We start from the raw sequence: 55,594 nt of genomic DNA on the forward strand, positions 1-55,594 counted from the left end.
GGGAGCGACGAGAGGAGGTCACTTCCAGTGCGGCGGCCAGGTCTTCTGCATGATCGGCAGTGCCTTCATGCGCGCCATCCAGGCACCCACCTTCGGGCTGAAGATATCGGCGGCAATCGCCTCGGGCTTGCGCAGCTGGAAACGCCCGATGATGGCAAGATGCGGATACAGCGTGTAGTCGACCACCGACACCGCATTGCCGTTCACATAGTCGCCGGCGATCTGCGGCTCCCAGTTGGCGATTTCGGCTTTCACATCGGCTACGGCTGCGGCCAGTTTCGCCGCATCGGCTTTTTCCGGCGGTGCGAACACGGCGCCGAACAGCTCACCCACCTTGGTGCCGACATCGTCGTCGGCCTCGCGGATCATGCGGCGCTGCTCGGCGCGCTCACGCAGGTCTTTCGAGAATAAGGGTGCCTGCGGCCAGCGCTCCTCGACATATTCCATGATGGCAGCCGATTCACGGATGACGAAATCATCGTCCACCAAAATGGGCACGCGCTGGCGCGGGTTGAGCTTGGTGTATTCGGGTGTCCTGAGGTCGCCCTCGCTGAAGGACAGCACCTTCAGTTCATAGGGCACCTGCTTGTGTTCCAGCGCGAGCCAGACGCGCCAGGCATAGGCAGAACCGGAACCATAATAAAGCGTGACGGACATGGTGGTGTTTCCCTGGACTGAGTTTGCGTCGGCTTGAGAAAGGGCGCTGCGCGCCAGAGTCAAGCCGGCCGTTTCAGCACCATCTGGGTGCCGAAGAAATGCATCACGGTGTCGCCCGCCTGGTTCTCGATCCAGTATTTCATTTTCACGATGCCGCGGTCGGGTTTGGAGGCGCTCTCGCGCTTGTCCTCGATGCTGGCGCGGCCATACAGCGTGTCGCCCGGCCGCACCGGCATGAACCAGCGGATCTCGTCCAGCCCCGGCGAGCCCATGCTGCCCTTGCCGAGCAGGCCGGCATCCAGCAGCATGCGGAACCCCAGCAAGGCGGTCTGCCAGCCCGACGCGATCAGGCCTTTATACGGCGACTGTTCGGCGGCCAGCTTGTCGATATGGAAGGGCTGCGGATCGTAGTTGAAGGCAAAGGCCAGAATCTCGGGCTCCGAGATGGTGCGGCCATCGGCGCGGATGATCTCGCCCACCGTGTAATCCTCAAACCAGCGTTCGTTCTTGCTCATATTTAAACAACCATGTTGCGGAAGAAGTCCTGCACATCGGCGACGAAAGCTTCGGGCTGCTCCATCGCGACAAAATGCCCGCCGCGTTCGAGGTCGTGGCGATGCGTCACGTTATAGCCGCGCTCGAGCCAGCCTTTCGGCGGCGGCGGCACTAGGTCCCAGGGCGGCAGCAAAAAGCCGGTGGGGCTGCGCACGAATTCGCCGGGCTTGAGAGCCATGTCGCCGGAGCGGACGGCCGCCCAGTACATCCAGGTCGATGTGGTGGCGGTATCGGTCAGCCAGTAGAGCGCCACATTGGCGATCAGGTGATCGAGATCGAAGGGCGGTCCCTGTTCGGCCGGCGCGCGCGGGAAGCCGTGGAATTTCTCGATGACCCAGCCGGCCAGGCCGGCGGGACTGTCGCTCAGGCCAAAGCCGAGCGTCGAAGGCTTGGTGCTCTGGATGGCGAAATAGCCGGCCTCGCTGGCATAGAGCTTCTTGGTATGGGCGATCCATTCCTTCTCGCCGGCGCTGAGCGGCGCGGAGTCTTTGGTCAGCGGCGGGCGCAGCGGCACCATGTTGAGATGCAGCGCCGCGGCATGATCGGAAAAATCGGCGCCGAGCCAGCTGGAGACGATCGAGCCCCAGTCGCCGGCCTGCACCAGAAAGCGATTGAAGCCCAGCACCTCCACCATCAGGTCGCGCCACAATCTGGCAATGGCACGCGGGGCGATGGGTTTCTCCAGCGGCATCGAGAAGCCATAGCCCGGCAGGGTCGGGCAGATCACGGTGAAGGCGTCTTCCACCTTGCCGCCGAAGCGTTCGGGATGCGCCAGCTTCTCGATCACAGCGATGAATTCCAGCACCGAGCCGGGCCAGCCATGGGTGAGCAGCAGCGGGCGCGGCGTGTCACCGGAACCCGGCTCGATCAGGAAATGAATGGTCTGCAGCGTGCCGGTATCGGGGCGTTTCAGTTTGACGCGATACTGCAGGAAGGCATTCAGCCGCGCTTCCCACTGGCGCCAGTCGAACCGTGTCTGCCAGTGCCCGATGACGCGGCGCATATAGGCGCCGTTGCTGCCATACTGCCAGGCGGCATCGGCGGGCTCGGCGGGGAACCGCGTGCGCGCCAGTCGATCTTTCAGGTCGGCCAGTGCCGCCTCGGGGATCGCGATGGAGAATTTTTCCGTCGCCGGAGCGAGCCGCAGCATGGTCAGCCGCGCTTCAGCGTGGCGGTCAGCATGCCCGCGCCGATCAGCATGGCGCCACCCGCACGGTTCATGGTCTTCAGCACACGCGGGCTCACGATGCGGTTGCGCGCCTGGCCCATCATGGCGATCCAGCAGCCCTGGATGCTGGCGGCCAGCACATTCATGGTCAGCGTCAGCACCGCCACCTGCGGCCAGAGCGGCCGGGTCGGGTCGATGAACTGCGGCAGGAAGGCGGCGAAGAACAGGATGCCCTTGGGATTGAGCAGCGTGACGATGAAGGTCTGCAGGATGGCATCGCGCGCGGTGGAGGCGCCGGCACTGACAGGCGTGAGATCCATGGGCGGGGCGCGCCACAGCTTGATGCCGAGCCAGAGCAGATAGGCGGCGCCGATCCATTTCATCGCCGTGAAGGCCTCGGCCGAGGTGGCAAGGATCGCGCTGAAGCCGAGCATGGACAGCGTGATGGCGCAGATGTCGCCGAGCGTCACGCCGATCAGGCTGAGCGCGCCGCGGCGCGGCCCGCCGGCCATGGTATGGCCCAGCACCATCAGCGTGGTGGGGCCGGGGATCAGGATCATCACGGTCGCGGCGGCGGCGAAGGCGAGCCAGAGTTCTGGGCTGACGGGCATGCGGTTTCCTCCGGTATCAGAGCAGCCAGCCATAGGGTGGCGGGGATTGGCAAGGCTTCCCGTAGGTTAGGCGGAATAGAATTTAACAAGAACTTTTTCTTGCAATTATACGAATAATATCCTATTATGAATTCATATTTTGTTCTTTTTTAATCGTCCGATGGAGATTTCCGATGGCTTCGCCGCTCGACGAGATGGATTTCAGCACCCTGTTCGGCTCCAACCCGGCGCCGGAGCCCGATTCCGACCCCTTCGGCCGCATTGGCGCCGGCGATCCGGCCTGGGAAGCGGCGCGCGGGGCCTGGATGAACGGCGCCCCGCTGAACAGCCTGTTCGGCGAACGGCTGTTCGATCTCAATGGCACGGTCGGTACCGGGCAGGCCAACCAGCGCGGCGACGTTTTCAAGACCCAGGCGCTGCTGCATCGCGAAGGCGTGCTCGATGCCGAGGCCACCGGCGGCCCGACCGGCTACTGGGGCAACCGCGACGACGCGGCCTTGCGTCGCCTGCAGAAAGAGAATGGCCTCACCGTCGATGGCTGGGCCGGTCCGGGCGGCGAGACCATGGGCTGGCTGCGCGATATCTACCGGCCGCCGCAGGGCCTGCAGGTGCAGAGCGGGGCAGTCAGCGATGCCAACGCAGAATCGCAAACGGGGCCGGCGTCCGGATCGCCGCCGCCGGCGGCGGATCGCGACGCCATCCGCATGTCCAACCATGCGCTGGCCACCACGCTCGGCCTCGACCCGGAGACGATGGAGCTGGACAGCCTTGAGACCATGCGCGGCCTGGGTGCGGTACGCTTCTATCATCACCTCGACAAGCGCGGGCAGTATGCGGCGATGGCGGACATTGAAAAACTCGGCCGCAGCAATCCGGCCCTGGCCGGCAAGTTGCGCGCCAAGATCGCAGACAGCATCGCCAATCCGGTTTGGGAGGTTCCGGCCATGACACCGCAGCGGCTGACCGAGTCCAAACGCGAGACCGAACAGACGCTGCAGATCATGCGAACCATCGAAGGCATCACCGATGGCGGCAGGGGTGCCTGGCGCTATGGCAAGCCGAAGGGGGCACCCAAGGTGATCGGCCTGGGCATGCGGGTATTCGATTACGGCATCGGTGCGGCGCGCAAAGGCTTTGAAGACCTGCTCGAGCGCCTCAATGCCGAGGAACAGCGGCGCAGCAGCGGGCCGTGAGCGGCGTCAGCGCAGCGGCGGCGCGAGAAGGCGGTTGATCCAGCCCAGCAGCAGCAGCAGCGGAATGGCGATGAGAAAAATGCCCCAGTAACGGGCCGGCCATTCGGTGGCGCGATCGATGATGAAGTAGATGCGTCGCCAGGATGTGGCGCGCTTCGCCGCCGTCCACAGGCGCAGGGTTTCCGGGATCAGCCAGGCCGGATAGGTGGCGAGGGCGATGAACCCCACCAATGTGCGGTCGAGCAGGGTGCGTTTGGGCAGGCTGACGCCCAGCGCGCGTTCGAAGCCGTCACGCTCTTCGTTGGGTAGCCGATCTCCGGTCATGCTCACGACTCCAGTCTATCAGCTTCGTCTTGCCGGAGCATCAGCGGATGCCGATGACGCTAGTATGCAGCGGTCGTCATGTCGTCAGCCCCTCCACCGCCAGCGCGGCATAGTTGGCGAGCCAGTGTTCGCCGCCATACTCGCCGCTTTCCAGAAACGGCAGGCTGGCGGCTTCATGCGCGGCAGCCGACTGCCAGCAGGCCCGACTGATCGCCGGTCAGATGGGCGGCCAAGGCGGGCCACAGAATACGGGTCTTGGCAATATGTATTGGCTTTGGTGTTGCGGGTGCTAGGATTTTTCGAAGGACTTGGAAAGGGAATTCATGCGGGCAGTTTTCCTTGCGGCAGGAACTATGGCCATTTGCACTTGGTCTGCGGTGGCACAAGCAAACTGGACCGACGTATCATATGCGCGGAGCTGGCTGAGTTTCGATCCGCCAGGACTGTCTGGCCGTCCGACCCATATCTTTGAGTGGGTCGACTCTGGCGCCTCCAAGCGAACGGCCCGCAGCTTCGCCTATCTTTTTAATGGCAACAGCAACGACGATGCGTTTTCTCATATCCGCGTATGGGCAGTTGCCGCCGATGGGAATTATTATAACAGCAACCCTGATTTCGACGGCCGCCTGTCGGTCGTTTACAGGGAGTTGCGCAGCCAGCGGATCGACTGGATCGATGCACAACGGCTCACATCACCCTCGCCACTGGGAACGATCGAGTATCGCCGCTTTAACGTGACGGGGAATTCCTGCGTGTCGTTTGGGGGGCTTTTCGGGCGCGTTTCGGCAATCGGGTTCATGAGCGGCCGCGCGCAGAAAACCGGTACCGAGCAAGTGATGGGCTACTATTGCGCGATCAGGGGATACACGCTGTCGGAAGCCGATGTTCAGGTCGTGCTCTCCAGGCTCTCTTTCGAGGGATTGGGCAAGGCGGAGGGATCGCCGCCGCAGCCATTCGTTGCGACTCCGGGTCCGGCACCAGCCTTTCCACCGCCAGTGCCCACTGTTACCGCCGATGTTCTTAAGGTCGTTTTGTCATGGGAAGGGTTGCCCGAGCCGCTGTCAGGGACCATCACAGTGGAACTGGATAAGGCGACCGCGCGTCTTGAAATACGTCTGCCCAATCAAAGTGGCGTCTGCCACGGCAAGTCGGTGCTCGAGAAAAACGGGACTGGCACATGGACGGTTGAATGCCCGGATGGGAGCTCAGGCAAGGGAAGCTTCCGTGAGATTGGCAGAACTGGCGGCGCCGTTGGCGAGGGTGTCGACAACAAAGGCGCGCGTATTTCTTTCACGATTGGCGACGCTGGCTAAATCAAGGGCCTAGCCGTCCAGCCCGTCCACCGCCAGCGCCGCATAGGTGGCGAGCCAGTGTTCGCCGCCATACTCGCCGCTTTCCAGAAACGGCAGGCTGGCGGCTTCATGCGCGGCGGCCGACTGCAGCAGGCCCGACTGGTCGCCCGGCAGACAGTCGGCGATGCCGCGCAGGCACCAGGCCCGGCTGAGATTCAGGCCATCAAGATGCACGCCCTTGGCATCGGAGCGATCCGCCACGATGGCGGGTTTGAACACCGTCGTGGCATTGGGCAGGAAGCGGTTCCACCAGGCGGCGAAGTCAACCTGTGGCATCAGCGCGGCGATCAGCAGCGCCTCGACCAGGCCGCCGGAGAGGAAATCGTCGCCATTGGGTTCGTAATGCGCCGGATAGTCGGTGTCGGCCCGGAACACCCGTTCGGCATAGGCGGCAATCGCCGGTTCCAGCGCCGGCTCGCCGGTGACATGCGCATAGTGCAGCGCCAGCAGCAGGCCAAAGGCCGTGTTGAAATGGGTGCCGACGCGGATCGGATAGGTGAGCTTCTCCATATAGGCGGGAAAGCGCGCGACGATGCGCTGTTCCAGTGGCTGCAGCGCCGCGCGCCAGCTGGCCGCCTGCGGGTGATCCCACAGTGCGAGTTCGGCGCTCAGCGCCAGCAGCCAGCCCCAGCCATAGGGCCGCTGCCAGGTGTTGCGGCCCGGCGCATCGAGATAGGCGGCCTCGCCGGCGCCGGCTTCGGCTGTGAAGAAACGCGCATAGAGCGCAAGCGCCTGCGGTGCTGCGGCGAGAGCGGGATGCCGGCGCAGGCAGCGCGTCAGCAGCCACCAGCCATGCACGCAGGAATGCCAGTCGTAACTGCCCCAGAAGATCGGATGCAGCTTGTGCGGTGGCTGCATGTCGTCCGGGCCATGGACGAAATGCGCCAGGCTGTTGGGGTATTCGGTGGCGAGATTGCGCAGCGGCAGGGCAGCGAAACGTTCGGCCTGGGCGAGGGTGAGCTGGGTCATGCGCGGATCATCGCATGCCGCGCGGGCAAAGAAAAAGGCGCCCGGCCGCAGCAGGGCGCCTTTGCTGGAACAGCCACGGCTTACTTGCCGTGGCAGTATTTGTATTTCTTGCCCGAGCCGCAGGGGCAGGGTGCGTTGCGCGGGGTGGCCTTCCAGGTCGACTCATCGTTGGGGTCGATGGCGGCACCGCGTGCCTGCGCCACCGGGCGCGCCGGCAGGGCATCGTCGTCGCTGCCGCCTTCCAGCGCTTCGCCGCGGCTTTCATGCATGGGGATCGAGGGCCGCGCGAACAGCTCGGCCGGCGGTTCCTCGGCGCGCACTTCGACGCGGGCGAGGATGGATGTGACCTGTTCGCGCACGCGGGTCAGCATCTGTTCGAACAGCGAGAAGGCCTCGCGCTTGTATTCGTTCAGCGGGTCCTTCTGCGCATAGGCACGCAGCCCGATGGCCTGGCGCAGGTAGTCCAGGTGATGCAGATGTTCCTTCCAGGTCTGGTCGAGCACCTGCAGCAGCAGGCTGCGCTCGACCATGCGCATCACATCGGGGCCGAAATTGGCGGCCTTCTCGGCCATGCGGCGCTCGACCGCATCCAGCAGCCGCTCGCGGATCTGCTGTTCGGCGATACCTTCTTCCTTGGCCCAGTCGACGATCGGCAGCTCCATCGAGAAGATGCGCGCCACTTCCGCCTGCAGGCCTTCCGCATCCCACTGTTCGGCATAGGCGCGTTCGGGGATGTGGCGGGTGACCAGGTCGTTGACGATCTCGTCGCGCATGTCGCCCACGGTATCGGCGACATTGTCGGCGCTCATGATGTCGATGCGCTGCTCGTAGATGACCTTGCGCTGGTCATTCATCACGTCGTCGAATTTGAGCAGGTTCTTACGGATCTCGTAGTTGCGCGCCTCGACCTTCTGCTGCGCCTTTTCCAGTGCCTTGTTGATCCAGGGATGGATGATCGCCTCGCCCTCTTTCAGGCCGAGCCGCTGCAGCATGCTGTCCATGCGCTCGGAGCCGAAGATGCGCAGCAGGTCGTCTTCCAGCGAGAGGAAGAATTTCGATGCGCCCGGATCGCCCTGGCGGCCGGAACGGCCGCGCAGCTGGTTGTCGATGCGGCGGCTTTCATGGCGCTCGGTGCCGATCACATAGAGGCCGCCGGCAGCGCGCACCTTGTCCTTCTCCACCGCCACTTCGGCGCGGATCTGCGCCTCCATCTTGGCCTTCAGCTCGCCTTCCATGCCCTGGGTTTCGGCCAGGATGCGCATGTCGGCATTGCCGCCGAGCTGAATATCCGTGCCGCGACCGGCCATGTTGGTGGCAATCGTCACCGCACCCAGGCGGCCGGCCTGGGCGACGATGAAGGCTTCCTGGTCGTGATGGCGCGCGTTCAGCACGTGATGGGGAATGTTCTTCTGCTTCAGGAAGTCGGACAGCAGTTCCGACTTCTCGATCGACACGGTGCCGACCAGCAGCGGCTGGCCCTTTTCGCGGCATTCGCCGATCAGGGTGACGATGGCATCGAATTTTTCGCGCGCCGAACGATACACCTCGTCGTCGCCATCGATGCGGGACACCGGCACATTGGTCGGGATCTCGACCACTTCCAGGCGGTAGATGTCGGCGAATTCGGCGGCTTCCGTCGAGGCCGTGCCGGTCATGCCGGCCAGCTTGGGATACATGCGGAAGTAATTCTGGAAGGTGATCGAGGCCAGCGTCTGGTTCTCGGTCTGGACGGCCACGCCTTCCTTGGCTTCCAGCGCCTGGTGCAGGCCATCGGAATAGCGGCGGCCTTCCATCATGCGGCCGGTGAATTCGTCGATGATGATGACCTTGTCATCCTTCACGATGTAGTCGACATCGCGGGTGAACAGCACATGGGCGCGCAGCGCCTGGTTGGCATGATGGACGACGGCGATATTCTCGATGTCGTAGAGCGAGTCGGATTTCAGCAGGCCGGCGGCGCGCAGGATTTCCTCGATATGGCCGGTGCCGTTCTCGGTGAAGTTGACCGAGCGCTGCTTCTCGTCCTTCTCGTAATCCTCGGGTACCAGCTGCGGGATCAGCGCATTGACCTTCACATAGAGGTCGGTGGTGTCTTCCGAGGGACCGGAGATGATCAGCGGCGTGCGCGCCTCGTCGATCAGGATGCTGTCGACCTCGTCGACGATGGCGAAGCTGAACGGGCGCTGCACCATATCCTCGCGACGGAACTTCATGTTGTCGCGCAGATAGTCGAAGCCGTATTCGTTGTTGGTGCCATAGGTGACGTCACAGGCATAGGCGGCGCGGCGTTCGCTGTCGTCCAGCCCGTGCACGATGACGCCGACGCTGAGGCCCAGGAAGCGGTAGACCCGGCCCATCCATTCGGCGTCGCGCTTGGCGAGGTAGTCGTTCACGGTGACGACATGCACGCCGTTGCCGGGCAGCGCATTGAGATAGACAGCCAGCGTGGCCACCAGCGTCTTGCCTTCGCCGGTCTTCATTTCGGCAATGCGGCCGTCATGCAGCACCATGCCGCCGATCAGCTGCACGTCGTAATGGCGCTGGCCCAGCACGCGCTTGGCGGCCTCGCGCACCACGGCAAAGGCTTCGGGCAGCAGGTCGTCCAGATCGGCGCCGGGCTTGCCATCCACACCGGCCAGGCGCTGGCGGAATTCAGCGGTCTTGGCCTGCAGTTCGGCATCGCTCAGCGGGGCCATCTGGGCTTCCAGGTCGTTCACCGCCTGGACGGACTTCAGGTAGCTTTTGACGGCACGGTCGTTGGCCGAACCGAACAGCTTCTTGGCGATCGCGCCGAACATCTATGCCGTACCCCTGGGAAATGCGCTAAATCCACGTCGCGCAACGAGAACCGGCGCAACGGAAACCGGGGCATTAGATATGCATTGCCCCCCTCCATGTCAACGAAGGGACCCTGCGTCATAACCCCGCCGAATCACCAGGTCTGGCCGCATTGACCCGCAGCAATTCAAGGGGTTACATGCCGGCGTCTCCTCAAACGCGTCCGTCCGGGGTCCCTGCCGTGTCTGCCTCCGCCTTGCCTGATCCCGTTGAACTGTCCCAGGCCCTGATCCGCTGCCCGAGCGTGACCCCGGCCGACCAGGGGGCGCTGGGGGTGCTGGAGGCGGCGCTGACCCCGCTGGGCTTCCGCTGCGAGCGGCTCAAATTCTCGGCAAACGGCACCCCGGACGTGGAAAACCTCTATGCCCGCTGGGGCACCGGCGAGACCAATTTCTGCTTCGCCGGCCATACCGACGTGGTGCCGGTGGGCGATGCCGCGGCCTGGACCGTCGACCCCTTCGGCGCCGAGATTCGCGACGGCCAGCTCTATGGCCGCGGCGCCACCGACATGAAATCGGCGATTGCCGCCTTCACCGCCGCTGCCGGCCGCTTCATCGCCGCGCGCAAGGGCCAGATTCCCGGCGGCATCAGCCTTCTCATCACCGGCGACGAGGAAGGCCCTGCCATCAACGGCACCGACAAGGTGCTGCAATGGCTGGCGCAGAAGGGCGAAAAGCTCAGCGTCTGCGTGGTGGGCGAGCCGACCAACCCGCTGCGGCTGGGCGAGATGATGAAAATCGGCCGCCGTGGCTCGCTGACCGCGCGGCTGACCGTGCATGGCGTGCAGGGCCATGTCGGCTATCCGCATCTGGCCGACAACCCGATTCCGAAACTGCTCGATATCCTCGCCGCGCTGAAGTCGCGCCGCCTTGATACCGGCAACGCGCATTTCGAGCCGTCCAATCTGGAAATCACCACCATCGATGTCGGCAATCCGGCCAACAACGTGATCCCGGCCAATGCGAAGGCCGTGCTGAACATCCGCTACAACACCGAGCAGACATCGGACGGCCTGAAAAGCTGGATCACGCGCGCCTGCGAAGCCGTCTGCGGCGGCCAGGGCGAGAATCGCGCCCTGCTCGGCACGCGGTTCGACCTGGTGCTGGAAGACGGCGCCAAACCCTTCCTCACCGCGCCCGGGCCGTTTGTTGCGGCGATGGCGGAAGCGGTGAAAGAGGGCACCGGCCGCGTGCCGGACCTCAGCACCACCGGCGGCACTTCGGATGCCCGTTTCATCCAGGCCTATTGCCCGGTGGTGGAATTCGGCCTGGTCGGCCAGACCATGCACAAGGTCGACGAACGGGCCGGCGTCGAAGATATCCGCGCGCTCTCCAAAGTCTATGAAGGCATGCTGCAGCGGTTCTTCGATGGCCTTGCCGCATAAGGCCGAAATCCTTTCTGCCCTGAAGGGCCTCGGCCTGCTGCTGCGCGGCGATGGTCGCGCGCTGCTGTGCTACGACCTGTCGCTGGACGGCTTCTGGCGCAGCTTCTGGCTGCCGCTGCTCATGCTGGTGGCCTATGCGCTGCTGATGCAGCCCGATGCCGCCGAGCAGGCCTACTGGGGCGACGACACCACGGCCTTCACGCTGGTGCAGGTGGTGAAATTCGCCGCCGCCTGGGTGGCGTATTTCGCGCTGATCGCCGGGCTCAGCCGGCTCTATGGCCTGGGCCAGCGTTTTGCCGTGTTTGTTGTGCTCTACAACTGGGCGCAGGGCATCACCACGGCGGCGACGCTGCCGCTGCTGGCGCTGGCACGCTGGGATCTGCTGCCAGCCGGCACGCTGGGCGGCTGGAGCACCGCTTTGCTGCTGGCCTGGCTTTACATCGTCGTGCGCATCGCCCGGCTCGGGCTGGGGGCGCCGCTGCCGCTGGCGCTTGCCGCTGCGGCCCTCGACCTGATGGTCAGCCTGCTGCTGCATCGCGTGATTGATCTGCTGTCCTGAGCCGGCGCTTTCCCCTACGGCGTTTACCATACCGGCGAATCGGCGGATTTCAGGGCGAATCCATCGCCCGGCTGGACTTGGGCGGTGCATCACGGCAGGGTAGGCGACAGCGAATCACATCGCCTGCGGCACGCCGCCCCCATGCGGCTGCAGATAGGGAAACGTCATGGACCAGAGTTTGCGTCAGAAGCTGATCGGCATGGTCGAAGATGCGCGCCGTCTGCGCGCGGTGCTCGCCGCCGATGGCAGCCTGTTCCAGGGGTATAACGAGCAGCTGCGCAATTTGCACAACACCCATGCCAAGACGCTGGCCGATATCGTCGATGCCAAGGGCTGGCCGGGCCGGATGCTTGTGGGCGAAGATGGCGCCGCCGCCGCCTGGATGATCGTGCAGCAGGCCATCGGCCTGCCGCGTTTCATGCGCGCCTGCCTGGAGGTGATCGAGGCCGCCGCGAGCAAGGGCGATGTGCCGCGCTGGCAGGTGGCTTTGCTCACCGACCGCATCTGCTGGCTCGAGGGCCGCCCGCAGATTTACGGCACGCAGTTCGACTGGGATGCCAATGGCGAGCTGAGCCCGGTGCCGATTGCCGATGAAGCCAGCGTGGATGCGCGCCGGGCGCTGTCAGATCTCATCCCGCTGATCGATGGCATCCGCCAGCGCCGCACCGAGGCCCAGCAGAATGGTGAAAGCGCACCGCCGCCGGCCGAAGCCGCCGCGCGACGCAAGGATTTCGACGAATGGGCGAAAGCCATTGGTTGGCGCAGCTGAGCCGCTGACTCAGTAATCCACCTGCATCAGGCACAGCCCTTCCGGCGGCGCTGTCGGCCCCGCCGCGCGGCGGTCGGCTTTTTCCAGCGCCGCACTCACATCATCGGCCGTCCAGCGGCCTTCGCCGACCAGCTTCAAGGTGCCCACCATGATTCGCACCTGGTTGTGCAGGAAGCTGCGCGAGCGCGTGGTGACATGAATCTCGTCGCCCGCGCGCATGACCCGCAGGTCATCCAGCGTGCGCAGCGAAGACTTCGCCTGGCATTCGGTGGAGCGGAAGCTGTTGAAGTCGTGATGGCCGAGCAGGCGCTGGGCTGCCGCATGCATCGCGGCTGAATCCAGCGGTACCGGCACATGCCAGACCTGGCCGGCCTCCATCGCCGGCGGCGGGCGGCGGTTGAGGATGCGGTAGAGATAGTGCCGCGCCGTGGCCGAGAGCCGCGCGCTGAACTCGCCGTCGACAATGGCGGCATCCAGCACGGCGATGCGGTCTTCGCGCAGATAGAAGTTCAGACCGTCGCGCAGCTTGTCGGGCGTGAAATCGCGGTCGAGATCGAAATGCACCACCTGGCCGCGCGCATGAACGCCAGCATCGGTGCGGCCGGCCACCACGGTTTCGACGCTCAGTGCACCGCCGCAGATCGCCTGCACGGCGGTCTCGAAGGTCTGCTGCACGGAGGGCATGTCGCGCTGGCGCTGCCAGCCGGCAAAGCGGCTGCCGTCATATTCCAGTGTCAGGCGATAGCGCGGCATCAGGCGAGCCGTGTGCCTTTGGGCAGCGGCAGGCCGTGCAGGAAATCGGCAATCGCCACGGCGGATTTGCTCGGGCGCTGCAGTTTCAGCAGCTTCAGCGCGCCATCCCCGCAGGCGACCGTGCCGGCATCGTCCAGCATGGTACCGGCCGCGCCGCTGCCCGAGACCGGCTCGGCGGCCAGCAGCTTGATGCGTTCGCCGTTCAGTTCAAAGGTCGTGCCGGGGCCGGGATTGAGCGCGCGCACCATGCGGTCGATCTCGGCGGCAGATTTCGTCCAGTCGATGCGGCCTTCGTCTTTGGCAAGCTTGGCCGCGTAAGTGACGCCGTCGGTCGCCTGCGGCTGCGGCTGGATTTTTCCGGCGGCAAAGTCATGCACCGCGCGCACCATCAGCGGTGCGCCGATGCGCGCCAGGTCGTCATGCAGCTGGGTAATGGTCATGCGTGGGGTGATCGCCACGCTCTCGCGCAGCAGCACCGGGCCGGTATCGAGGCCGACATCCATCTGCATGGCACAGACGCCGGTCTCGCTATCGCCGGCCAGAATGGCGCGCTGGATCGGCGCCGCGCCGCGCCAGCGCGGCAGCAGCGAGGCATGCAGGTTGAAGCAGCCATACTTCGGCGCATCCAGCACCGGCTTGGGCAGCAGCAGGCCATAGGCCACCACCACGGCGGCATCGGCGTTCAATGCAGCAAATTCCGCCTGCGCGTCGGCGCTCTTCAGGCTGACCGGATGGCGCACCATCAGGCCATGCCGTTCCGCACAGGCCTGCACGGGCGAGGGGGTCAGCTTCTGGCCGCGGCCGGCCGGGCGTGGCGGCTGGCTGTAGACGGCGACGATCTCGTCGCCGGCCGCGAGGAAAGCCTCCAGCACCGGCACGGCGAAATCCGGCGTGCCCATGAAGACGAGGCGCAATGTCATTGGCTCTGATCCGGCTCAGCCGGCTTCGGCGAGGCGCTTCTGCTTCAGCAGCTTGCGCAGGATCATGTTGCGCTTCAGCGCCGACAGGTGGTCGACGAACAGCACGCCGTCGAGATGGTCCATCTCATGCTGCAGGCAGACCGCCAGCAGCCCCTCGGCATGCAGCTCCTGGCTGTTGCCGTCGCGGTCGAGATAGCTGACCTTCACTTCGGCCGGGCGTTCCACCTCGGCATACTGCTCCGGCAGCGACAGGCAGCCCTCTTCATAGAGCTGGTCGTCATCCGACACCCAGGTGATTTCCGGGTTGATGATATAGAGCGGCTGCTTCGCGTCGCCGTCGCGGGAGACGTCGATCACCAGCATGCGCTTGGGGATGCCGACCTGGATCGCCGCGAGGCCGATGCCCGGCGCGGCATACATGGTCTCCAGCATGTCATCCAGCTGCTGGCGCACCGCATCCGTCACCGCTTCGACCGGGGTCGAAACGGCTTCCAGCCGGGGGTCCGGGGCAACAATGATCGGCAACTGGGCCATGGGTTAAAATCCGTGATACGGCGATCTTAAATCTGGGGCGTGAGATAGGCTGCGGGCTGGCAGTCCGTCAAGCCCGCTGATATTTAACGTCCATGCCCATGGATATAATGCCGATTCTCGCAATCGCCAGCATTGCCGGCCTGGCGATCGTGCTGATTCTGCTGGTTTTGCTGCTCCGGCGGGCCGGCGGCGGTGCTGGTGAGGCAGCCCTGCTGGCCGAGCTGCGCGACCAGCTGGACCAGGCCCGCGACGAGGCCGCCACCGCCCAGGCCGCCCGGCTGGAGGCCGAACGCGCCGCCGCCGGCCTGCGTGCCGAGCTGGGGGTGAAAAGCCAGGCTTTCGAGAAACTGGCTGAAACCGCCACCATGGCGGCCCGCGCGGCAGCCCTGGAATCGGCCGGCCAGATGTCGAGCAAGCTGCTGGCCGACTTCAAGCGTGAGGGCGAGGCGCAGAAGGAAGACGCGGAAAAGAAGGTCCGCGGTGTCACCGAGGCGGTGGTTAAGCAGATGGCCGAGGTGGCGCAGGTGGTGGCGACCACGGTGGCGCAGCAGAGCCAGGACAACCGCCGCGTCGAGGCCATGCACCGCATGCTGTCGCATCCCGGCGGCGCTGGCCGGCTGGCCGAGATCGGCCTGGAAAACACGCTGAAGGCTTTCGGCCTGCAGCCGGGCATCGACTTCATCCTGCAGCATCACATCGCCGGCGACAGCGACCGCGGTGCCTTGCGCCCCGATGCGGTGATCTTCCTGCCCGGCGATGCGGTGCTGGTGGTCGATTCCAAAGCCTCCAAGCTGCTGCTCGATCATGCCGAGGCCGAAGGCGAGGGCGCCGAGGCTGCCGCGCTGGCCCAGCTGGCCCAGCGCATGAATACCCATCTGCGGGCGCTGACGGCAAAGGATTACGGCAATGCCGTGCTGGCGGCCTACAAGGATTCGAACCGCGGCGGCAGCCTGAAACGCAGCATCGTGGCGATGACCCTGCCCAACGATGCGGCGGTCGAAAAGCTGCGGCTGGCGGCGCCGGATTTCGAGCAGCGCGCCATCCAGGCGGATGTGATCCTGGCCGGGCCGTCCTCGCTGTTCTCGCTGATCGCGTTTTCGCGCATGCAGATCGACAGCGGCCGCCAGGCCGAGAATCACCAGAAGATCATCGATGCCGTCACGTTGCTGATCGAATCGACCGCCACGGCGCTGACGCTGGCCGAGAAGATGGGCCGCGGCCTGCAGCAGGCGACCGAGCAGTTCGAAAGCTTCAGCCGCTCGGTCAACACCCGGCTGCTGCCGCGCGTGCGCAAGCTGGCGCAGCTCGGCATCCGGCCATCGAAAAGCGCGCCGGCGGCGCTGCCCAGTTTCGAGGTCAATGTGCATCGCACCGATGACGTGATCGAGGCCGATGTCGAGGAAGTGGCGGCGCCGCGCCTGCCGGGGCTGGACGGCAAATGACCGACCAGGCGCCGTCGACCCCGGCCGATTCCGCGCCGGAAAAGATCAGCGATATCGTCGCCGCCCTGTGCGACGGCTGGGAGGATGACCGCATCAGCCTGGACGAGCTGCTGCAGGCCTTTGGCGCGCGCAGCTTCGGCCTGCTGGTGCTGGTGTTCGCGCTACCCAACGGCATTCCGGCGCCGATCGCGCCCGGACTCTCGGCCATCCTGGGCGCGCCGCTGCTGCTGCTCTCGGTGCAGATGCTGCTGGGTTTCAGCACGCCGTGGTTTCCCGCCAGCTGGCGCAGCCGCAGCTTCCGCCGCGCTGATGTGGCCAAGCTGCTGCGGCCGGCCCTGCCGTATATCATCCGCATCGAACGCTATATCCGGCCGCGCCTGTCGCATCTGGCCGATGGCGGCACCAGCCGCCTGATCGGTGCCCTGGTGCTGTGGAATGCCATACTGCTGTCGCTGCCGATCCCGTTCGGCAACCTGATCCCGGCCTGGGCGATCATCCTGATCGCCATCGGCCAGATCGAACGCGACGGCGTGATCGTGATCGCCGGCATGGTGGTCAGTGTGATCGGTGCTGGCTGGGTGTGGTTCCTGCTCGATGTCGGTCTGGCGCTGCTGGAGCGGCTGTTCGCATGACCGCCGCGGATGTGATCCGCCTGCTCGGCCTGCAGCCGCATCCCGAAGGCGGGCATTACATCGAGACCTTCCGCGATGCCGCGGTGGATGCCAACGGCCGCAGCCGCTCGACCGCGATCTATTTCCTGCTGCAGCAGGGCGAGGCATCGCATTGGCATACAGTGGATGCAGTGGAGACCTGGCACTGGCATGCCGGCGCGCCGCTGCGCCTTCGCATTGCCGAAGCCGCCGGCGCTCCGGTGCAGCAGATCCTGCTCGGCAACGATCTGGCCAAAGGCGAGCGGCCGCAGGGCGTGGTGCCGACCGGCTGGTGGCAGGCGGCGGAGTCGCTGGGCGCGTGGACGCTGGTGGGCTGTACGGTGGCGCCGGGCTTCGACTTCGCCGGCTTCACGCTGGCGCCGAAGGGCTGGGCACCCTGAAGGACCCGGTCCGCATCCGCGCGGCCCTGCCGGAGGATGTTGCAGCCGTCAGCACCCTGCTGATCGAAACCTGGCACGATACCTATGATGCGCTGCTGGGCAGCGACAAGGTCGACGAGATCACACAGCTCTGGCATGCGCCGGCGGTACTGCTGCAGCAGCTGAAGCAGCCGCGCATTTCCTTTCTGGTGGCCGAGACGGCGGGGCAGATCGTCGGTCATGCCTTCGCCAGCGCCTGGAACCTGCCGGCGCTGGAGATCGCGCGGCTCTATGTGCGACCGGACCGGCAGCGCCAGGGCATCGGCAACCGCTTTCTCGATGCGCTGATCGCGCTGTATCCGCGCGCCGACAAGCTGAGCCTCTCGGTGGAGAAGTTCAATTTCCGCGCGGTCGCCTTCTACCTGCACCACGGCTTTGTCATCCACGACGAGGCGGTGGAGGATGGCGCGGCGATCCTGTTCCTGGAAAAGACGCTGCCGCAGCGCGAGCCTTAGCGCCGCTATATTTGCCGTCACCCTTGGGCTTGTCCCAAGGGTCCATCCCAACGTTCCGCGCATCGGCCCATAGATATTCTTGGGCAGATGGACCCTCGGAATAAATCCGAGGGTGACGATTTTTGTTTAGGAGTGTGCTCGTGAAAAATACCGGCCCGGTGTGATGCCCAGGCTGCGGCGGAACATCGCCGTAAACGCCGCCGGGCTGGCATAGCCGAGATCGCGCGCCACCAGAGCCACCGGTTTGCCACCACTCAATTGCGCCAGCGCCTCGGCCAGGCGCGCCTGCTGACGCCAGGCCTGGAAGCCCAGGCCGGTTTCGCGCTGGAACAGCCGTGCCAGGCTGCGGCTCGACATCCCGGCCTCACGCGCCAGCGTCTCGATATCGGTATTGTCGCTCAGGCGGTCCAGCATCAGGCGGCACACCGCCTGCAGTCGCGCATCCTGCGGCAGCGGCAGATGCAGCGGCACCACCGCCACGCCGCGCAGTTCATGCAGCAGCAGTTGTGCAATCGCCTCTCCGCGGCTGCCGGCCTCATACTCCACCGGCTCTTCCATGGCGGCAAGGATCAGCGCGCGCAGCAGGTCGGAGACCTCGATCACCTGGCAACTGCCCGGCAGGGCGGCAGCCGTATCGGCGGCGATATACAGCGTGCGCATCGCCACCGCGCCGCTCATGTGGATCTCATGCGCGATGCCGGGCGGAATCCACAGCGCGCGCTGCGGCGGTACCACCCAGGTGCCGCCATTCTCTTTATCTTTGGGCGCGGTGCTGACCCGCATCACGCCCGTGGTGGCATAGATCAGCTGGCCGCGCTCATGGCTGTGCGGCGCGATATGGTGGCCGGACGGGAAATCCTTCGGCATCGCCGCCACCGGGCGGGCGACGCGCTGGTAATCCTCGGCATTGGTGCTGCGCCTGGCGGCCATTATGTCTGATTTTCGATAGAAACAGGCAGGACGATGCTTATCAGACAGGGTTATCCTTGGCGGATCAAGAGGAGTTTCCGTCCATGCCGCTGGCCCGCCGGGTGATCAACTACGTCAACATCGCCCATCTGTTCGACCATATGTTCATGCTGATCTTCCCCACCGCCGTGCTGGCGATGGAGGCGGATTTCGGCCGCAGTTACGGCGAGCTGCTGGCGCTGTCCATCGGCGGTTTCATCGCCTTCGGTGCCGGCTCGATCCCGTCGGGCTGGCTCGGCGACAAATGGAGCCGGCGCAACATGCTCGGCGTCTTCTTCATCGGCATCGGCCTGGCGGCCATCCTGGCCGGCAGCACCAGTTCGCTGTGGATGCTGGCGCTGGCGCTCACGCTGATCGGGCTGTTCGCCTCGATCTATCACCCGGTCGGCACGGCGATGCTGACTGCCCATGCGGAATCGGTCAGCTCGGAAAAGCTCGGCCGCGAGCTTGGCACCAATGGCGTCTGGGGCAATGTCGGCGTCGCCTGCGCAGCGCTGGTCACCGGCGCGATCGCGCAATTCCTTGGCTGGCGCTACGCCTTCTTCATTCCGGGCCTGATCTCCATTGGCTTCGGCATCGCCTATCTGGTGATGGTGCCCGACCATGCCAGCCCGCCGCGCAAGGGCAAGCCGCAGGTGAAGGTGCCGCGCGCCATTGCCGTCCGCGCTTTCGCGGTGCTGGCCGTGGTGGGCGTCAGCGGCGGCGTGGTGTTCAATGCCGCGACGATTGCGATGCCAAAGCTGTTCAGCGAACGCATGCAGGATCTGATCGGCACGCCGGTCGGCATCAGCCTGCTGGTCTTCGTGGTCTATCTCGCCGGTGCGCTCGCGCAGCTGATCATCGGCCGCCTGGTCGACCGCTATACGCTCAAGCAGATTTTCGTGACGGTGTCGTTCCTGCAGGCACCCTGCCTGCTGCTCGCCGGTCTCACCGAAAGCTGGTGGCTGATCCTGCCCTGCCTCGGCGTCATGTTCGCCGTCTTCGGCCAGGTGACGATCAACGACACCATGGTGGCGCGCTACACCTCGGATGAATGGCGGGCGCGGGCATTCTCGCTGCGCTATCTGCTGTCGTTTGGCGCCAGCGCCACGGCAGTGCCGCTGATCGCGCTGGTCTATGACCGTGGCGGCGGCTTTGACACGCTGTTCGGCGTGCTGGCCGTGCTGGGTCTCAGCATCTTCCTCTCGGCGCTGGTCTTCCCGGGCGGATCGCCCACGGAAGCGGCGCGTGACCTGCAGCCGTCAGCGGCGTCCGCCATGAGATCTGAGGTCGGCCGTGCCTAGCACGGCGCCGCCGATGATCAGCGCGCAGGCCGCGATCACCGGCAGGGTCAGCGCGCCCTGGCCGAACACGATCAGCAGCAGGGTGGAGAGCAGCGGCGCCGCATAGGCCATGGTGCCAAGCGCGCGCACATCGCCGCGTTTCATGCCGTGATCCCAGCAGAAGAAGGCCAGCCCGACCGGGCCCAGCCCCAGCGCGATGACGGCAGCCCATTCTGCGGTGTCGGCTGGCCATGATGTGGTCTCAAACGCGACATGCCCGATCCACGACAATAAAGCCGTTGCCGCACAAAAAGCGCCGACCGCATCGGTGGGGACAGTGGCGAAGCGGCGGCTCAGCACCGAATAGCTCGACCAGGTGAAGGCGCAGGCAAAGGCGGCGGCGTAGCCGGCCGCATAGCGCCAGTCGAAGCCCAGCTCGCCCTTGCCGGCGATCAGGATCACTGTTCCCGCGAGACCCAGGCCTGCGCCAGCAAGATGAAACCAGCGCAGCTTTTCGCCCGGCAGCAGGGCCGAGAACAGCACGATCAGCAACGGCCAGAGATAGTTGATCAGGCTGGCTTCCAGCGGCGGCGCCAGTTTCAGCGCCAGGAAATACAGCGCGTGATAGCCGAACAGGCCGAAGATACCGAGCGCCCAGGCGGCCGGCGCCAGTCTGAAATGCTTCAGCACGCCATCGCCGCGCAGCAGCCACATCGCCACGGCGGCCAGCGCCGACAGCGAGAAGGTCATGGCGGTGAGCTGCAGCGCTGGCACGCTGGGCGTGAGCGTGGTGAAGAGGGCGAGGGCGGCCCAGAGCCAGATGGCGATGGTGCCGATCAGGGTGGCGCGCAGTTTGGCGCGCGCAGTGTTGGAGGCGGTCATGGGTGAAATCCGAACGGAAGAAAGGGGCGCGGCGATGCCCCATGCAGTCATGGGCGCATCGCGCAGAACAAAGAGATGAGAGCCGCCGGCCGGAAACCGATGTTTAGGGAAAAGCCGGGCCTCGTTCAAGCGCCCGGATCAGACAGCGCGTCAGGCCGTCTGCGCCGCCTCAAGCCGGTAATACAGCGGCGAGGCGTCTGCTTCCAGCAGGCGCAGGGTGCCGCGGATGGTCACCGGCTGGTCGGCCAGGGCGACGGGCTGCGCCGCTTTCACCGCCACGATGCGGCGCAGGTCGCCCAGCATGCAGGAGGTGCAATGGAACTGCATGGCGCCCAGCACGAACTCGCTGTGCACCGCGCCGTCGCGGAACGGCATCATGAAGCCGGACAGCACCACCTGACGGCCGTCGAGCTGGCGCAGGGCGGCGGGGAAGCGGCTGATGGTGCCATCGCGGAACAGGCTGTCGCCGGCCTGGGCCAGCTGGTCCCAGTCGAGCGCGCCATCCACATGCGGCGCCGGCACGCGCAGGTGATCCGCCACGCTGGCCGGTGCGGGCTCCAGCGACAGCGCCAGGGCAGGGCTGGTCGCAGCCGTGCAGGCAAATCCGGCGGCGGAAGCGGCTAGGAACTGGCGACGGCGCATGGCGAGCCTCATAAACGGATGCTGGCGTTATATTGTACCATCATGGGGCGCTTTTCAAGAAAACACCCCTCTGCGCCGGAAAACAGTCTGGCGAATCGGCTCGGGTTTTGCATAGTGGCGGGGAGGGTTTCGACCCTGCCAGCGGAGGCGACCATTTGCGGTAGGCCGGCTGGTGGCCCCATCCCCATCCTGGCCTTGATTCATCAGGAGAATCGGCCGGAGTCCGGGGCCCAAGCGACAGGACACCGTGTCCCATGCTCACGACCCAGCAAAAGACCCTGCGTAAATTCTGGTACGCCACCGTCAAACTTGCCGATTTACAGAGCGGCCCGAAGCCCTTCCGCCTGATGGGCGAAGACCTGGTGCTGTTCCTGGATGCCGAGGGCAAGCCGGCCGCGCTGGCCGACCGCTGCTGCCACCGCACCGCCAAGCTATCCAAGGGCTGGTGCGAGAACGGCAACATCGTCTGCGGCTATCACGGCTGGACCTACGACAAGACCGGCCAGTGCATCAAGATTCCGCAATACCCCGATAACGCCGCCGTGTCAGGCACGCTGAAGACACCGAGCTATCGCTGCCAGCCGCGCTATGGCTATGCCTGGGTGGCGCTGGAAGAGCCGCTGGCCGAGATCTTCGACATCCCGGAAGACACCGATGCGGGCTTCCGCCGCATCGACCAGTTCTACGAGGTGTGGAACTGCGCGCCGCTGCGCATGCTGGAGAATTCTTTCGACAACGCGCATTTCTCCTTCGTGCACAAATCCACCTTCGGCCAGCTCGACCAGCCCAAGCCGGAGAAATACGAGATGCAGGAAACCGATTATGGTTTCTATGCCGAATCAATCGTGCCGATTGCCAATCCACCGATCGCCCATCGCGTCACCGGCACCACGGCGCCGACCACCACGCGGCATATGCGCAATCACTGGTACATGCCGTTCTGCCGCCGCCTCGACATGGAATATCCCGGCGGCCTGCGCCACATCATCTTCAACTGCGCGACACCGATGGAAGACGGCAAGATCCAGCTGGTGCAGTGGCTCTACCGCAACGACACCGAGGACCAGTGCTCCACGCAGGAGCTGATCGACTGGGATGCGGTGATCACGCTGGAGGATAAAGAGATCCTGGAGGCCACCGATGCCGATGCCTGCATCGACATCAGCCGTCGCATCGAGGCGCATATGCCATCCGACAAGGGCGGCCTGATCATGCGCAAGCGCCTGCTGGAGCTGTTCAAGGCGCATGGCGAGGGCGAGGTTTACCGGGGTATGCCGGCGCGGCCGCTGCAGAGCGCGGCGGAGTAGGGTCGCCCTTCGTTCATCACTGATTGTCACCCTGGGGCTTGTCCCCAGGGTCCATCTGCACCATCCACGCCTCAGCACGCGCAAATGGACCCTCGGAATAAATCCGAGGGTGACGGTTTTGGATCGACCACTGCTGCGAGAGGTCGCCCATCCTTTCGCTGCGGATCAGAAAACCCATGCGGTCCGCGCAGCAGGCAGGCTATAACGCGGGTAATGAGTCGCGTCGCTGAAACAATAAGAAACTGGCGCCAGGACGGCTGGCCCCTGGTCGCCGCCCTGTCCTTTGCCCAGCTGGTGTCCTGGGGCACCATCTTCTACGGCTTTCCGCTTTTTGTCGTGTCGATGGAAACCGAACTGGGCTGGGGCCGCGGCCTGCTGAACGGCGCGCTCTCCTTCGGCCTGCTCACCGCCGGTTTCGCCGCCTATCCGGTCGGCCGCATCATCGACCGTCATGGCGGCCGTCTGGTGATGAGCCTTGGTTCCATGCTGGCGGTGCTGCTGTTCGCCGCCTGGGCCTGGGTCGATCACCCCGCGGCTTTCTATGCCATCTGGTTCGGCCTTGGCCTCGCCCAGGCCGGCACGCTCTACACGCCGGTGTTTGCCGTGCTGACGCGGATGTTCCCGGTCGACTTCAAGACCCGCATTACCGTGCTCACCCTGACCGGCGGTTTCGCCAGCACGGTGTTCACGCCGCTGATCGCCTGGGCCATCGAAGCGCTGGGCTGGCGCGATGCCCTGTTGCTGATGGCCGCCTGCAATCTGGTGTTCTGCCTGCCGGTGCACGGGCTGCTGCTGCGCGACCGCGCGGTGCTGCCGCTGGAGAAGCCGGCCGATGCCGGCAGGCCGGAGTCCAGTCATCCCGTGCCCAGCCGCCCGATGCACAAGGCACTTCGGAATCCAGTCTTCTGGGGCCTGGCGGTCTGCTTCACCTTCTACCTGCTGGCGCATGCCATGCTGATTTTCCATTTCCTGCCGATGCTGAATGAATTCGGCATTCCGCTTGTCATCGCCGTTGCCATCATCACGGTGATCGGACCGGCCCAGGTGGGTGGCCGCATCCTGCTGCTGTTCGGCCGCAAGATGGAAACCGTCACCACCGGCTATGTCGTCATGGCGCTGTTCGTGACCGCCATGCTGCTGCTGGCCGCATTCCCCGCCGCGGTGCCGGTGCTGTTTGTCATGGCCGCGATTTATGGCGGTGCCAATGGCATGATGACCATCCTGCGCGGCACATCGGTGCCGGAGCTGCTCGGCCGCGAGGGCTTTGGCGCGATCAGCGGCGCGCTGGTGCTGCCGGCCAGCATTGCCGCCGCCATCGCGCCGTCGCTGGCGGCACTGATCTGGGAGCTGACCGGCGGTTACGCGGCGGTTATTCTCACCATGCTGGCGGCCATGCTGGTTTCGGCCGCCGGCTTTGTTTTTGCCGTGAAAGCGCGAAAATAATTATTCCGGCGCCGCATTGCCGGTATGCATTTTCTGCAGCTTGACGGATTCTGGTTTCAGGCAGAGCATCCGCGCCGCATTCGCACATGAATGCCCTGCGACAGGCCACCGCCTCTCCACACCCTCTCCCCAGAGATCCATCATGACCATGCACTGGCTGAGCTTTGATAAGCTCAAGCGCCTATTTCTGGGCGCACCGCTCGATCCGCTTTCTCCCAAAGTGCGCCAGCATATCGCGCTGGCGGCATTCCTCGCCTGGGTCGGCCTCGGCGCCGACGGATTGTCCTCGGCCAACTATGGTCCGGAGGAAACCTTTCTCGCGCTGGGTGAGCACACGCATCTGGCGCTGTATCTGGCGGTGGCCACTGCGCTCACCGTCTTCATCATCGCCTTTGCCTATAACCAGGTGATCGCGCTGTTTCCCAATGGCGGCGGCGGCTACAAGGTTGCCACCGAACTGATCGGCAGCCATGCCGGCCTGCTGTCGGGTTCGGCGCTGATCATCGACTATGTGCTCACCATCGCCATTTCGGTGGCCAGCGGTGTCGATGCGCTGTTCAGCCTGGTGCCGCCGCATCTGCAGATGTGGAAGCTGCCGGTCGAATTCGCCGTCGTGCTGCTGCTCACCGGGCTGAACCTGCGCGGCATGAAGGAGCCGATCGCGCTGCTGGTGCCGCTGTTCCTCGGCTTCCTGCTCACCCATGTGGTGCTGATCGTGGTCGGCATCGGCCTGCATGCCGACAGCCTGCCGGCGCTGATCCCCGATACCATCGCCGACACGCGCAGCTTCTCGGCCGAGATCGGCATGGTCGGTGTGATCGCGCTGCTGCTCAAGGCGTTTGCCATGGGCGGCGGCACCTATACCGGCATCGAAGCGGTGTCGAACAATGTCAACATGCTGCGCGAGCCGCGCGTGCGCACCGGCAAATGGACCATGCTCTACATGGCCCTGTCGCTGGCGATCACCGCAGCCGGCCTGATCGTGCTCTACCTGCTGTGGGGCGCAGCCAAGCAGCCGGGCCGCACGCTGAACGCGACCGTGTTCGAATCGGTGCTGCTGGAGCTGTTCGGCGGCGGCCATATGGTGGGTATCCTGCTCGCGATCACGCTGGCCTTTGCCGCCGCCCTGCTGTTCGTCGCCGCCAATACCGGCTTCCTCGGCGGCCCGGCGGTGCTGGCCAATATGGCGGTCGACCGCTGGATGCCGCACCAGTTCAGCCAGCTGTCGGATCGCCTGGTGACCCAGGACGGCATCGTGGTGATGGGCCTGGCCGCCATCGGCGCGCTGTGGATCACCGGCGGCGAGGTGCATCTGCTGGTCGTGCTCTACTCGATCAATGTGTTCCTCACCTTCTCGCTCTGCCTCGCCGGCCTGTGCCGCTACTGGCTCACCCATCGTGACACCCGGGGCTGGCGCTTCGGCCTGTCGCAGTCGCTGCTCGGCTTCATTGTCACCTTCGGCATTCTGATGGTGACGCTGGTGGAGAAATTCGCCGACGGCGCCTGGTTCACCGTGCTGGCCACCGGTTTCGTCTTCCTGGTCGGCCTGGGCATCAAGCGCCATTACGACAGCGTCAACCGCCAGCTTGCCGAGGCCGATGCGCTGTTCGGCAATGGCCAGAGCGCGGCGCCGCAGCCGGAGCTGGTGCCAGATCCCAAGGCACGCACCGCGGCGCTGTTCTTAGGATCGCGCGACGGCGTGGCGATGCATACCCTGCTGGCGGCGCTGACGCTGTTCCCCAACCAGTTCAAGAACGTGATCTTCCTCACCGTGGGTGAGATCGATACCGAGCAGTTCCATGGCCAGGAAAAGGTTACGCGCATGCAGGCCGAGATCGATGCGCGGCTGCAGCGGTTTGCCAGCTGGTGCGCGCGGCGCGGCATCGCCACCGGGTCTTACGTCGCCTATGGCACCGACACGGTGCAGCTGCTCGATCAACTGGCCGGGGATGCACTGAAAACCTATCCCAATACGGTGTTCTTCGCCTCGAAGCTGCTGTTCCACAACGACAACGTCTTCACCCGCCTGCTGCACAACACCACTGCGCTGTCGCTGCAGCGCCTGCTGCATCTGCGCGGCATGCCGATGGTGATCCTGCCGATGAAGGTGTGAGACAGCAAAACGCCCGCCGGAGATCCCGGCGGGCGCTGATAAGTCGGTACTCGCTTCTGCTTCTACTGAAACCTAGCGCTTCGCCTTTTTGGTCTTCGGCGCAGCTTTTTTCTTCGGCGCGGCGGCCTTTTTCTTCGCGGCCTTCTTCACGATCTTTTTTGCGGCTGGCTTTTTCGCGGCCGACTTTTTCGGCGCCGGCAGCAGGCGGGCGACGAAATTGGGCAGCGCGAAGGCGCCGAAATGGATTTCCGGGTTGTAGTAGTTCAGCGCCGGCAGGCGCGCCTTGTCGAAGCGGGCAAACACCTTGCGCGGATCGACATCGGTAATGTCGCGGTCAGACGCCCAAGTCATCGACATGAAGCCGCAGACGTAAGTGGGCACCACGGCCAGATAGGTGCCAGACTGCGCCCACAGCTTCTGGAACAGCTTCACGGCTTCCGTCAGTTCCGGGCCCTGCATATGCGGCACGCCGTTCTGCGCAACGAGGATACCGTTCGGCTTCATCACGCGGCGGCAGTTCTTGTAGAACCCCTCGCTGAACAGCACGGTGGCCGGGCCGACCGGGTCCGGGCGATCCACGATCACGATGTCGTAGCGGTCTTTCGTCTCGGCCACATAGGCGGCGCCGTCGCCGACGATCAGGTTGGTGCGCTTGTCGGAGAAGGCCTTGCCGCAGATTTTCGGCAGATACTTCTTGGCCACCTCGATCACGTCACCGTCGATCTCGACCATGGTGACGCGCTTGATCACCTTGTGCTTCAGCACCTCTTCCAGGATGCCGCCGTCGCCGCCGCCGATGATCAGCACCGACTGCACGGCGCCATGGGCCAGGATCGGCAGATGGGTCAGCATCTCGTGGTAGACGAATTCGTCACCCTCGGTGCACTGCACCACGCCATCCAGCGCGAGCACGCGGCCAAAGCGGCCGCTCTCGAACACGCCGACCTGCTGGTATTTCGACTTGCCCTCGAAGAGAACCTTCTTGACCTCGTGACTCTGGCGGAAGCCCTGATACAGGGTTTCGTTGAACCAGGTGGTCACAGCACCAGGCCCCGCTTCAGTTCGGTGCACTGGATGTTGTCGGGCAGGAAGGCGCGACGCAGCACCGGAATCGCCTTCTGCGGCTGGCAGTCGCCGCAGACGAAGACGTCGAGCGCGGCATAGCCCTTTTCCGGCCAGGTGTGGATCGACATGTGGCTTTCGGCCAGCACGGCCACGCCGGAGATGCCGCCATTGGGCTCGAAATGATGCAGGTCGATGTTGAGCAGGGTGGCGCCGATCTCGGCCACGGCCTCGGTCAGCGTCTGCTTCACCAGCGCCAGGTTATCGAGATGCTTGCCGCCCCACAGATCGATGATCAGGTGCATGCCGGCATAGCGCATGCCGTCCTTGCAGATGAAATGCTCTTCGGCCGCGTCGTTTTCGGTCGGCACGGCATGCAGGGCGGGCTTCAGGGAAGTCTTGCTCATAACAGGTCTCTCCACCACGGGGATTGCTATCCGCAATCCTGAGGAACATGTGCACCCCCGGTAACGCTAAGGGGGTATCCGATTGGCAGAGAGACTGTTGGGAAAGCCCCGTGGTTCCGGTCGGCACAGACGACAGTGCCAACGGCCAGTTCGCAGCTTTCCAAACAGTCTCTGAGAGGGGGGTATGGGGCCATTCCCCCCCTGATGCAAGCGGAATCGACCCCCCGGCCGGCGCCGGGGGGTATTTTTTTAAGCTGTGGTGCGACTGTCACAATTCCGGGGTTTCCGGGGCTGCGGCATGCGACCTTCTGGCGCAGTCAGAGATAGCTGCCGGCCAGCGTGAAAACCGTGCCGTTGAGGCCCAGTTTGAAGCGCGCCACCCCGGCGCCGCGCTGGGTATCCACCCCGCCTAGATCGAAATCGGTGACGCCCTGGCCCTGCAGGGTCAGCACCGCCTGCCACAGCAGCCGGTAATGCGCCTTCACCAGGCGGCCGGCCTCGTTGCTCCAGCCCATCGCATAGGTGGCGGCGTTGCCATGGCGCAGCACCAGGATGCCGGCAATCGGCCGCACCCGGCCCAGATGGGGGCCGGCATGGGCCCAGAACAGCAGGGCGTCTTCACCGGCCAGTCCGATCTGGGGTGCGGTTTTCGCCGCCTCGGCGAAGGCGGCGTAGAATTTTGCATCGGGCCCGAGGAAGCCGGCCTCCAGCCGGTGGCGGGCATGCTCGCCCAGCAGGGCGGCGAAAGCCTCCGGGTTCCAGCTGCCGGCGGCGACGCTGGCAGTCTCCAGCAGCAGCGCCGACTTCTCCGCCGTCTTGAGCATGTTGCGCCATTTGCTGTCGAGATTGGCGCGCAGCCGGTCTTTGGCGGGGCGCAGGTCATACCGGATCGAGGAATAGCCGGTCATCATCGGGCGCAGGCCCAGTTGCGCCAGCGCAGCTTCTGACTCGCGGCCGCCATTCATCTCGGGCAGCCACCAGAGCAGGCAGCGCCGGCGCCAGGGATAGGCGGCGCGGATCAGCGCCAGCGCCGCATCGCGCTCATCGCGCGATACACCCGCCACGAATAACGGCCCGCGCACCAGCCGCACGAAGCGGCCCACGGATCCGATCTGTCGTACGAAGGCCTGCGCCAGGCCGGCCAGGCTGCCGTCACTGCGGCGGATCAGCCAGCGTTCGGGCCGCACCTTGCCCTGTGTGGCCGCCGCCGTGGCTTCGCCATAGCACCAGCTCTGTTCCAGCACGCTGAGCCGCAGGGTGGCTTCGGCGGCGGCCCAGTCGGCCGGCGTGGCACAGGGCTCCAGCCGCATGTCAGGCGCGGTCATCATGCCACAGGCAGGCCGACATGGCCGGAGGGGCGCTTGGCGAAAATCTGGCAGGCCATCAGGATGTCGACGGTTTCATGGTCGCTGGCCAGCGGCAGCCAGATCGCCTCGTAATCGTACCAGCGTTCATCATAGAACTGCTTGTTATGCACCAGCAGCGGCATCGGATCGCGCGCCAGCATCTCCAGCCGGCCGAGCAGCAGGGCGCGGTATTGCAGCAGCGGCAGCTCATCCAGCCATTTTCCGGTGTGGTCGAAACCATCGCGCGCCACAATGGCCGAGCCGATCAGGCGGTAGCGGAAACGCAGGCTGCCCGGCACCGGCGTATCGCGATGCACGTCGAACATGGTGATGCCGCCGAGTGCGTATTTCATCTCGATGGGGTCGAGATCCTGGCGCGCCGGAAAACGATGGCTGCCGCGGCGGCTCTGCCAGTAATCGTAGAGCTGGCCGATGGCCGGTTCGCGGCAGTCGGCCGCCGTGAAGTCGCGGCGCAGCAGACTGGCGGTCGAAAAGGTGGAGCGGCCGGGGGCAGCGTTGGTCATGGCTGCCAGCTTTGGCGGGTTGTCTGCAGCCTGTAAAGCATGCGTCGGATTTACAGGATGACTTTGCCGTTTTTGCGGCCCTGGGATACATAACCTGCATGGCCCGTCCCGCGCGCATTCATGGCATGGTGATCCCCGCACCGCGGTTTACCCGCTGGGCGCTGGTGTATTTCCTCAAATACCTGCTGCTGCCCGGCCTGCTGGTGCTGCTGGCGCTGGATATCGCGCTGTATTTTGTGTTCCGCGACTGGCTCGGCGCCTGCTACGGCGTGCTCTGCTTCCTGCAGTAACGAAAAACGCCCGCGCTTGCGGCACGGGCGTTTTTGGAAGGATCTGCCAAAAGGATTTGGTGGAGCCAAGCGGGATCGAACCGCTGACCTCCTGCATGCCATGCAGGCGCTCTCCCAGCTGAGCTATGGCCCCATAAAATCACGGACTTAGAGGCTTCCTTGCGGTTGCCCGGGGTCCGTCGGCGGGGGCGGACCATAAGCCGCCCCCCGCCGCTTTGCAAGTGCTTCGTGGCCCGGAAAAGGGCCGCGAATCTTCAGCGTTCCTCGGTCTCGTCGGTCGGGGTCTCGACGTCGATTTCCTCGGCGACGTCGTCTTCCTCGAACTCGTCGGCATCCTCCAGGATGTCGTCGCCCAGGCCGGTATCCTCAACCTCGTCGTCGATGGCATCCGGCACCACCGCCTTGACCACCGGCTTGGCCTTTTCTTCCACCTTGGCCGGGCGGCGCGAGGATTTCACCAGCGCCTCGGGATTGAATTCGGTACCGCATTTCGGGCACAGGATCGGCGACTTGCCGAGATCGTAGAATGCAGCGCCACAACTCAGGCAGCGGCGCTTGGTGCCCCATTCGGCTTTAGCCATTGAGCAAATCTCCATGTATCGGCGACCGGGAAAACAGGGCCCGGAGGCGGCAGCCGGCCGGCTGGCCGGAGCGGCGCGATTGTGTTAAAGAAGCGCGCCCTGTCAACCCGTTAACGGCGGGTATTTTTCACCACAGCCGTTTGCCGCCCGGACCATTTCCCCCATGACCGCCAGTTCCGACCAGAAAGCCCGTCCGCTCCGGTCCCGGCCGGGCACCAAAGGCCTTGCCGGTACCGCTAAAGTGCCGGGCGACAAGTCTATTTCCCACCGGGCCCTGATTTTCGGGGCGCTCAGCGTGGGTGAGACCCGGGTCAGCGGGCTTTTGGAAGGTGAAGACGTATTACGGACAGCCACCGCCATGCGCGCCATGGGCGCCGAGGTGGAACGGCTGGGCGACGGCAACTGGAAGGTCTGGGGTGTCGGCGTGGGCGGCCTGAGCGAGCCGGCCGATGTGCTCGACATGGGCAATGCCGGCACCGGCGCCCGCCTGGTTATGGGCCTGGTCGCCAGCCACGATTTCGCCGCCACCTTCACCGGCGATGCCTCGCTGCGCCGCCGGCCGATGGGCCGGGTGGTTGAGCCGCTGCAGCGCATCGGTGCGCGCTTTGTCGGCCGCAGCGGCGGGCGGCTGCCTCTGACAGTTGTGGGGACTGCACACCCCCTGCCGATCGAATACGAACTGCCGGTGGCCTCTGCGCAGGTGAAGACCGCCGTGCTGTTGGCCGGCCTCAACGCGCCCGGGATCACCACGGTGATCGAGCCCGAGCCGACGCGCGACCATACCGAAAACATGCTGCGCCATTTCGGTGCCACGGTGGAGGTCGAGAAGACCAAGACCGGCGGCCGCATCATCCGCCTGACCGGCCAGCCAGAATTCAAACCCGCCACCATCGCGGTGCCGGGCGATCCGTCGTCTGCCGCGTTTCCGATGGTGGCGGCGCTCATTGTGCCGGGGTCCGAGATCACGCTGCAGAATGTCGGGCTCAATCCGCTGCGCATCGGCCTGTTCGATACGCTGCAGGATATGGGCGCCGATTTCACGCTGAACAATGTGCGCGACGAAGGCGGCGAAAAGGTCGCCGATATCACCATCCGTCATTCGAAGCTGAAGGGTATCACCGTGCCGCCGGAGCGCGCGCCCAGCATGATCGACGAATATCCGATCCTGTTCGTGGCCGCCGCCTGTGCCGAAGGCGACACCATCGTGCGCGGCGCCAAGGAGCTGCGGGTGAAGGAAAGCGACCGGTTGGCTGTGATGGCGCGCGGCCTGAAGGCCTGTGGCGTCGATCTGGAGGAATACGAGGACGGCATCCTGATTCGCGGCAGGGGCAAGCCGCCGCAAGGGGGCGCCAGCATCGAAACCGAACTGGATCACCGCATCGCCATGTCCTTCCTGGTGCTGGGCATGGCGGCAAAGGATGGTGTCAGCATCGACGATGCCCGCGTGATGGAGACCAGCTTCCCCGGCTTTGCCGACCTGATGCGCCGGCTCGGCGGCGACCTGCAGCTGGCCTGATAGAAAACCTCTATCGCCCGACGGAATTGCGATATTGATCCATCCGCCGGGCAGGCGGATGATGGCGCGTCCCAGTCGCCAGCGCGTTTTCAGATGACCATTGCCACTCCCATGCCCCGCCAGCACCGGTCGGGCCCGCCCAAGGCCGGGCGTTCCGTGCCGCGTGGCCGCCAGGCCTCCGATGCTGACCATGCCGCGTTGCGCGCGATCGTGCAGCCTGACGGCCGCCAACCGGATTTTGGGCGCCGCGACCTGCTGATCGAATGCCTGCATGCGATCAACGATGCGCGCGGCGGCCTGCCGACCGGTCTGCTGGCGGCATTGGCCGAAGCGATGCGGCTGTCGCTGGCCGAGGTGTATGAGACCGCGACCTTCTACGCGCATTTCCGCGTGGTCGAGGCTGACGAACCGGCGCAGACAACGCTGCGCGTCTGCGACAGCCTGAGTTGCTGCATGGCCGGCGCCGATGCGCTGGCGGCACAGCTGGAAGCCCTTGAGGGTGTGCGTGTCGAACGCGCGCCCTGCATGGGCCAGTGCGACCGTGCACCCTGCGCGGTGCTGGGCAAAAACGTGATCGCGCCGGCTTCGCTGGAGACGGTGCAGGCCGCCCATGCGGCAGGGGCCGTGGCGCCGGTGCTGCCGCAGTATAAGGGCCTCGCGGCCTATCGCGCGCAGGGCGGCTATACGGTGCTGGCGAAACTGCGCAGCGGCGCGCTGACGCGCGAATCCCTGCTGGCCGAGATCGAGGCGGCCAACCTGCGTGGCATGGGCGGCGCCGGTTTTCCCACCGCACGCAAATGGCGGGCGCTGCTGGCGCAGCCGGGCCCACGACTGCTGGCGGTGAATGGCGACGAGGGCGAGCCCGGCACGCTGAAAGACCGCTGGCTGCTCGAAACCGATCCGCATGGTTTCCTCGAAGGCCTGCTGATCGCAGCTTTTGTGATCGAGGCGGACGCCGCCTATATCTACCTGCGCGACGAATACCCGGCGCTGCATGTGGTGATTGCCGATGAACTGGCAGCGCTGAAAGCCGCCGGCCTGCTGGGCGATCTGCGCATCGAGCTGAGGCGTGGTGCCGGCGCCTATATCTGCGGCGAAGAGTCGGCGATGCTGGAAAGCATCGAGGGCAAGCGCGGCCTGCCGCGCCAGAAGCCGCCGTTTCCCTTCCAGGTCGGCCTGTTTGGCCGGCCGACGCTGATCAACAATATCGAGACGCTCTACTGGGTGCCGCAGGTCGCCGACAAGGGGGCGGCCTGGTGGAACAGCCATGGCCGCAACGGCAGTACGGGCCTGCGCAGCTATTCGGTCTCGGGCCGCGTGCGCAATCCCGGCGTCAAGCTGGCGCCGGCGGGTGTCACCATCACCGAACTGATCGAGGATTTCTGCGGCGGCATGCTGCCGGGCCACCGCTTCATGGCCTATCTGCCCGGCGGCGCTTCGGGCGGCATCCTGCCCGCCAGCCTGGATCATATTCCGCTCGATTTCGGCCAGCTGGAAAAATACGGCTGCTTCATCGGCTCGGCCGCCGTGATCGTGCTGTCGGACCAGGATGACGTGAAGGCTGCGGCGCTGAACCTGATGACTTTCTTCCGCCACGAATCCTGCGGCCAGTGCACGCCCTGCCGCGTCGGTACCGAAAAGGCCGTGGCGCTGATGGCGCAGCCGACGTGGAACGAGCCGCTGCTGCGCGATCTGGCACAGGTGATGCGCGATGCCTCGATCTGCGGTCTGGGCCAGGCCGCACCCAATCCGCTGCTCAGCGTGCTGGAGCGGTTCTGATGATCCGCTTCATGCTCGATGGCAAAGCGGTTGAGGCGCAGCCGGGTGAAACCATCTGGCAGGTGGCCAAGCGCAGCGGCACCGATATCCCGCATCTGTGCTACACGCCGCAGCCGGGCTATCGCGCCGATGGCAATTGCCGCGCCTGCATGGTGGAGATCGAAGGCGAGCGCGTGCTGGCGCCGAGCTGCAAGCGGGAACCGGCCGAGGGCATGAAGGTTGTTTCGGCCAGCGACCGGGCAAAGCGTGCGCGCGAGCTGGTGCTGGAGCTTCTCGTCGCCGACCAGCCGGCGCGCGCCGAAGCCCATGACGCAGACTCGAAATTCTGGCATTGGGCCGAAGCGCTCAGCGTCACCGAGAGCCGCTTTCCAGCCCGTGAGCAGCAGCCGGCACCGGATCGCAGCCATGGCGCCATGGCGGTCAATCTGGATGCCTGCATCCAGTGCAATCTCTGCGTCCGCGCCTGCCGCGAGGTGCAGGGCAACGATGTGATCGGCATGGCCTTCCGTGGCCATCACAGCGAGATCGTGTTCGATTTCCATGATCCGATGGGCGACAGCAGCTGCGTGGCCTGCGGCGAATGCGTGCAGGCCTGCCCGACCGGCGCGCTGCTGCCGGCCACGCTGGTGGATGCGCAGAACCGCGGCGTCGAGAAGGCGGCCACCGCGATCGACAGCCTGTGCCCCTTCTGCGGTGTCGGCTGCCAGCTCACCTATCACGTCAAGGATGACAGGATTCAGTATGTCACCGGCAAAGACGGCCCGGCCAATCGCGGGCGGTTGTGCGTCAAGGGCCGCTTCGGCTTTGACTACATCAATCATCCGCATCGCCTGACCAGGCCGCTGATCCGCAGGGATGGCGTGCCGAAGCGCGGCGATGATGTGGTCGACCCGGCCAACCCGTATACGCATTTCCGCGAGGCCAGCTGGGAGGAGGCGCTTGAGCGCGCGGCATCCGGCCTGGTGAAGGTGCGCGACGAGATCGGCCCGCAGGCGATGGCCGGGTTCGGCTCGGCCAAGGGCTCGAATGAAGAGGCCTATCTGTTCCAGAAGCTGGTGCGCATGGGCTTCGGCACCAACAATGTCGATCACTGCACGCGGCTGTGCCATGCCTCTTCGGTGGCGGCTTTGATGGAAGGGGTCGGCTCCGCCGCCGTCACCGCGCCGTTTTCGGCCGCCATGGATGCCGAGGTCATCATCGTGATCGGCGCCAATCCCACCATCAATCATCCGGTGGCGGCCACCTTCATCAAGAATGCGGTGCGGCAGAACGGCGCCAGGCTGATCGTGATCGACCCGCGCGGCCAGGCGCTGACCAAATACGCCACGCATCATCTGCGCTTCAAGCCGGGATCGGATGTGGCACTGTTGAATGCGTTGCTGCATGTCATCATCACTGAGGGCCTGACCAACCCGGCCTATATCCAGCGCTTTGTCGATGGCTTCCCCGATCTGGAACAGGCCGTGCAGGGCGCGACACCGGAGGCCATGGCGCCGCTCTGCGGCATCGCGCCGGATGTGCTGCGCGACGTGGCGCGGATGTATGCCACTTCGAAGGCCTCAATCATCTTCTGGGGCATGGGCGTGTCGCAGCATGTGCATGGCACGGATAACGCCCGCTGCCTTATCGCGCTCGGCCTCATCACCGGCCAGCTCGGCCGGCCCGGCACCGGCCTGCATCCCCTGCGCGGCCAGAACAACGTGCAGGGCGCGTCCGATGCCGGCCTGATCCCCATGGTGCTGCCGGATTACCAGTCGGTGGAAGATGGCGCCAAACGCGCGGCCTTTGAGGCGGTCTGGGGTGGCGAGATCGCGCCCAAGCGCGGTCTCACCGTGGTCGAGATCATGACCGCCATTCTGCAGGGCGAGATCCGCGCCATGTATATCATGGGCGAGAATCCGGCGATGTCGGACCCCGATGCGACGCATGCGCGCGAGGCGCTGGCCAAGCTCGATCACCTGGTGGTGCAGGATATCTTCCTCACCGAGACCGCCTTCCATGCCGATGTGATCCTGCCGGCCTCGGCCTTTGCCGAGAAGGATGGCAGCTTCACCAACACTGACCGCCGGGTGCAGATCGGCCGCGCCGCCTTACATCCGCCTGGCGATGCCCGGCAGGACTGGCAGCTGGTGCAGGCCATCGCCCAGCGCATGGGGCTGAACTGGTCCTACGCGCATCCCAAGGATGTCTATGCCGAGATGGCATCGCTGATGCCTTCGCTCGCCGGCATCGGCTGGGACCGGCTGGAGGCCGAAGGCGCCGTCACCTATCCGCAGGGCCATGAGATCATTTTCGGCGACGGCTTCCCTACCGCATCCGGGCGCGCCCGCATCGTGCCGACGACCGTCTCGCCGCCGGCCGAACTGCCCGATGCCGCCTATCCGATGGTGCTCAGCACCGGCCGCCTGCTCGAACACTGGCATACCGGGGCGATGACACGCCGTGCGACACAGCTGGATGCGCTGGAACCCGAGGCCATCGCCATGCTGCATCCGCGCGATGCAGCAAAGCTGGATGTGTCGGCCGGGCAGATGATCCGCGTTTCCACCCGGCGCGGCGCCATCCAGCTGAAATGCCGCATCGACCGCGATGTGGCCGAGGGCATGGTGTTCATCCCGTTCGCCTTCTTCGAGGCGGCGGCGAACCTGCTGACCAACCCACAGCTCGATCCCTTCGGCAAGATTCCGGAATTCAAGTTCTGTGCGGCCAGGGTCGAGGCGCTGCGCGATGCCGTCACGGCCGAATAGCCGTCAGCTTTTCGACGGCTTGAGGATCATGCCGAGCGCGGTGGCGACCAGCGCCAGGGCCGCGAATTCCGGCCAGCGCGGCTGCTCGCCCAGCATCAGCATGCTGGAGAACACGCCGACCACCGGGATCATCAGGGTCGACAGGCCACTGATGCCGGCGGGCAGCACACGCACCAGCACATTCCAGGCCCAGTAGCAGAAGACGAAGCAGACGGTGGCGTTGTAGAAGGCCGCCAGCCACGGTCCGGCGGAATACATATACCAGCGGTCCATTTCCAGCAGCGGCGCCATCACGAAGATCGGGATGCCGCCCAGCACCATCTGCCAGCCGACGAAAGGCACCGCCGTCATCGGCACCTGCCACAGCTTGATCATCACCGTGCCGATCGCCCAGCACACGCTGGCCGCCAGCACCAGCACAACGCCGAGCGGTGCTGCGATCATGGCTTCCCATTCACCGCCCACCAGCACGATCAGGCCGCACAGGCCGATGCCCAGTCCTGCCAGCTTCCAGCCGGTCAGGCGTTCATGCAGCAGCAGCACGCTCATCGGGATCAGCCACAGCGGCATGGTGAAGGCTAGGATGGTGGTGCGCCCGGCCGGCAGCATGCCGAGGCCATAGAGCACGAACACATTCCAGGCGGTGATGTTGAACAGGCTGATCCACAGCAGATGCCCGACATGGCCGCGCGGGATGCCGAGCGGCATGCGTTTCCAGAGCGCGATGGCAAACAGGCCGATGGCGCCGCCGCCCAGGCAGAGCGCGCGGAAAGTGAAGACCGGCATTTCATCCAGCGCGATCTTCATGATCGGCCAGTTGATGCCCCAGAAGAAGGTGAGCAGCGCCAGCAGGCCCAGCGAGTAGGCGGAAATGCCCTGCGGCGGCGCGGCCGCCGGGGCGGGCGCATCAATCGGTTTGTCGGTCATGGCAGGGCGGGTGCTTCCGTTTGTATGCTGACAAACCTAGCGTGCAGCCCCGGCCAAGGCCAGCGCTAGAGAATCTCCAGCACCTTTTCCGGCGGGCGGCCGATCACCGCCTTGCCGTTGCGCACGTAGATCGGCCGCTCCAGCGCCTGCGGATGGGCGGCCAGCCCGGCGATCAGCACGCCCTCGTTCGAGGCCGGGTCGATGCCGGCTTCCATGGCTTCCTGTTTGCGCAGCACGTCCCTGGCCTTCAGGCCAAGCTGGCCCAGCAGGCGCTTCAGCTCTGCCGCATTGAGGGGTGTTTTCAGGTATTCGACAATCTCGGGCTCCAGCCCGCTGGCCTTGAGGATGGCCAGGGCCTGGCGCGACTTGGAACAGCGCGGATTGTGATAGAGGGTGCCATCGCTCATGCCAGCCGAGCTCCTGTTGCCGCAATTTCGCCAAGAATGGCGTATTAACCGGTACTTAGCCCTGCACTGCAAGAGTTGCAATTTCATGACCGTTGGCTAAATACATGGGCATGGCTGGTTCCTGGACGCTGGACGACATCCCGTGGGACGCGTTCGACCCTGCCCGGGTCGACCCCGAGCTGCTGCGCGCCGTGAAGGCGGCAGCGCTGGTCGAGCATAATGCCGACGATTACGTCACCTATCTGTGCAATGTCTTTGCCGACGATGCCGCCTTCTGCGCCGTGGTGCGGCAATGGGGCATCGAGGAGCGCCAGCATGGCGCGGCGCTGGCGCGCTGGGCGCAGCTGGCCGATCCGGCTTTCGACCCCGATCTGGCAATGCGCCGCTTCACCGAGGGCTATCGCCTGCCGCTGGATGTCACCGCCTCGGTGCGCGGCAGCCGCAATGGCGAGCTGGTGGCGCGCTGCGTGGTGGAATGCGGCACGTCCAGCTTCTACAGCGCCATCCGCGATGCCACCGACGAGCCGGTGCTGAAAATCGTGGCTGGCAAGATCGCCGCCGACGAGTTCCGGCATTACAAGCTGTTCTACGATCACCTGCAGCGTTATCAGCAGGCCCGGCCGATGGGGCGTCTGCGCCGTCTGCGCATCGCGCTCGGCCGCATGCAGGAGGCCAGCGACGACGAACTGGCGATGGCCTACTGGTGCGGCAACGGTTGCGAAGGGATCTACGATCGCGAAAAGCAGAGCGCGGCCTACGAGCTGCGCGCCAGCCGGGTCTACCGCTTCGGCCATATCCAGCGCGGTCTGAGCATGGCGCTGAAGGCCTGCGATGTCGATCCGCAAAGCCGGTTCAGCCGCGGGTTTGCCGCCCTGGTCTGGCGCGTCATGCAGTGGCGCCAGCGCCGCCTGGCCACCGCGGCAATCTGACGGGCGCTTTCCGGATTGCCATGCCGGCCTGACGGCCTAGAATAGATCAGCATGATTGACATGGCCGCCGCCGCGAAGCCGCCACCGCAGGGTCCGATCCCGGAATCGGAGCTCGATGCGCGGCTCAAGGATCTGCTGAGCTACTGGCGCGGCAAGTGTCGCGATGGGCGCCTGCCATCGCGCACCGATATCGATCCGCTCGATCTGCGCGGCCTGCTCGGCAACATCAACCTGATCGACGTGGTGCCGCAGCCCGATGGCAAGCCGCGCTTCCGCTATCGCCTGTTCGGCACCGAATTCATATTCTACCACGGCGGCGACCTGACCGGGCACTGGGTGGACGACATTGCCAACACGGTTTACCGCGACCAGCTGGTCAGCCTGTACACCCATGTCATCGCCACGGCGGCAACACCGATGCTGTCCTACGACTATCTGCTGGACAGCCGCCGCCACCGCTTTCAGGCCGTGATCCTGCCGCTGGCGTCAGATGGCAGGCATATCGACATGATCCTCAGCAGCGGATTACCCGTCGCGATATACTGAGGACTCGCCACCGGTTGCATCGCAACCGCCCAACCCTCGAATGCCTTGCCGATTCCGGCAATCCGGCTAGGCTCGTTGCCATGGAGCGAAACGCACAGGGTGTACGGCACATCACGCCAGTCGCCGAAGCCGATCTGGATGCCAGACTGATCGGCCTGGTCGAATATTGGGCCAGCAAGCGCCGTGGCCGGCGTTTTCCAGCCCGATCCGATCTCGATCCGATCGAGCTTAAACCGTGGCTCGGCTATCTGCTGATGGTGGATGTCGTGCGTGCCGAGGATGGCGGCCTGCGCTTCCGCTACCGCCTGTTCGGCACTGAATTCGTTTTCTATCATGGCAGCGACCTGACCGGACATTGGCTGGAGGATATCGCCAATGTGGGATTCCGCGACGAGTTGCTGGCACTGTATCGCGGTGTGGTCACCGACGGCGCCATGCGCACACTGTCTTACGACTATCTGATCGGCGACCGGCGCCATCGCTTCCAGGCCGTGCTGCTGCCGCTGTCATCGGATGGCGCGACGGTGAATATCGTGCTGGGCTGCGGCGTGCCGCTCGACGCGCCGTCAGCGTAACGCGCTGTTGGTCTACAGGGCGTGTTCGTCGAGCCAGTCGGCGACCATGGCGATCACCTCGTCTTCCTTCGGCTCACCGAAGATGAAATGACTCAGCTCGGGGATCTCGCGGAATACGGCACGGCCGGGATAGCGGCGTGCCACGGCGCGACATGTGGATGGCGGCGTCACCTTGTCGTCGCTGCCGCCCAGCACCAGCAGCGGCACCTGCACGCGATGCGCCGAGACATGGCTGGCGGCATGCCAGTCGAGCCACCACAGCAGGGTCTCGAACAGCACACGGCCTGATTCGGGCACCATGCGGGCAAAGATGTCGCGTTGCAGGGCGGCGGGAATCCGGTCCATCGAATAGGCGGCGGCGATGTTGAAGTCCGGCGCCATCGCCTTATGCGTCAGGCTGCCGCTCTTGAGCAGGCCGTACACGGTTTCCAGTTCCCAGCGCGTATGCGGCAGGGTGCCCCAGGGCGCCACTGGTGCCAGCAGCACCGCGGCGCGCGCCAGATTCTGCGCGGCCAGCTGCTGTGCCAGCAGGCCGCCGAGCGAATGGCCGATCACCACCGGTGCCGGCTGCGATGGCTGGGTGATGCGCTCGATTTCGGCCGTCAGGAAATTGCGATACTCGGCCAGGCCCTGGCGGTGCAGATCGGGATGCGGCGCCGCATTGGCAAAGGCGCTGCCATGGAAGGGCAGGTCGGGTGCATGGGTTTTCCAGCCACGCCGGCTCAGCTCGCCGCGCAGTTTCTCGAACACCCAGCCACCGACGAAAGCGCCGTGCAGCAGCAGGATGTCGCCCTTGTTCATGATGCCTCAGGTGCGGACGCGGTCGGCGAATTCGCTGACGATCAGCTCGTAGATCGGCCGCTTGAACGGCACGATCATATCGGGCAGCTGGCGGAAAGGCAGCCAGCGCCACTGGTTGAATTCCGGATGCGCCGTCTGCAGGTTGATGTCGCTGTCCTGGCCCTTGAAGCGCGCGAGATACCATTTCTGGCGCTGGCCGCGGTATCGCCCCTTCCACACCTTGTCGACCAGGTCGGGCGGCAGGTCGTAGGACAGCCAGTCGCGGCTTTCGGCGATCACCTCGGCCAGATGCGCCGGCACGCCGATTTCTTCTTCCATCTCGCGCAAGGCGGCCTGCAGCGGGTCTTCGCCGGGGTCGATGCCGCCCTGCGGCATCTGCCAGGCTTCAGCGGTCTGATCGATACGCTGGCCGACAAACACCATGTCGTCGGCATTCAGCAGCGCGATGCCCACGCCATCGCGATAGGGCCGTGCATCCATACTCATGGAAAACTCACTCAAAAAGAATTCATTCCGGGGTCTGTCGGTTGGCGATGGCGGATACCGGTGCCAGCGCAATGCCTTTGGCTTCCAGGCCGCGGCTCCAGGCCAGCAGCCGATCCAGCGTGATCGGATAGGGCAATGCGCCGCCGATGGCAACGCCGCTGGCGCGCGCCGTGCGTTCCAGCTCTTCCAGGCGGGCATCGATCAGCGGGCCGGTCGGGGCAGCATCGATCTGGCGGTTGACGACGGCATAGACGCCGCCGGCGTCGCGTACGATGCGGGCCGCCACACTGCGCGGCGCGGTGCGCGCATCGACAAACAGCAGACCGCGTTCCTTCAGCTTGCCGGCGATCACCCGCATATGCTCGGGCGAGGAGGTGTATTTGCCGCCCATCAGATTGCTGAAGCCGATATAGCCGGGCGCGCGCGCCAGGATCCAGTCGAGCCTGCGCACATTCTCCTGCTCGCTCAAGCTGGTCAGCAGCGTATAGGGGCCGGGATCGCTGGCCGGATAATCGAAGGGTTCCATCGGCAGGCCGAGCAGCACTTCATGGCCGGCATTGCGCGCCGCCTCGATCTGCGTGGCCAGATCGGGCGCGTAAGGATTGAAGGCAAAGGTGATGGCCGGTGGCAGGCGTTCGGCGGCCAGCGCGGTAAGTTGCGCATTCAAGCCCATGTCATGCAGCACGATGGCCAGGCGCGGCCGCGTCGGCGGCTCGTCGAAGGGCCGTGCATAGGCGCTCCAGGGCTGGCGGCCATCGCTGCCGATCTTCGGCACCAGGCCGCGCGGCGTGGGCTCGGCCAGCATCGGATCGGGCGCCACCAGCAGGCCGCTGGCCAGCCGGCCCACTGCGGGCGGCGGTGCGGCGGCATTGGCTTTTTGATCTGGCGCCAGGCGCGCTTCGGGCGGCAGCACCAGCTTGCCGACGCCGATCACCACTTCCGATCCGGGCAGGAAAGGCAGCTTCTCGCCGGTGGTGACCAGCCAGCCGCCACCGGCGGCCAGCACGAACAGCACCACGGTCCAGGCCGCCATCAGCAGGCGGCGATTCACCGTGCGCAGGTCGCCGCGCAGGAAGGGCGGCCACAGGATCAGGCCGATGATGCGGAAAAAAGTGGTGATGCGGTGTTTCATGCCGCGCCGGCGCGGCGGCTCGGGCGGCGGTGCGTCGTCTTCGCCGGTGATGGTCTGGATCAGGTCGGCATCGTCATCGGCGGCCAGCATGCCTTCGCCGCCGCCATTCATCTCGCCGGCGGCAGGCTTCTTCTTTTTGCCGCCGAACAGGCGCTTGAGCAGACCCTGCTTCGGTTCTGCTTCAGGCGCCCGGTCGTCCGGATCGGCATGAAGTTTGGCGGCCATCGCGGTGGTTCAGCCTTCTGCTGAGCCGTCGCACAATCGAAGCATGTCCTGGCGGATCATTTCCGGGCGGTCGGCTTGGGCGGTGCGCGCAGCACTTCCATCGCCGCCTGCAGCACCAGATCGGGGCCATCCTGGCCAGGCGTCGGCACCTTCTGCGGCGGCGTCACCGTCGACGGTTCCGCCTGCTTCTCGGGCTTGTCTTCCTCGGTCTCGCGCGTGCCGGTCATCTGGCGACGCTCTTTCAGCGCCGCGGCGATCTGGCGGTCGCGCTCATTCCAGGCTTCCACATCGGCCGAAATGCCGACCTTGTCGATCGAACGGCCCGACGGCGTGAAGTAGCCCGCGGTGGTCAGCTTCATGCCGCCGAATTCACCCAGCGGGATCATGGTCTGCACCAGGCCCTTGCCGAAGGTGGTGTTGCCCACCAGCACGGCACGGTGATGATCCTGCAGCGCGCCGGCGACGATTTCAGACGCCGAGGCCGAGCCGCCGTTGATCAGCACGGCCATCGGCTTGCCATCGGCGACATCGCCGCGCTTGGCATTGTAGCGCTGGCCGTCATCGGTGCTGGGGCGCAGCGCGCGGGTCGACACGATCTCGCCCTGGTTCAGGAAGCTGTCCGACACCGAAATCGCCTGATCCAGCAGGCCGCCCGGATTGTCGCGCAGGTCGATGATATAGCCCTTCAGGTCGTTGCCCATCTCGGACTTCAGCCGGTCGATGGCGGCAACCATGTCCTGGGTGGTGTGTTCGTTGAACGACGAGATGCGCAGATAAGCGAACTCGCCTTCACGGCGGGCACGCACCACGCGGGTCTTGATCACCGCGCGGGTGATCTTGATGTCGAAGGTCTTGGCCGCATCGGCGGCGCCGCGGCGCACGGTGAGCACGATGTTGGTGTTGGGCGCACCGCGCATCTTCTCGATCGATTCATTCAGCGACTTGCCCATCACCGGATCGCCGTCCAGATGGGTGATCAGGTCGCCCGGCAGCACACCGGCTTTCTGCGCCGGCGTTTCGTCGATCGGCGACACCACCTTGATCAGGCCGTTCTCCTGGGTCACTTCGATGCCCAGGCCGCCGAATTCGCCGCGCGTCTGCACGCGGGCTTCCTGGAAGCTGCGCGGCGGCATGTAGATCGAGTAGGGATCGAGCGAAGACAGCATGCCGTTGATGGCAGCCTCCATCAGCTCGTCGTCCTTGGTCTCTTTGTAGTAGTCGTTGCGCACGCGTTCGAAGATTTCTCCGAACAGGTTGAGCTGCCGATAGGTTTCATTGGCCTGCAGGCCGCCGACCTTGCTGGGAGCGGCGAACAGCGCCACCGACCCCATCAACGCGAAAGCACAGACACCGCCGAGGAGGAAATTGCGCATCAGCCGCTCACCTTTCTGTCGCCCGAGGCCAGCCAGGGTAACGGATTGACCGTTTCGCCTTTGCGCCTCAGTTCGAGATATAGGACGGGTTTTTCGCCTGGGGAGTTGGTCAACAGGCCGACCGGTTCGCCAGCAAGCACCCATTGACCGACAGAGCGGTCGATCCGTCCAAATCCCGCCAATAAGCTATGGTATCCGCCGCCATGGGCGATAATCAAGAGTTGCCCGTAGCCACGGAAGGGTCCGGCGAACATCACTTTGCCGTCAGCGGGCGCGATCACCTGGCCGCCGGGCCGGGTTTCGATGCGGATTCCGCGTAAGGGAACGCCGTTTTCATCGGCCTGGCCGAAGCGCCCGGTGATGCGGCCACGCGCCGGCAGGGCGGCAGACCCTTCCAGGGCGGCATAGGCCTCCGGCGGATCGGGGATTGTGCTGCCTTTCGGCGGCGTTCCGGCCTGGCTGCGGGCGCGCGCCTCGGCGGCCCGGCGCTCGGCCTCGCGGCGCTCCTGCTCCAGCAGGCGGTCGACCAGGGCGCGCAGATCCTTGGCCTGGGCGGCCAGCTGGCCGCTGGTCTCGCGCACGGAATCGCGCTCTTCCGCCGTTTGTGCGGCGGCGGCATGGGTTTCGGCCTGCAGGAATTCCAGGTCGCGGCGCTCATGGTCCAGCTGGGCGATGGCCTTGCCCAGCCGCTCCTGCTCAGCGGCCACGCCCTGGCGCAGCTTGGCCAGCCGCGTCAGTTCGTTGCGCAATGATGTTGCACGGTTCTCGATTTCGGGCACCAGGGCGGCCATCAGCTGGCTCGCCCGCACCATGTCCAGCGCCGAGCCCGGCGCCAGCACCATGGCCTCGGGCGGCTGGCGGCTGAGATGCGCCAGGCTGGCCAGGGTCTGCGCCAGCTCGCCGCGTCGGGCCTCCAGGGCCTCGCGGGCAGCGCCCTCATCGGCCAGCAGGCCGGCCAGTTTGTCTTCGCTCTGGGAGACCAGGTCTTCCTGCGCCTGCAGTTTCCGGGCGGCGGCAACCAGCTTGCGCTGCAGCTCGCGCTGCTTCTGCGCCAGCTTGGCGGCTTCCTGGCTCAGTTCGCGCTCGCGCTCGCGGCTTTCCTGCAGGCGCTTCTGCACATCCTGCAGCTGCTGCTGCGGCGCCTGCGCAAAACCGCCCACCGGCGCCAGCAGCGCTCCAAGGAGCGCGCCTGTGGCGAGCGGAAGGATCAGCTTACGCAAGGCGGCGGGCAGCCGTCTGGGTTTTGCCGGCCACCGCCAGGATGCTGCCGGTCATCTCGGCGGGCTGCGGCAGGCCGAGGAAATGCAGCAGGGTCGGCGCGATGTCGCAGAGCCGGCCGTCGTTGAGGCCGTAAGCGTTCGTGCGTGGGCCGACCAGCAGCAGCGGCACCGGATTGGTGGTGTGCTGGGTATGGGCCTGGCCGCTGGCGCGATCGCGCATCTCTTCCAGGTTGCCGTGATCGGCGGTGATCAGCATCACGCCATCCATTTGGGTGACGGCTGTTTCCAGTTTCGCGATGCAGGCATCGATGGTTTCGGCGGCCTTGATGGCGGCAGGCATCGAGCCGGTATGGCCCACCATGTCCGGATTGGCATAGTTGACGATGACCAGATCATACTGCCCCGAGGTGATCGCCGCCGTCAGCTTGTCAGTCAGTTCCGGCGCCGACATCTCCGGCTGCAAATCGTAAGTCTTCACCTTCGGTGACGGCACCAGGATGCGGTCCTCGCCGGCGAAGGGCTGCTCCTCGCCACCGTTCATGAAGAATGTGACATGGGCGTATTTCTCGGTCTCGGCGATGCGCAGCTGCGTCTTGCCGGCATTGGCCAGCACTTCACCCAGGACATTGGGATAGCGCACCGGCGCGTAAGCCGTGGCGAGGAAGGGATTCAGTGCGGTGGAATATTCGGTGAGACCAACGGCGCCGGCAAAGGTCACCACGCGGGCGCGCTTGAAGCCGTCGAAATGCGGGTCGAGCAGGGCGGTCAGGATCTCGCGTGCGCGGTCGGCGCGGAAATTCGCCATCAGCACGCCATCGCCGTTCTGCATGCCGGTGAAACCGGCGATCGCGGTGGGTGCGATGAACTCGTCGCTTTCATCGGCGGCATAGCTCTGTTCGACGGCCGCTTCGGCGCTGGTGGCGGTTTTGCCCTTGCCGTCGACCAGCGCCTCATAGGCCTGGGCGACACGCTCCCAGCGCTTGTCGCGATCCATTGCAAAGAAACGACCCGACACGGTGGCAAACGACACATGGGCCGCGCCATCAATCTGCTGGCGGAATGTCTTCAGGAACGTCAGGGCGCTTTTCGGCGCGGTATCGCGGCCATCCGCGAACATATGGATTTTTACAGCAATGCCGGATGCGGCAAAGATCCTGGCCACGGCGGCCATGTGATCCTGGTGCGAATGCACGCCGCCATCCGACAGCAGGCCGAGCAGGTGCAGCGCGCCGCCACTTTGCTTCAGCTTGCCGATCAGGCCGGTGATCGCCGGGTTGTCTTTCAGCGTGCCATCGGCCACCGCATTGTCGATGCGGCCGAGATCGGGCACGGCGATGCGCCCGGCGCCGATATTCATGTGGCCGACTTCCGAATTACCCATCTGGCCATCGGGCAGGCCGACATCGCGGCCGGATGTGCCGACCTTGGCGAACGGGCGGGTTTCCAGCAGGCGGCGGTAATTGGGCAGCCGCGCCTGCGCCAGCGCGTTGTCGGCCGGATCGTCGCGCAGGCCCCAGCCGTCCAGGATGCACAGGACGACGGGTTTGCGGATATTCTGGGTCTTGGTCATGGCTGTCGGTAAAGGCTTGGGTTTCTAGGGCTTCTACATAACGCAGCGCGGGCCAAAGGTCACGCCGGGCTTTCCCCTCACAGTGATCGGAAACATCAATTCTGGCCGGTCAATCACGATGATAGGGGTGCCCGGTCTGCAGGCTCCAGGCCCGGTAGAGCTGCTCCAGCAGCATCACCCTGGCCAGCAAATGCGGCCAGGTCATGGCAGACAGCGACAGCGTCAGCCGGGCTTTCGCCGCCAGGGCGGGGTCCAGCCCGTCGGCGCCGCCGATCAGGAAGGCGATCTCGGCCTCGCCATGGTCACGCCACTGGGCCAGCAGGTCGGCGAAATGGCGGCTGGTCAGGCTCTTGCCGCGCTCGTCCAGCGCCACGATGACGGCACCTTTCGGGATGGCGGCCAGTAGCAGGGCCGCCTCGCGGCTTTTACGCTCGGCCACGCTGCCGCCCTGCTTCTTGTCCTCCACCTCGCGGATGGTGACCGGCCAGGGCAGGCGCTCGCGATAGCTTTCCAGCAGGCTCTGGGCCGCATCATGCTTGGCGCGGCCGGCCTTGCCGATGCAGGCGACCGTGATCTTCATGGCGTGAGAGCTTTATGCCGCAGCAGGTTCCGGAATGGCCGCGCCGCCCCACATCTTTTCCAGATTGTAGAAGCTGCGCACTTCCGGCCGGAAGATATGCACGACGATATCGCCAGTATCGATCAGCACCCAGTCGCCCACGGCCTTGCCCTCGGCGCGCACCTTGCGGCCGGTTTCCTTGGAAATCCGCTCGACCAGATGCTCGGCGATGGCGCTGACCTGGCGCGAGGAGCGGCCCGATGCGATCACCAGAAAGTCGGCAATCGAGGATTTGCCGGCCAGTTCGATCGACACGATCTCCTCGGCCTTGTCGTCATCCAGCGACTTGAGGATCATCTGGTGCAGCTTGAGCACTGCGGGCGGCACCGCGATCTTCTTCGGCGCGGCCTTCGCCGTGGTCTTCTCGGCGCCCTTTTTCGCGGATTTCGGTTTGCCGGCCTGCGCCTTGTTCGCCGCCTTGGCAGCGGCCTTGGTCACGGCGGTTGTCACCGTCTTGGGCGCGGTGACCTTCTTCGATCCGGTACTTTTGGTGGCTGCAGTCTTGTTCTTTGCCGCGGCGGCCGGCTTCTTGGCGGCGGCGGTCTTGGACTTCGATGTCGCCTTGGGTTTGGCCCCACTGGCGGCAGTCGCGCTTTTGCGCGTCGTGGATGTTGCGATGGCTCTGTCCTCCTGCGCAATCCCCGGCTTTTGGCCGGTTCCCGGCCTCGATCCGGCCCAGAACCGAAGCGGGGGCCGAATCGGCTTCAGTCTACCCCGACTCGGGGTATCCGACAATGAAAGTCCGATGACGACCTGCGGTTGCCGCCCTACAGGAACCAGATCCAGGTGATCAGGGCAAACGGCAGCAGCAGCAGCGGGAAGCTCCACAGCATGTAGCCGAAAAAGCTCGGCATGCGGACGCCCGACTGCTCGGCGATGGCCTTGACCATGAAATTCGGCGCATTGCCGATATAGGTGAGCGCGCCCATGTAGACCGCGCCCATCGAGATCGCCAGCAGCGTGCTCGCCATCGGCCCCATCAGCGTGGCGGCATCGCCGCCGGCCATGTGGAAGAACACCAGATAGGTCGGCGCATTGTCGAGGAAGGCCGACAGCATGCCGGTGAGCCAGAAATACATCTCGTCGCGCGGTGCACCGTCGGGTCCGGTGGCGAGCGCGATCAGGTCATGCAACTGGCCATCGGCGCCGGCGCGCAGGATGGCGATCACCGGCACGATGGTGAGGAAGATGCCGGCAAACAGCTTGGCCACTTCCAGGATCGGCTCCCAGGTGAAGCCGTTGCCGTCGCGCGTGGTCTTGCTGGTGATCAGCAACGACAGGCCGGCCAGTGCGAGCAGGATGATGTCGCGCGCCAGATTCTGCGGCTTCACCTCGACGCCGCCGACAGACAGGCTCCAGTCCGGTGCCCAGGTGCCTGACAGCAGCACCGCGCCGATCACGCCGGCGAGCAGGAAGATGTTGACGCCGCCCTCGATGCCGATGGTGGTGTCGGGCGTCGGATCGCGGACGATGCCTTCCTTGATGTAGTAGTGACGGTCGATCACGTAGAACAGCGCCAGCAGGATCATGCCGAGCAGCAGCGTGGGCGTGAACATCGCCTCCATAGTCCAGAAGAAGCGCACGCCGTTGAGGAAGCCCAGGAACAGCGGCGGATCGCCCAGCGGTGTCAGCGCGCCGCCGACATTGGCGACCAGGAAAATGAAAAACACGACGACATGCACATTGTGCTTACGATTGTCGTTGGCGCGGATGAGTGGCCGGATCAGCAGCATGGCGGCGCCGGTGGTGCCCATCCAGCTGGCCAGCACGGTGCCGGCGGCAAGCAGCCCGGTATTCAGGCTGGGGCTGCCATGCAGGTTGCCCATGATGCGCACGCCGCCGGCGATCACGAACAGCGCCAGCAGCAGGATGGTGAAGGGTAGGTATTCATGCAGCGCCACTTCCAGCACCACATGGGTGGCGGCGCCGAAGCCGTCGCGCAACGCAAAGGGAATCAGAAAGGTGAGGCCCCAGAGGGCGGCGATCTTGCCGTAATGATGATGCCAGAAAGACGGCGCCAGCAGCGGCAGCAGCGCGATGGACAGCAGGATGCCGGCAAAGGGCAGGCCCCAGAGCAGGCTCAGGCCCGCGCCATCAATGGCGGCGGCGGCCTCTGCTGGTGCAGCGAAGCTGCACAGCGCCAGCACCGTAAGAATAGCGGCTGAAAGACTGGCTGGCATCGCGGCGCGCCCCCTCGGTTGTTATTCGCGTCGTGTGTCGCGCAACCGATATGGGGGGGCGCTGCCGCCGATGGCAACCCTTGCCGGGCCCTGCCGGGTCAGAACATGAAGAACAGCAGGGTAACAAGCCCGAAACATGGCAGCAGGATGGCACAGCTCCAGGCCATATAGCCGAAGAAGCTCGGCATCTTCACGTTCATCTCTTCTGCGATCGCCTTGACCATGAAATTCGGCGCATTGCCGATATAGGAGTTGGCGCCCATGAACACCGCACCGGCTGAAATCGCCAGCAGCGTGGTGGCCAGCGATCCCATCAGCACCTGTGCATCGCCGCTCGCCATGTTGAAGAACACCAGATAGGTCGGCGCATTGTCGAGGAAGCTGGAGAGAATGCCGGTCAGCCAGAAATACATCACGTTGTTCGGCGAGCCATCGGCATTGGAGGCCAGGCTGACCAGCCCACCGAGCGCGCCATCGGGGCCGGCACGCAGGATGGCGATGGCCGGGATGATGGTGACGAAGATGCCGGCAAACAGCTTGGCCACTTCGGCGATCGGGCCCCAGGTGAAGCCGTTGTCGCTGCGGGTCTGCTGCGCGGTCAGCTTCAGCGACAGGCCGGCGATCACCAGCAGCAGGATGTCGCGCGCCAGGTTCTGCAGTTCCACGCCGACGCCAAACACGCTCAGTTCCACGCCGGGTTTCCAGGTGCCTGACATCAGCACGGCCAGGATCACGGCGCCGAGCAGCACCAGGTTGATGCCGCCTTCCATGCCGATGGCGCTGTCGGGCGTCGGGTCGGGCGCGATGATGCCTTCCTTTTTGTAGAGATAGCTGTCGAGGGCATAGAACAGCCCCAGCAGCACCACGGCGACCAGCAGGGTCGGCATGAACAGTGCTTTGGTGGTCCAGAAGAAATCGACACCCTTGAGGAAGCCGAGGAACAGCGGCGGATCGCCCAGCGGCGTCAGCGCGCCGCCGATGTTGGAGACCAGGAAGATGAAGAACACCACCACATGCACATTGTGCTTGCGGTTGTCGTTGGCGCGGATCAGCGGCCGGATCATCAGCATGGATGCACCGGTGGTGCCCATCCAGCTGGCCAGCACAGTGCCGATGAACAGCATGCCGGTGTTCAGGCTGGGCGAGCCATGCAGGTTGCCGGTCAGCCGCACGCCGCCGGCTACGGTGAACAGGGCGAACAGCAGGATGATGAAGGGGATATATTCATGCAGTGCCACTTCCAGCAGCACATGCGCGGTGCCGCCGGCGCCGATCTGCAGGCCGAAGGGCACGACGACGCACAGGCCCCAGAAGGCGGCGACCTTGCCGTAATGGTGATGCCAGAACTGCGGGGTGAACAGCGGCATCAGGGCGATCGAGAGCAGGATGCCGGCAAACGGCAGCACCCAGAGAATGTTCAGGCTGCGTCCGTCGATGGCGGCGGCCTCGGCCGGCAGGGCAGCCAGCAGGACAAGCACACAGGCAGGCGCAAGGCGCAGAAGACGCAGACAGGTCATGATTCCCCCGATATCCCGAAACAGCCGCGCAGCTTAACGGCGCGGGCGGGGCGGGATCAACCCGGCGGACGGCCGGGTGGCGCCTGCTCCGGCGGCGTTTCCCCCGGTGCGGTCACATAGGGGGCCTCTGGCGCGTCATGGCCGGCCGGGTCCTGGTGGATGATGATGCCGGCGCCGGGAAACAGGGTCAGCAGTTCGGCCTCGATCTCGTCGGAAATGCGATGCGCCTCACGCAGACTGATCTCCGGGTCGAGTTCGAGATGAAACTGGATGAAAACCTGGGTGCCGGCCTGGCGCGTGCGCAGGTCATGCAGGGCGCGGGCCTTTTCGTGGCGACGCACCACGGCAAGGACGCGCTCGCGGTCGGCATCGGCCAGCTCGCGGTCCATCAGGTTGTCGAGCGCCCCGCGCACGATGTCGATGGCGCTTTTCACGATGATGGCGGCGACGACCAGCGCAGCGGCGGCATCGACCCAGACATAGTCGGGCTGGCTGGCCAGCAGCAGGGCCAGGATCACGGTCAGGTTGGTGGCCAGATCGCCGACATAGTGCAACCGGTCGGCTGCGATGGCGAGCGAGCCGGTCTGCCGCACGATGTGGCGCTGGTACAGGATCAGGCCGCCGGTCAGCAGGATCGACAGCACCATCACGGCAATGCCGGCAGGGCTGCTGCCGATCGGCTGCGGCGTCACCAGATGCTGGATGCCGGTGATGAACAGATACAGCGCCGAGCCGGCCACCAGCGCACCCTGGCCCAGACCGGCGAGCGCCTCGGCCTTGCCATGGCCGAAGCGATGCTCGTCATCGGCCGGCGTCAGCGCGTGGCGCACCGCGAGCAGATTGATGGCCGAGGCCACGCCATCGAGCAGGCTGTCGACCAGCGATGCCAGCAGGGCAACGGATTCGGTCTGCAGCCAGGCTGCCAGTTTGGCCGCCACCAGCAGCAGGACCACCAGCACCGAGGCATAGGTGGCGCGGCGCATCAGCCGCGCTTTGAGCGCCGGATCGTGGGCTGCGGTCACGGGTAGAGCTGTTCGGTGGCCCAGGGCGCCGCCGCATCGGCGCGGCGATAGACCAGGCGTTCATGCAGGCGGAAGGGCTTGTCGGTCCAGAATTCGATATAGCTCGGCGCGATGCGGAAGCCCGACCAGTAGGGCGGCCGCGGCACCTCGCCGATGGCATGCTTGGCGGCATATTTCGCCACCGCGGCTTCCAGCGCGAAACGCCCTTCCAGCGGGCGCGACTGCTGCGAGGCCCAGGCGCCGATGCGGCTGTCGCGGGGACGCGAGGCGAAATAGGCATCGGCCTCGGAGTCAGACACCACGCTCACCGCGCCGCGGATGCGCACCTGGCGCCGCAGGCTCTTCCAGTGGAACACGGCGGCGGCCTGTTTGTTGGCCAGCAGCTCGGTGCCCTTCTGGCTTTCGAAATTGGTGTAGAAGACAAAGCTGCGCGCGTCGTGATCCTTCAGCAGCACCATGCGCACATTGGGCAGGCCGTCGGTATCGGCGGTGGCCAGCGCCATGGCATTGGCATCGTTGGGCTCGCTGGCTTCGGCCTGTTTGAGCCAGGCGGAGAACAGGGCAAACGGATCGGCGGCGGGGGTCATGGTCTGAACTCTTTGGCGTCTGAACAAGTCTTTGGGACTGCGAAACAATCGCGACAAGGCCGGGGCACAATCCCGGTGTCATGCGATGTTACAGTGTGCCGCGAAGTTACCCAACCCCCGCCGCAATCCCGCCGTAATCCCCGCTCAGATTTTCCGGCGTACCCACTCTGGGTATGTCCAAAAGGATCACGACGTCCATGAACGCCATTTCGCATCGTTTTGCTGGTACTCGCCGTTATACGAGCGTGGTTGCCGCAATCGGTATCGCAGCCCTGGTGGCCGCCTGCGCCAATGACAGCGGCCCGAAGCAGACCGGTGGCACCGTGCTGGGTGGCATCGGCGGTGCCGTCGCCGGCGCCCAGTTCGGCAAGGGCACCGGCCAGTTGGTCGGCGTTGCCGCCGGCACCCTGATCGGTGCGCTGCTCGGCTCGGAAGTCGGCAAGTCGCTCGACAAGGCGGATCGCACCTATATGGAGCGCGCCAACCAGCGCGCCCTGGAAACCACCCCGTCCGGCACCCAGGTGTCGTGGCGCAACCCCGACAGCGGCAATGCCGGCACCATCGTGCCGCAGCCGGCCTACCAGGCGCCCAGCGGCGAGTATTGCCGCGAGTTCCAGCAGACCATCCAGGTCGGCGGTGAAAGCAAGCAGGGCTATGGCACCGCCTGCCGCCAGCCCGACGGCAGCTGGAAGGTCATGCACTGATGTCCCGGCCTGGGCGCTGCAGGGCCTCAGGCTGAATACCCGCGTATTTCCATTTCCCTTCCCCCCAGACTAAACGGCGTATCCTTCCGGATGCGCCGTCTTTTTTTGTGATCTGTTAACCCCGCGGGCCCAGAATGACGCGGCTATCCGGCAGAAGCCGGGTGGCAGACATTGCAGAGGAGGGGGCCAGAATGGTCGCCGAGATTGCCAGAGACGCCGCGCGGGCGGAGATTGGCGTGCCGATGCGCGCCCTGCTGGACGCGCGCGATGCGCTGGAGGCCCTGCGGGCACCGCGCCAGAAAACCGATGCCGAGCGCAAGCTCGACGACATCCTGCAAAACCTGAAAGCCGAGAAGACCGACGCGGCCCGGGAAGCGGCGCGCCGCAAGATCGCGCAGATCAAGGCCAGGCTGCAGGCGCTGAAGCTGGCGGCCGGATCGGCGGCGGCCACCGGCGATGCGAAACTGGCGCGCAAGGTGGCCAAGGATATCCGCGATGCGGCACGCGAGCTGGGCAAGGCGCTGAACGAAGCCGGCAGCGGCAGTGGCGTTGCGCCAGCCATTGCCGGCACTACGGCCGATAGCGAAAAAGCCGCCACACAGCAGAAGCAGGCGCTCGCCGCCGGCAGCGACCTCGCCGCCCTGAAAGGCGAAGCGGCCGAACTGGTGCAAGAGCTGAAAAAGATCATGCGCAAGCTGCGCCAGACCGGGCTGCATCCCGGCCTCAACCGAAAAGACCGCGGCGAGATGGACCGCACGGTTGGCGAGGCCGAGCGCGCGCTGTCCGGCCTGCAGGCGGCTGCCGCGCCGGCCACGGGTGGCGCGGTCGATATCACCGCCTGATCGCTGTGCGGTCCCGGTTCAGGCCGGGCTCAGGCCGGGCTCAGGCCGGGGCGGCCACCGGCAGACGCAGATGCACGGCCGTGCCGCCGTCCGTTGTGGCTTCGCTCTGCAATGTGCCGCCGTGATGGCGGACCAGCTCCTGCATGATGGCCAGGCGCAGGGCCAGGTCGCTGGCCTGATGGGGGGCGCGCTGCTCGAAACTGTGCAGCGGCCGTGTCTCGCCCGAGATTGCCGGCAAAGCCGCCTGACTGGTCAGGGTGATACGCATCGCCGCATTGTCCGCGGCCGTTGTCAGGGCCAGGCGGTTGCCCGCCGGCGACAGCCGGATCGATTCCTCCAGCAGGGTGACGAGAATCTGCTGCAGCCGCCGCCGGTCGGCCACGACGCTGCCGCCTGTCTCGCTCAGCGCCAGCTGGCAATCGGTCTGTTGCAGCACGGGTTGGATCTGTGCGATGGCTGCAGCGATCGCCGTGGCCAGATCCAGGTGTTCCGGCCGCAGCGCGAAATGCCCGGCCTCGATCTGGGCGATATCGAGCAGGTCGTCGATCAGGGTCAGAAGGTGGCGGCTGCTTTTCAGGATCAGCGCACCGTATTCCGCTGCCTTGCCGCTGCCGGCCCTGAGCTGCGGCAGCGTCAGGATCTCGGCAAAGCCGATCACGGCATTGAGCGGCGTGCGCAACTCGTGACTGAGATTGCCGAGAAAGTTCGTCTTCGCCATGCTGGCGCGCTCGGCTTCCGCTTTTGCCTTGATCAGGGCGTTTTCATAACTGCGCTGCCGGGTCACATCGCGCAGCGTGCCGGCGACGCGGAGGATTTCTCCATCGCGGTCGCGCACCGTCTCGTTGACGGCGAGCAGGATGCGGGGCTCTCCGCCGGGGATGGGAACGCGGAACTCCACCGTGGTTTGCGCCGAGTCATCGCGTGCAGCCTTGATGCTGTATGCCAGCCTGTCGCGGTCGTCGGGATGGACGCGGTCCAGCAAGGCTTGCGTGCTTGCCGGGATGGCGCCGGGCGCCAGGCCGATCAGGCGGTAGAACTGGTCCGACCAGAAGGTCGCGTTGCGTTTCGCATCCCAGTCCCAGTTGCCGACATTGCCGATGCGCTGGGCATTCTGCAGTGAGTCGAGGGTGCGGCGATAATTCTCTTCCGCCACATCGCGTGCGGCCTCCGCCATCTTGCGGGCCTGGTCGACCTCCTGCAACAGCTCGGCATTGCGCAGCCGCAGGGCGGCCGAGCGCAGTTCCTTGTCATGCGCGTTGTGGCTCCAGATCGAGGTGAAAGTCGCAAAAACCAGGCCGCAGAAGGCAATCGTCAATGCGCCGGCGCTACCTTCCACCAGACAGCGGATCAGTGGCGGTGCGAGGGTCGTGATCATGAATGTGTAATAGGATGGCAGATGCACGCTGCGGGTCAGCACGCTCAGTGTGATCAGCCCGCAAAGCGCAAAGCCGAGCGTGATCTGCGATTCGAAATCGTTGGGCACGAAGCT

General features: G+C 65.4%; 55 protein-coding genes and 1 tRNA gene (1 of these 56 cut by a window edge). 22 read left to right on the forward strand and 34 right to left on the reverse strand.

Translation table 11 applies throughout. The annotated features are described in order from the left end of the window. Nucleotides 1-18: 18 nt before the first annotated feature. From AAG821_RS12980 to AAG821_RS12995, 4 genes are read right to left on the reverse strand one after another with little or no spacing between them, the layout of a single operon-like run. Entirely contained in the window at nt 19-657 is a 639-nt protein-coding gene (locus AAG821_RS12980) for a glutathione S-transferase family protein (RefSeq protein WP_341915914.1), read from the reverse strand. Nucleotides 658-716: 59 nt separating this feature from the next. Further along, a complete protein-coding gene (locus AAG821_RS12985) occupies nt 717-1,172 on the reverse strand; it encodes a MaoC family dehydratase (protein WP_341915916.1) in 456 nt (151 codons plus the stop codon). Nucleotides 1,173-1,174: 2 nt separating this feature from the next. Then, nucleotides 1,175-2,362, reverse strand: a complete 1,188-nt coding sequence (locus AAG821_RS12990) for an epoxide hydrolase family protein (RefSeq protein WP_341915917.1) — start codon at nt 2,360-2,362, stop codon at nt 1,175-1,177. A 2-nt stretch (nt 2,363-2,364) separates the two neighbouring features. After that, a complete protein-coding gene (locus tag AAG821_RS12995; protein WP_341915918.1) occupies nt 2,365-2,991 on the reverse strand; it encodes a LysE family translocator in 627 nt (208 codons plus the stop codon). Between the two features lie 173 nt (nt 2,992-3,164). On the opposite strand from AAG821_RS12995, the gene AAG821_RS13000 reads away from it, so the two are divergent. Next, nucleotides 3,165-4,184, forward strand: a complete 1,020-nt coding sequence (locus AAG821_RS13000; protein WP_341915920.1) for a peptidoglycan-binding domain-containing protein — start codon at nt 3,165-3,167, stop codon at nt 4,182-4,184. Nucleotides 4,185-4,190: 6 nt separating this feature from the next. On the opposite strand, the gene AAG821_RS13005 is transcribed toward AAG821_RS13000, so the two are convergent. Further along, the gene (locus tag AAG821_RS13005) at nt 4,191-4,508 is read right to left on the reverse strand and encodes a hypothetical protein (protein WP_341915921.1); all 318 of its coding nucleotides are present in this window, start codon (nt 4,506-4,508) and stop codon (nt 4,191-4,193) included. 308 nt (nt 4,509-4,816) lie between these two features. Here AAG821_RS13005 and AAG821_RS13010 point away from each other — a divergent pair, with 308 nt between their 5' ends. Continuing rightward, nucleotides 4,817-5,821: a hypothetical protein gene (locus AAG821_RS13010; RefSeq protein WP_341915923.1), complete on the forward strand. Its 1,005-nt coding sequence runs from the start codon at nt 4,817-4,819 to the stop codon at nt 5,819-5,821. A 9-nt stretch (nt 5,822-5,830) separates the two neighbouring features. On the opposite strand, the gene AAG821_RS13015 is transcribed toward AAG821_RS13010, so the two are convergent. Beyond that, entirely contained in the window at nt 5,831-6,829 is a 999-nt protein-coding gene (locus tag AAG821_RS13015) for a DUF2891 domain-containing protein (RefSeq protein WP_341915924.1), read from the reverse strand. Nucleotides 6,830-6,909: 80 nt separating this feature from the next. Then, a complete protein-coding gene (gene secA / locus AAG821_RS13020) occupies nt 6,910-9,627 on the reverse strand; it encodes a preprotein translocase subunit SecA (protein WP_341916302.1) in 2,718 nt (905 codons plus the stop codon). 179 nt (nt 9,628-9,806) lie between these two features. Between secA and dapE the strand changes: the two genes are divergently transcribed. From dapE to AAG821_RS13035, 3 genes are all read left to right on the forward strand, one after another. Next, complete coding sequence (gene dapE, locus AAG821_RS13025) at nt 9,807-11,051, forward strand: succinyl-diaminopimelate desuccinylase (protein ID WP_341912883.1); 1,245 nt, start codon at nt 9,807-9,809, stop codon at nt 11,049-11,051. Then, nucleotides 11,035-11,610, forward strand: coding sequence for a hypothetical protein (locus AAG821_RS13030; RefSeq protein ID WP_341912885.1), 576 nt, complete (start codon nt 11,035-11,037; stop codon nt 11,608-11,610). The genes dapE and AAG821_RS13030 overlap by 17 nt, the downstream gene beginning before the upstream one ends. A gap of 166 nt (nt 11,611-11,776) precedes the next feature. Then, nucleotides 11,777-12,379, forward strand: a complete 603-nt coding sequence (locus tag AAG821_RS13035; protein WP_341912886.1) for a DUF6624 domain-containing protein — start codon at nt 11,777-11,779, stop codon at nt 12,377-12,379. A gap of 9 nt (nt 12,380-12,388) precedes the next feature. On the opposite strand, the gene truA is transcribed toward AAG821_RS13035, so the two are convergent. Genes truA through def form a run of 3 tightly spaced genes read right to left on the reverse strand, consistent with a single transcriptional unit; the run spans nt 12,389 to nt 14,586 of the window. After that, nucleotides 12,389-13,132: a tRNA pseudouridine(38-40) synthase TruA gene (gene truA / locus AAG821_RS13040; protein ID WP_341912888.1), complete on the reverse strand. Its 744-nt coding sequence runs from the start codon at nt 13,130-13,132 to the stop codon at nt 12,389-12,391. Next, nucleotides 13,132-14,052 carry a methionyl-tRNA formyltransferase gene (gene fmt, locus AAG821_RS13045; RefSeq protein WP_341912890.1) on the reverse strand — a complete coding sequence of 307 codons (921 nt, stop codon included), beginning with the start codon at nt 14,050-14,052 and terminating at the stop codon, nt 13,132-13,134. The genes truA and fmt overlap by 1 nt, the downstream gene beginning before the upstream one ends. Nucleotides 14,053-14,067: 15 nt before the next feature. Next, nucleotides 14,068-14,586, reverse strand: coding sequence for a peptide deformylase (gene def, locus AAG821_RS13050; RefSeq protein ID WP_341912892.1), 519 nt, complete (start codon nt 14,584-14,586; stop codon nt 14,068-14,070). A gap of 107 nt (nt 14,587-14,693) precedes the next feature. On the opposite strand from def, the gene rmuC reads away from it, so the two are divergent. The 4 genes from rmuC to AAG821_RS13070 are packed head-to-tail and all read left to right on the forward strand — an operon-like array spanning nt 14,694 to nt 17,573. Next, a complete protein-coding gene (gene rmuC / locus AAG821_RS13055) occupies nt 14,694-16,028 on the forward strand; it encodes a DNA recombination protein RmuC (protein WP_341912894.1) in 1,335 nt (444 codons plus the stop codon). Continuing rightward, a complete protein-coding gene (locus AAG821_RS13060) occupies nt 16,025-16,660 on the forward strand; it encodes an exopolysaccharide biosynthesis protein (protein ID WP_341912895.1) in 636 nt (211 codons plus the stop codon). Before rmuC ends, AAG821_RS13060 begins: the two co-directional genes overlap by 4 nt. Next, nucleotides 16,657-17,079, forward strand: coding sequence for a cupin domain-containing protein (locus AAG821_RS13065; protein WP_341912898.1), 423 nt, complete (start codon nt 16,657-16,659; stop codon nt 17,077-17,079). The genes AAG821_RS13060 and AAG821_RS13065 overlap by 4 nt, the downstream gene beginning before the upstream one ends. Next, entirely contained in the window at nt 16,998-17,573 is a 576-nt protein-coding gene (locus AAG821_RS13070; RefSeq protein WP_341912899.1) for a GNAT family N-acetyltransferase, read from the forward strand. The genes AAG821_RS13065 and AAG821_RS13070 overlap by 82 nt, the downstream gene beginning before the upstream one ends. A gap of 126 nt (nt 17,574-17,699) precedes the next feature. On the opposite strand, the gene AAG821_RS13075 is transcribed toward AAG821_RS13070, so the two are convergent. After that, on the reverse strand, nt 17,700-18,503 hold the full coding sequence (locus AAG821_RS13075; protein ID WP_341912901.1) for a helix-turn-helix transcriptional regulator: 804 nt from the start codon (nt 18,501-18,503) through the stop codon (nt 17,700-17,702). Between the two features lie 83 nt (nt 18,504-18,586). Here AAG821_RS13075 and AAG821_RS13080 point away from each other — a divergent pair, with 83 nt between their 5' ends. Then, nucleotides 18,587-19,825, forward strand: a complete 1,239-nt coding sequence (locus AAG821_RS13080) for an MFS transporter (protein ID WP_341912903.1) — start codon at nt 18,587-18,589, stop codon at nt 19,823-19,825. Here the strand turns inward: AAG821_RS13080 and AAG821_RS13085 are convergent. Next, the gene (locus tag AAG821_RS13085) at nt 19,784-20,686 is read right to left on the reverse strand and encodes an EamA family transporter (RefSeq protein ID WP_341912906.1); all 903 of its coding nucleotides are present in this window, start codon (nt 20,684-20,686) and stop codon (nt 19,784-19,786) included. The genes AAG821_RS13080 and AAG821_RS13085 overlap by 42 nt on opposite strands. Before the next feature lie 150 nt (nt 20,687-20,836). After that, nucleotides 20,837-21,328 (reverse strand): hypothetical protein, encoded by a 492-nt coding sequence (locus AAG821_RS13090; protein ID WP_341912908.1) that lies wholly within the window; start codon nt 21,326-21,328, stop codon nt 20,837-20,839. A gap of 254 nt (nt 21,329-21,582) precedes the next feature. Here AAG821_RS13090 and AAG821_RS13095 point away from each other — a divergent pair, with 254 nt between their 5' ends. The 3 genes from AAG821_RS13095 to AAG821_RS13105 all read left to right on the forward strand — a co-directional run bounded on the left by AAG821_RS13095 (nt 21,583) and on the right by AAG821_RS13105 (nt 26,191). Next, nucleotides 21,583-22,635, forward strand: a complete 1,053-nt coding sequence (locus AAG821_RS13095) for a Rieske 2Fe-2S domain-containing protein (RefSeq protein WP_341912910.1) — start codon at nt 21,583-21,585, stop codon at nt 22,633-22,635. A gap of 213 nt (nt 22,636-22,848) precedes the next feature. Then, nucleotides 22,849-24,078 (forward strand): MFS transporter, encoded by a 1,230-nt coding sequence (locus AAG821_RS13100; protein ID WP_341912912.1) that lies wholly within the window; start codon nt 22,849-22,851, stop codon nt 24,076-24,078. Nucleotides 24,079-24,220: 142 nt separating this feature from the next. After that, on the forward strand, nt 24,221-26,191 hold the full coding sequence (locus tag AAG821_RS13105) for an APC family permease (RefSeq protein WP_341912914.1): 1,971 nt from the start codon (nt 24,221-24,223) through the stop codon (nt 26,189-26,191). Nucleotides 26,192-26,263: 72 nt separating this feature from the next. On the opposite strand, the gene speE is transcribed toward AAG821_RS13105, so the two are convergent. From speE to AAG821_RS13125, 4 genes are all read right to left on the reverse strand, one after another. Continuing rightward, on the reverse strand, nt 26,264-27,232 hold the full coding sequence (gene speE, locus AAG821_RS13110) for a polyamine aminopropyltransferase (protein WP_341912916.1): 969 nt from the start codon (nt 27,230-27,232) through the stop codon (nt 26,264-26,266). Continuing rightward, nucleotides 27,229-27,660 carry an adenosylmethionine decarboxylase gene (gene speD / locus AAG821_RS13115; RefSeq protein ID WP_341912918.1) on the reverse strand — a complete coding sequence of 144 codons (432 nt, stop codon included), beginning with the start codon at nt 27,658-27,660 and terminating at the stop codon, nt 27,229-27,231. The genes speE and speD overlap by 4 nt, the downstream gene beginning before the upstream one ends. Before the next feature lie 317 nt (nt 27,661-27,977). Beyond that, entirely contained in the window at nt 27,978-28,988 is a 1,011-nt protein-coding gene (locus AAG821_RS13120; protein ID WP_341912920.1) for a peptidoglycan bridge formation glycyltransferase FemA/FemB family protein, read from the reverse strand. Further along, entirely contained in the window at nt 28,985-29,530 is a 546-nt protein-coding gene (locus tag AAG821_RS13125; RefSeq protein ID WP_341912922.1) for a PAS domain-containing protein, read from the reverse strand. Before AAG821_RS13125 ends, AAG821_RS13120 begins: the two co-directional genes overlap by 4 nt. Nucleotides 29,531-29,628: 98 nt before the next feature. On the opposite strand from AAG821_RS13125, the gene AAG821_RS13130 reads away from it, so the two are divergent. Continuing rightward, on the forward strand, nt 29,629-29,820 hold the full coding sequence (locus AAG821_RS13130) for a hypothetical protein (RefSeq protein ID WP_341912924.1): 192 nt from the start codon (nt 29,629-29,631) through the stop codon (nt 29,818-29,820). A 57-nt stretch (nt 29,821-29,877) separates the two neighbouring features. Here AAG821_RS13130 and AAG821_RS13135 read toward each other — a convergent pair. Together AAG821_RS13135 and AAG821_RS13140 are read right to left on the reverse strand one after the other, a co-directional pair. After that, nucleotides 29,878-29,953, reverse strand: a tRNA-Ala gene (locus AAG821_RS13135). Nucleotides 29,954-30,074: 121 nt separating this feature from the next. Continuing rightward, complete coding sequence (locus AAG821_RS13140) at nt 30,075-30,401, reverse strand: TIGR02300 family protein (RefSeq protein WP_341897891.1); 327 nt, start codon at nt 30,399-30,401, stop codon at nt 30,075-30,077. 163 nt (nt 30,402-30,564) lie between these two features. Between AAG821_RS13140 and aroA the strand changes: the two genes are divergently transcribed. The 3 genes from aroA to fdhF all read left to right on the forward strand — a co-directional run bounded on the left by aroA (nt 30,565) and on the right by fdhF (nt 36,443). Beyond that, nucleotides 30,565-31,917, forward strand: a complete 1,353-nt coding sequence (gene aroA, locus AAG821_RS13145; protein WP_341912926.1) for a 3-phosphoshikimate 1-carboxyvinyltransferase — start codon at nt 30,565-30,567, stop codon at nt 31,915-31,917. A gap of 93 nt (nt 31,918-32,010) precedes the next feature. Then, entirely contained in the window at nt 32,011-33,696 is a 1,686-nt protein-coding gene (locus AAG821_RS13150) for an NADH-ubiquinone oxidoreductase-F iron-sulfur binding region domain-containing protein (RefSeq protein WP_341912927.1), read from the forward strand. Continuing rightward, nucleotides 33,696-36,443 carry a formate dehydrogenase subunit alpha gene (gene fdhF / locus AAG821_RS13155; protein ID WP_341912928.1) on the forward strand — a complete coding sequence of 916 codons (2,748 nt, stop codon included), beginning with the start codon at nt 33,696-33,698 and terminating at the stop codon, nt 36,441-36,443. Before AAG821_RS13150 ends, fdhF begins: the two co-directional genes overlap by 1 nt. 3 nt (nt 36,444-36,446) lie before the next feature. On the opposite strand, the gene AAG821_RS13160 is transcribed toward fdhF, so the two are convergent. Both AAG821_RS13160 and arsC read right to left on the reverse strand, forming a co-directional pair. Next, nucleotides 36,447-37,370 carry a DMT family transporter gene (locus tag AAG821_RS13160; RefSeq protein WP_341912930.1) on the reverse strand — a complete coding sequence of 308 codons (924 nt, stop codon included), beginning with the start codon at nt 37,368-37,370 and terminating at the stop codon, nt 36,447-36,449. Between the two features lie 65 nt (nt 37,371-37,435). After that, a complete protein-coding gene (gene arsC / locus AAG821_RS13165) occupies nt 37,436-37,777 on the reverse strand; it encodes an arsenate reductase (glutaredoxin) (RefSeq protein WP_341912933.1) in 342 nt (113 codons plus the stop codon). 110 nt (nt 37,778-37,887) lie between these two features. Between arsC and AAG821_RS13170 the strand changes: the two genes are divergently transcribed. The 3 genes from AAG821_RS13170 (at nt 37,888) to AAG821_RS13180 (ending at nt 39,827) form a co-directional block, all read left to right on the forward strand. After that, nucleotides 37,888-38,706 carry a ferritin-like domain-containing protein gene (locus tag AAG821_RS13170; RefSeq protein ID WP_341912935.1) on the forward strand — a complete coding sequence of 273 codons (819 nt, stop codon included), beginning with the start codon at nt 37,888-37,890 and terminating at the stop codon, nt 38,704-38,706. Between the two features lie 51 nt (nt 38,707-38,757). After that, nucleotides 38,758-39,252, forward strand: a complete 495-nt coding sequence (locus tag AAG821_RS13175; RefSeq protein ID WP_341912937.1) for a PAS domain-containing protein — start codon at nt 38,758-38,760, stop codon at nt 39,250-39,252. Between the two features lie 80 nt (nt 39,253-39,332). Continuing rightward, nucleotides 39,333-39,827, forward strand: coding sequence for a PAS domain-containing protein (locus AAG821_RS13180; RefSeq protein ID WP_341912939.1), 495 nt, complete (start codon nt 39,333-39,335; stop codon nt 39,825-39,827). Nucleotides 39,828-39,839: 12 nt separating this feature from the next. On the opposite strand, the gene AAG821_RS13185 is transcribed toward AAG821_RS13180, so the two are convergent. The 12 genes from AAG821_RS13185 to pdxH all read right to left on the reverse strand — a co-directional run bounded on the left by AAG821_RS13185 (nt 39,840) and on the right by pdxH (nt 52,559). Continuing rightward, nucleotides 39,840-40,628 carry an alpha/beta fold hydrolase gene (locus AAG821_RS13185; protein WP_341912942.1) on the reverse strand — a complete coding sequence of 263 codons (789 nt, stop codon included), beginning with the start codon at nt 40,626-40,628 and terminating at the stop codon, nt 39,840-39,842. A 6-nt stretch (nt 40,629-40,634) separates the two neighbouring features. Beyond that, nucleotides 40,635-41,114: an RNA pyrophosphohydrolase gene (locus tag AAG821_RS13190; RefSeq protein WP_341912944.1), complete on the reverse strand. Its 480-nt coding sequence runs from the start codon at nt 41,112-41,114 to the stop codon at nt 40,635-40,637. Nucleotides 41,115-41,136: 22 nt separating this feature from the next. Then, nucleotides 41,137-42,471 (reverse strand): divergent polysaccharide deacetylase family protein, encoded by a 1,335-nt coding sequence (locus tag AAG821_RS13195; protein ID WP_341912946.1) that lies wholly within the window; start codon nt 42,469-42,471, stop codon nt 41,137-41,139. Nucleotides 42,472-42,527: 56 nt separating this feature from the next. Further along, on the reverse strand, nt 42,528-43,844 hold the full coding sequence (locus AAG821_RS13200) for a S41 family peptidase (protein ID WP_341912948.1): 1,317 nt from the start codon (nt 43,842-43,844) through the stop codon (nt 42,528-42,530). Then, entirely contained in the window at nt 43,844-45,064 is a 1,221-nt protein-coding gene (locus tag AAG821_RS13205) for a peptidoglycan DD-metalloendopeptidase family protein (protein WP_341912950.1), read from the reverse strand. The genes AAG821_RS13200 and AAG821_RS13205 overlap by 1 nt, the downstream gene beginning before the upstream one ends. After that, the gene (gene gpmI, locus AAG821_RS13210; RefSeq protein WP_341912951.1) at nt 45,057-46,634 is read right to left on the reverse strand and encodes a 2,3-bisphosphoglycerate-independent phosphoglycerate mutase; all 1,578 of its coding nucleotides are present in this window, start codon (nt 46,632-46,634) and stop codon (nt 45,057-45,059) included. The genes AAG821_RS13205 and gpmI overlap by 8 nt, the downstream gene beginning before the upstream one ends. A gap of 109 nt (nt 46,635-46,743) precedes the next feature. Further along, a complete protein-coding gene (locus AAG821_RS13215; protein WP_341912952.1) occupies nt 46,744-47,214 on the reverse strand; it encodes a 23S rRNA (pseudouridine(1915)-N(3))-methyltransferase RlmH in 471 nt (156 codons plus the stop codon). Between the two features lie 12 nt (nt 47,215-47,226). After that, nucleotides 47,227-47,691, reverse strand: coding sequence for a ribosome silencing factor (gene rsfS / locus AAG821_RS13220; protein WP_341912954.1), 465 nt, complete (start codon nt 47,689-47,691; stop codon nt 47,227-47,229). Nucleotides 47,692-48,020: 329 nt separating this feature from the next. Further along, nucleotides 48,021-49,433: a sodium:proton antiporter gene (locus AAG821_RS13225; protein WP_341912956.1), complete on the reverse strand. Its 1,413-nt coding sequence runs from the start codon at nt 49,431-49,433 to the stop codon at nt 48,021-48,023. A gap of 98 nt (nt 49,434-49,531) precedes the next feature. Further along, nucleotides 49,532-50,950, reverse strand: coding sequence for a sodium:proton antiporter (locus AAG821_RS13230; protein WP_341912957.1), 1,419 nt, complete (start codon nt 50,948-50,950; stop codon nt 49,532-49,534). Between the two features lie 56 nt (nt 50,951-51,006). Then, the gene (locus AAG821_RS13235; RefSeq protein ID WP_341912959.1) at nt 51,007-51,972 is read right to left on the reverse strand and encodes a cation diffusion facilitator family transporter; all 966 of its coding nucleotides are present in this window, start codon (nt 51,970-51,972) and stop codon (nt 51,007-51,009) included. After that, nucleotides 51,969-52,559, reverse strand: coding sequence for a pyridoxamine 5'-phosphate oxidase (gene pdxH / locus AAG821_RS13240; RefSeq protein WP_341912961.1), 591 nt, complete (start codon nt 52,557-52,559; stop codon nt 51,969-51,971). Before pdxH ends, AAG821_RS13235 begins: the two co-directional genes overlap by 4 nt. Before the next feature lie 197 nt (nt 52,560-52,756). Between pdxH and AAG821_RS13245 the strand changes: the two genes are divergently transcribed. Together AAG821_RS13245 and AAG821_RS13250 are read left to right on the forward strand one after the other, a co-directional pair. Continuing rightward, nucleotides 52,757-53,263 carry an RT0821/Lpp0805 family surface protein gene (locus AAG821_RS13245; RefSeq protein ID WP_341912963.1) on the forward strand — a complete coding sequence of 169 codons (507 nt, stop codon included), beginning with the start codon at nt 52,757-52,759 and terminating at the stop codon, nt 53,261-53,263. A 191-nt stretch (nt 53,264-53,454) separates the two neighbouring features. After that, complete coding sequence (locus AAG821_RS13250; protein WP_341912965.1) at nt 53,455-54,105, forward strand: hypothetical protein; 651 nt, start codon at nt 53,455-53,457, stop codon at nt 54,103-54,105. Nucleotides 54,106-54,145: 40 nt separating this feature from the next. On the opposite strand, the gene AAG821_RS13255 is transcribed toward AAG821_RS13250, so the two are convergent. Then, nucleotides 54,146-55,594 carry the 3' portion of a histidine kinase dimerization/phospho-acceptor domain-containing protein gene (locus AAG821_RS13255; RefSeq protein ID WP_341912967.1) on the reverse strand. Its footprint extends 231 nt past the window's final position, so the window shows 1,449 of its 1,680 coding nt (coding positions 232-1,680); the start codon falls outside the window, past its right edge — the gene reads right to left on this strand; its stop codon occupies nt 54,146-54,148.

Source organism: Ferrovibrio terrae (genome assembly GCF_943372915.1).
Lineage (GTDB): Bacteria > Pseudomonadota > Alphaproteobacteria > Ferrovibrionales > Ferrovibrionaceae > Ferrovibrio > Ferrovibrio terrae_A.

Bases quoted from the DNA above. Each gene is read 5' to 3' on its own strand.
- AAG821_RS12980 (WP_341915914.1), bottom strand. From the start codon at position 657: ATGTCCGTCACGCTTTATTATGGTTCCGGTTCTGCCTATGCCTGGCGC.
- AAG821_RS12985 (WP_341915916.1), bottom strand. From the start codon at position 1,172: ATGAGCAAGAACGAACGCTGGTTTGAGGATTACACGGTGGGCGAGATC.
- AAG821_RS12990 (WP_341915917.1), bottom strand. From the start codon at position 2,362: ATGCTGCGGCTCGCTCCGGCGACGGAAAAATTCTCCATCGCGATCCCC.
- AAG821_RS12995 (WP_341915918.1), bottom strand. From the start codon at position 2,991: ATGCCCGTCAGCCCAGAACTCTGGCTCGCCTTCGCCGCCGCCGCGACC.
- AAG821_RS13000 (WP_341915920.1), top strand. From the start codon at position 3,165: ATGGCTTCGCCGCTCGACGAGATGGATTTCAGCACCCTGTTCGGCTCC.
- AAG821_RS13005 (WP_341915921.1), bottom strand. From the start codon at position 4,508: ATGACCGGAGATCGGCTACCCAACGAAGAGCGTGACGGCTTCGAACGC.
- AAG821_RS13015 (WP_341915924.1), bottom strand. From the start codon at position 6,829: ATGACCCAGCTCACCCTCGCCCAGGCCGAACGTTTCGCTGCCCTGCCG.
- secA (WP_341916302.1), bottom strand. From the start codon at position 9,627: ATGTTCGGCGCGATCGCCAAGAAGCTGTTCGGTTCGGCCAACGACCGT.
- dapE (WP_341912883.1), top strand. From the start codon at position 9,807: ATGCCGGCGTCTCCTCAAACGCGTCCGTCCGGGGTCCCTGCCGTGTCT.
- AAG821_RS13030 (WP_341912885.1), top strand. From the start codon at position 11,035: ATGGCCTTGCCGCATAAGGCCGAAATCCTTTCTGCCCTGAAGGGCCTC.
- AAG821_RS13035 (WP_341912886.1), top strand. From the start codon at position 11,777: ATGGACCAGAGTTTGCGTCAGAAGCTGATCGGCATGGTCGAAGATGCG.
- truA (WP_341912888.1), bottom strand. From the start codon at position 13,132: ATGCCGCGCTATCGCCTGACACTGGAATATGACGGCAGCCGCTTTGCC.
- fmt (WP_341912890.1), bottom strand. From the start codon at position 14,052: ATGACATTGCGCCTCGTCTTCATGGGCACGCCGGATTTCGCCGTGCCG.
- def (WP_341912892.1), bottom strand. From the start codon at position 14,586: ATGGCCCAGTTGCCGATCATTGTTGCCCCGGACCCCCGGCTGGAAGCC.
- rmuC (WP_341912894.1), top strand. From the start codon at position 14,694: ATGCCGATTCTCGCAATCGCCAGCATTGCCGGCCTGGCGATCGTGCTG.
- AAG821_RS13060 (WP_341912895.1), top strand. From the start codon at position 16,025: ATGACCGACCAGGCGCCGTCGACCCCGGCCGATTCCGCGCCGGAAAAG.
- AAG821_RS13065 (WP_341912898.1), top strand. From the start codon at position 16,657: ATGACCGCCGCGGATGTGATCCGCCTGCTCGGCCTGCAGCCGCATCCC.
- AAG821_RS13075 (WP_341912901.1), bottom strand. From the start codon at position 18,503: ATGGCCGCCAGGCGCAGCACCAATGCCGAGGATTACCAGCGCGTCGCC.
- AAG821_RS13080 (WP_341912903.1), top strand. From the start codon at position 18,587: ATGCCGCTGGCCCGCCGGGTGATCAACTACGTCAACATCGCCCATCTG.
- AAG821_RS13085 (WP_341912906.1), bottom strand. From the start codon at position 20,686: ATGACCGCCTCCAACACTGCGCGCGCCAAACTGCGCGCCACCCTGATC.
- AAG821_RS13090 (WP_341912908.1), bottom strand. From the start codon at position 21,328: ATGCGCCGTCGCCAGTTCCTAGCCGCTTCCGCCGCCGGATTTGCCTGC.
- AAG821_RS13095 (WP_341912910.1), top strand. From the start codon at position 21,583: ATGCTCACGACCCAGCAAAAGACCCTGCGTAAATTCTGGTACGCCACC.
- AAG821_RS13100 (WP_341912912.1), top strand. From the start codon at position 22,849: ATGAGTCGCGTCGCTGAAACAATAAGAAACTGGCGCCAGGACGGCTGG.
- AAG821_RS13105 (WP_341912914.1), top strand. From the start codon at position 24,221: ATGACCATGCACTGGCTGAGCTTTGATAAGCTCAAGCGCCTATTTCTG.
- speD (WP_341912918.1), bottom strand. From the start codon at position 27,660: ATGAGCAAGACTTCCCTGAAGCCCGCCCTGCATGCCGTGCCGACCGAA.
- AAG821_RS13120 (WP_341912920.1), bottom strand. From the start codon at position 28,988: ATGATGACCGCGCCTGACATGCGGCTGGAGCCCTGTGCCACGCCGGCC.
- AAG821_RS13125 (WP_341912922.1), bottom strand. From the start codon at position 29,530: ATGACCAACGCTGCCCCCGGCCGCTCCACCTTTTCGACCGCCAGTCTG.
- AAG821_RS13130 (WP_341912924.1), top strand. From the start codon at position 29,629: ATGGCCCGTCCCGCGCGCATTCATGGCATGGTGATCCCCGCACCGCGG.
- AAG821_RS13140 (WP_341897891.1), bottom strand. From the start codon at position 30,401: ATGGCTAAAGCCGAATGGGGCACCAAGCGCCGCTGCCTGAGTTGTGGC.
- aroA (WP_341912926.1), top strand. From the start codon at position 30,565: ATGACCGCCAGTTCCGACCAGAAAGCCCGTCCGCTCCGGTCCCGGCCG.
- AAG821_RS13150 (WP_341912927.1), top strand. From the start codon at position 32,011: ATGACCATTGCCACTCCCATGCCCCGCCAGCACCGGTCGGGCCCGCCC.
- fdhF (WP_341912928.1), top strand. From the start codon at position 33,696: ATGATCCGCTTCATGCTCGATGGCAAAGCGGTTGAGGCGCAGCCGGGT.
- AAG821_RS13160 (WP_341912930.1), bottom strand. From the start codon at position 37,370: ATGACCGACAAACCGATTGATGCGCCCGCCCCGGCGGCCGCGCCGCCG.
- arsC (WP_341912933.1), bottom strand. From the start codon at position 37,777: ATGAGCGATGGCACCCTCTATCACAATCCGCGCTGTTCCAAGTCGCGC.
- AAG821_RS13170 (WP_341912935.1), top strand. From the start codon at position 37,888: ATGGCTGGTTCCTGGACGCTGGACGACATCCCGTGGGACGCGTTCGAC.
- AAG821_RS13175 (WP_341912937.1), top strand. From the start codon at position 38,758: ATGATTGACATGGCCGCCGCCGCGAAGCCGCCACCGCAGGGTCCGATC.
- AAG821_RS13180 (WP_341912939.1), top strand. From the start codon at position 39,333: ATGGAGCGAAACGCACAGGGTGTACGGCACATCACGCCAGTCGCCGAA.
- AAG821_RS13185 (WP_341912942.1), bottom strand. From the start codon at position 40,628: ATGAACAAGGGCGACATCCTGCTGCTGCACGGCGCTTTCGTCGGTGGC.
- AAG821_RS13190 (WP_341912944.1), bottom strand. From the start codon at position 41,114: ATGAGTATGGATGCACGGCCCTATCGCGATGGCGTGGGCATCGCGCTG.
- AAG821_RS13195 (WP_341912946.1), bottom strand. From the start codon at position 42,471: ATGGCCGCCAAACTTCATGCCGATCCGGACGACCGGGCGCCTGAAGCA.
- AAG821_RS13200 (WP_341912948.1), bottom strand. From the start codon at position 43,844: ATGCGCAATTTCCTCCTCGGCGGTGTCTGTGCTTTCGCGTTGATGGGG.
- gpmI (WP_341912951.1), bottom strand. From the start codon at position 46,634: ATGACCAAGACCCAGAATATCCGCAAACCCGTCGTCCTGTGCATCCTG.
- AAG821_RS13215 (WP_341912952.1), bottom strand. From the start codon at position 47,214: ATGAAGATCACGGTCGCCTGCATCGGCAAGGCCGGCCGCGCCAAGCAT.
- AAG821_RS13225 (WP_341912956.1), bottom strand. From the start codon at position 49,433: ATGCCAGCCAGTCTTTCAGCCGCTATTCTTACGGTGCTGGCGCTGTGC.
- AAG821_RS13230 (WP_341912957.1), bottom strand. From the start codon at position 50,950: ATGACCTGTCTGCGTCTTCTGCGCCTTGCGCCTGCCTGTGTGCTTGTC.
- pdxH (WP_341912961.1), bottom strand. From the start codon at position 52,559: ATGACCCCCGCCGCCGATCCGTTTGCCCTGTTCTCCGCCTGGCTCAAA.
- AAG821_RS13245 (WP_341912963.1), top strand. From the start codon at position 52,757: ATGAACGCCATTTCGCATCGTTTTGCTGGTACTCGCCGTTATACGAGC.
- AAG821_RS13250 (WP_341912965.1), top strand. From the start codon at position 53,455: ATGGTCGCCGAGATTGCCAGAGACGCCGCGCGGGCGGAGATTGGCGTG.